Annotated in this window: 55 protein-coding genes, 2 pseudogenes and 1 riboswitch (2 of these 58 running past the window's edge); of the genes and pseudogenes, 28 read left to right on the top strand and 29 right to left on the bottom strand. The window is 60.4% G+C overall.

What is annotated here, in order from left to right; all coding sequences use genetic code 11:
* From M2336_RS17860 to M2336_RS17855, 3 genes are all read left to right on the top strand, one after another.
* Positions 1–249, top strand: the 3' portion of a protein-coding gene (locus M2336_RS17860; protein WP_264593361.1) for an HU family DNA-binding protein. The gene continues 45 nt to the left of window position 1, outside the view; only the last 249 of its 294 coding nucleotides appear in the window; its start codon lies off the left edge, out of view; the stop codon is at positions 247–249.
* 181 nt (positions 250–430) lie between these two features.
* Positions 431–622: a DUF6771 family protein gene (locus M2336_RS18020; RefSeq protein WP_319801647.1), complete on the top strand. Its 192-nt coding sequence runs from the start codon at positions 431–433 to the stop codon at positions 620–622.
* On the top strand, positions 622–765 hold the full coding sequence (locus M2336_RS17855) for a hypothetical protein (RefSeq protein WP_264593360.1): 144 nt from the start codon (positions 622–624) through the stop codon (positions 763–765). Before M2336_RS18020 ends, M2336_RS17855 begins: the two co-directional genes overlap by 1 nt.
* 525 nt (positions 766–1,290) lie before the next feature.
* On the opposite strand, the gene M2336_RS17850 is transcribed toward M2336_RS17855, so the two are convergent.
* The 3 genes from M2336_RS17850 to M2336_RS17840 all read right to left on the bottom strand — a co-directional run bounded on the left by M2336_RS17850 (position 1,291) and on the right by M2336_RS17840 (position 4,105).
* A complete protein-coding gene (locus tag M2336_RS17850; RefSeq protein ID WP_264593359.1) occupies positions 1,291–2,655 on the bottom strand; it encodes a DUF4942 domain-containing protein in 1,365 nt (454 codons plus the stop codon).
* A gap of 145 nt (positions 2,656–2,800) precedes the next feature.
* Positions 2,801–3,190 carry a DUF3768 domain-containing protein gene (locus M2336_RS17845; protein WP_264593358.1) on the bottom strand — a complete coding sequence of 130 codons (390 nt, stop codon included), beginning with the start codon at positions 3,188–3,190 and terminating at the stop codon, positions 2,801–2,803.
* A gap of 534 nt (positions 3,191–3,724) precedes the next feature.
* A complete protein-coding gene (locus M2336_RS17840; protein WP_264593357.1) occupies positions 3,725–4,105 on the bottom strand; it encodes a hypothetical protein in 381 nt (126 codons plus the stop codon).
* A gap of 248 nt (positions 4,106–4,353) precedes the next feature.
* On the opposite strand from M2336_RS17840, the gene M2336_RS17835 reads away from it, so the two are divergent.
* A complete protein-coding gene (locus M2336_RS17835; protein WP_264593356.1) occupies positions 4,354–4,878 on the top strand; it encodes a hypothetical protein in 525 nt (174 codons plus the stop codon).
* Positions 4,772–4,990, top strand: coding sequence for a TraC family protein (locus M2336_RS18080; RefSeq protein ID WP_413716188.1), 219 nt, complete (start codon positions 4,772–4,774; stop codon positions 4,988–4,990). Before M2336_RS17835 ends, M2336_RS18080 begins: the two co-directional genes overlap by 107 nt.
* An 802-nt stretch (positions 4,991–5,792) precedes the next feature.
* Here the strand turns inward: M2336_RS18080 and M2336_RS17830 are convergent.
* From M2336_RS17830 to M2336_RS17815, 4 genes and pseudogenes are all read right to left on the bottom strand, one after another.
* Positions 5,793–6,056 (bottom strand): WGR domain-containing protein, encoded by a 264-nt coding sequence (locus M2336_RS17830; protein WP_264593355.1) that lies wholly within the window; start codon positions 6,054–6,056, stop codon positions 5,793–5,795.
* A 189-nt stretch (positions 6,057–6,245) separates the two neighbouring features.
* Positions 6,246–6,827, bottom strand: a complete 582-nt coding sequence (locus tag M2336_RS17825) for an Abi family protein (RefSeq protein WP_264593354.1) — start codon at positions 6,825–6,827, stop codon at positions 6,246–6,248.
* Positions 6,828–7,052: 225 nt separating this feature from the next.
* Entirely contained in the window at positions 7,053–9,197 is a 2,145-nt protein-coding gene (locus M2336_RS17820) for a ParB/RepB/Spo0J family partition protein (protein ID WP_264593353.1), read from the bottom strand.
* 553 nt (positions 9,198–9,750) lie between these two features.
* Positions 9,751–11,079: pseudogene (locus M2336_RS17815) on the bottom strand (Tn3 family transposase); the annotation flags it as partial.
* On the opposite strand from M2336_RS17815, the pseudogene M2336_RS17810 reads away from it, so the two are divergent.
* Positions 11,057–11,905: pseudogene (locus M2336_RS17810) on the top strand (DUF4113 domain-containing protein); the annotation flags it as partial. The pseudogenes M2336_RS17815 and M2336_RS17810 sit on opposite strands and share 23 nt — an antisense overlap.
* A gap of 12 nt (positions 11,906–11,917) precedes the next feature.
* Here the strand turns inward: M2336_RS17810 and M2336_RS17805 are convergent.
* From M2336_RS17805 to M2336_RS17740, 14 genes are all read right to left on the bottom strand, one after another.
* Positions 11,918–12,193 (bottom strand): BrnA antitoxin family protein, encoded by a 276-nt coding sequence (locus M2336_RS17805; RefSeq protein WP_264593352.1) that lies wholly within the window; start codon positions 12,191–12,193, stop codon positions 11,918–11,920.
* A 26-nt stretch (positions 12,194–12,219) separates the two neighbouring features.
* Entirely contained in the window at positions 12,220–12,498 is a 279-nt protein-coding gene (locus M2336_RS17800) for an addiction module antidote protein (protein WP_264572446.1), read from the bottom strand.
* A gap of 2 nt (positions 12,499–12,500) precedes the next feature.
* On the bottom strand, positions 12,501–12,785 hold the full coding sequence (locus tag M2336_RS17795) for a type II toxin-antitoxin system RelE/ParE family toxin (protein WP_264593351.1): 285 nt from the start codon (positions 12,783–12,785) through the stop codon (positions 12,501–12,503).
* A 169-nt stretch (positions 12,786–12,954) separates the two neighbouring features.
* Positions 12,955–14,070, bottom strand: a complete 1,116-nt coding sequence (locus M2336_RS17790) for an NAD(P)-dependent alcohol dehydrogenase (protein WP_264593350.1) — start codon at positions 14,068–14,070, stop codon at positions 12,955–12,957.
* A 12-nt stretch (positions 14,071–14,082) separates the two neighbouring features.
* Positions 14,083–15,495, bottom strand: a complete 1,413-nt coding sequence (locus M2336_RS17785) for an aldehyde dehydrogenase family protein (RefSeq protein ID WP_264593349.1) — start codon at positions 15,493–15,495, stop codon at positions 14,083–14,085.
* A 126-nt stretch (positions 15,496–15,621) separates the two neighbouring features.
* Positions 15,622–16,680 (bottom strand): aromatic ring-hydroxylating dioxygenase subunit alpha, encoded by a 1,059-nt coding sequence (locus tag M2336_RS17780; protein ID WP_264593348.1) that lies wholly within the window; start codon positions 16,678–16,680, stop codon positions 15,622–15,624.
* 63 nt (positions 16,681–16,743) lie between these two features.
* Positions 16,744–19,212, bottom strand: coding sequence for a TonB-dependent receptor (locus M2336_RS17775; RefSeq protein ID WP_264593347.1), 2,469 nt, complete (start codon positions 19,210–19,212; stop codon positions 16,744–16,746).
* Positions 19,213–19,267: 55 nt separating this feature from the next.
* Complete coding sequence (locus M2336_RS17770; RefSeq protein WP_264593346.1) at positions 19,268–20,464, bottom strand: cytochrome P450; 1,197 nt, start codon at positions 20,462–20,464, stop codon at positions 19,268–19,270.
* A gap of 3 nt (positions 20,465–20,467) precedes the next feature.
* Complete coding sequence (locus M2336_RS17765; protein ID WP_264593345.1) at positions 20,468–22,093, bottom strand: FAD-binding oxidoreductase; 1,626 nt, start codon at positions 22,091–22,093, stop codon at positions 20,468–20,470.
* Positions 22,090–22,389: a c-type cytochrome gene (locus M2336_RS17760; protein ID WP_264593344.1), complete on the bottom strand. Its 300-nt coding sequence runs from the start codon at positions 22,387–22,389 to the stop codon at positions 22,090–22,092. Before M2336_RS17760 ends, M2336_RS17765 begins: the two co-directional genes overlap by 4 nt.
* 166 nt (positions 22,390–22,555) lie before the next feature.
* Positions 22,556–23,221 (bottom strand): TetR/AcrR family transcriptional regulator, encoded by a 666-nt coding sequence (locus M2336_RS17755; RefSeq protein WP_264593343.1) that lies wholly within the window; start codon positions 23,219–23,221, stop codon positions 22,556–22,558.
* An 85-nt stretch (positions 23,222–23,306) separates the two neighbouring features.
* A complete protein-coding gene (locus M2336_RS17750) occupies positions 23,307–24,230 on the bottom strand; it encodes an MBL fold metallo-hydrolase (RefSeq protein WP_264593342.1) in 924 nt (307 codons plus the stop codon).
* A gap of 88 nt (positions 24,231–24,318) precedes the next feature.
* On the bottom strand, positions 24,319–25,755 hold the full coding sequence (locus tag M2336_RS17745; RefSeq protein WP_264593341.1) for an aminomethyl transferase family protein: 1,437 nt from the start codon (positions 25,753–25,755) through the stop codon (positions 24,319–24,321).
* A 57-nt stretch (positions 25,756–25,812) separates the two neighbouring features.
* Positions 25,813–26,604: an FAD-linked oxidase C-terminal domain-containing protein gene (locus tag M2336_RS17740; protein ID WP_264593340.1), complete on the bottom strand. Its 792-nt coding sequence runs from the start codon at positions 26,602–26,604 to the stop codon at positions 25,813–25,815.
* A 184-nt stretch (positions 26,605–26,788) separates the two neighbouring features.
* Here M2336_RS17740 and M2336_RS17735 point away from each other — a divergent pair, with 184 nt between their 5' ends.
* Positions 26,789–26,950: a hypothetical protein gene (locus M2336_RS17735; RefSeq protein ID WP_264593339.1), complete on the top strand. Its 162-nt coding sequence runs from the start codon at positions 26,789–26,791 to the stop codon at positions 26,948–26,950.
* A gap of 75 nt (positions 26,951–27,025) precedes the next feature.
* Here the strand turns inward: M2336_RS17735 and M2336_RS17730 are convergent, their stop codons facing one another.
* Positions 27,026–28,825 carry a ParB/RepB/Spo0J family partition protein gene (locus M2336_RS17730; protein WP_264593338.1) on the bottom strand — a complete coding sequence of 600 codons (1,800 nt, stop codon included), beginning with the start codon at positions 28,823–28,825 and terminating at the stop codon, positions 27,026–27,028.
* Between the two features lie 671 nt (positions 28,826–29,496).
* On the opposite strand from M2336_RS17730, the gene M2336_RS17725 reads away from it, so the two are divergent.
* The gene (locus M2336_RS17725) at positions 29,497–30,186 is read left to right on the top strand and encodes a hypothetical protein (RefSeq protein WP_264593337.1); all 690 of its coding nucleotides are present in this window, start codon (positions 29,497–29,499) and stop codon (positions 30,184–30,186) included.
* A gap of 39 nt (positions 30,187–30,225) precedes the next feature.
* Here the strand turns inward: M2336_RS17725 and M2336_RS17720 are convergent, their stop codons facing one another.
* The 5 genes from M2336_RS17720 to M2336_RS17700 form a co-directional block, all read right to left on the bottom strand.
* Positions 30,226–31,119 (bottom strand): replication initiator protein A, encoded by an 894-nt coding sequence (locus M2336_RS17720; RefSeq protein WP_264593336.1) that lies wholly within the window; start codon positions 31,117–31,119, stop codon positions 30,226–30,228.
* A 448-nt stretch (positions 31,120–31,567) separates the two neighbouring features.
* The gene (locus M2336_RS17715) at positions 31,568–32,182 is read right to left on the bottom strand and encodes a helix-turn-helix domain-containing protein (protein ID WP_264593335.1); all 615 of its coding nucleotides are present in this window, start codon (positions 32,180–32,182) and stop codon (positions 31,568–31,570) included.
* A gap of 655 nt (positions 32,183–32,837) precedes the next feature.
* On the bottom strand, positions 32,838–33,092 hold the full coding sequence (locus tag M2336_RS17710) for a hypothetical protein (protein WP_264593334.1): 255 nt from the start codon (positions 33,090–33,092) through the stop codon (positions 32,838–32,840).
* On the bottom strand, positions 33,092–33,559 hold the full coding sequence (locus M2336_RS17705; RefSeq protein WP_264593333.1) for a lytic transglycosylase domain-containing protein: 468 nt from the start codon (positions 33,557–33,559) through the stop codon (positions 33,092–33,094). Before M2336_RS17705 ends, M2336_RS17710 begins: the two co-directional genes overlap by 1 nt.
* Positions 33,560–33,890: 331 nt before the next feature.
* A complete protein-coding gene (locus tag M2336_RS17700) occupies positions 33,891–34,418 on the bottom strand; it encodes a helix-turn-helix domain-containing protein (protein WP_264593332.1) in 528 nt (175 codons plus the stop codon).
* 83 nt (positions 34,419–34,501) lie between these two features.
* On the opposite strand from M2336_RS17700, the gene M2336_RS17695 reads away from it, so the two are divergent.
* From M2336_RS17695 to M2336_RS17600, 20 genes are all read left to right on the top strand, one after another.
* Entirely contained in the window at positions 34,502–34,921 is a 420-nt protein-coding gene (locus M2336_RS17695; RefSeq protein ID WP_264593331.1) for a hypothetical protein, read from the top strand.
* A gap of 44 nt (positions 34,922–34,965) precedes the next feature.
* Positions 34,966–35,046, bottom strand: a riboswitch (cyclic di-GMP riboswitch).
* A gap of 369 nt (positions 35,047–35,415) precedes the next feature.
* A complete protein-coding gene (locus M2336_RS17690) occupies positions 35,416–35,751 on the top strand; it encodes a hypothetical protein (RefSeq protein WP_264593330.1) in 336 nt (111 codons plus the stop codon).
* A gap of 52 nt (positions 35,752–35,803) precedes the next feature.
* Positions 35,804–36,088 carry a type IV conjugative transfer system protein TraL gene (traL, locus tag M2336_RS17685; RefSeq protein ID WP_264593329.1) on the top strand — a complete coding sequence of 95 codons (285 nt, stop codon included), beginning with the start codon at positions 35,804–35,806 and terminating at the stop codon, positions 36,086–36,088.
* A gap of 3 nt (positions 36,089–36,091) precedes the next feature.
* Positions 36,092–36,691, top strand: a complete 600-nt coding sequence (locus M2336_RS17680; RefSeq protein ID WP_264593328.1) for a type IV conjugative transfer system protein TraE — start codon at positions 36,092–36,094, stop codon at positions 36,689–36,691.
* Entirely contained in the window at positions 36,688–37,440 is a 753-nt protein-coding gene (locus tag M2336_RS17675; protein WP_264593327.1) for a type-F conjugative transfer system secretin TraK, read from the top strand. The genes M2336_RS17680 and M2336_RS17675 overlap by 4 nt, the downstream gene beginning before the upstream one ends.
* A 25-nt stretch (positions 37,441–37,465) precedes the next feature.
* Positions 37,466–38,791, top strand: a complete 1,326-nt coding sequence (locus tag M2336_RS17670) for a TraB/VirB10 family protein (RefSeq protein ID WP_264593326.1) — start codon at positions 37,466–37,468, stop codon at positions 38,789–38,791.
* 11 nt (positions 38,792–38,802) lie between these two features.
* Complete coding sequence (locus tag M2336_RS17665; protein WP_264593325.1) at positions 38,803–39,636, top strand: DsbC family protein; 834 nt, start codon at positions 38,803–38,805, stop codon at positions 39,634–39,636.
* A complete protein-coding gene (locus tag M2336_RS17660; protein ID WP_264593324.1) occupies positions 39,633–40,247 on the top strand; it encodes a hypothetical protein in 615 nt (204 codons plus the stop codon). The genes M2336_RS17665 and M2336_RS17660 overlap by 4 nt, the downstream gene beginning before the upstream one ends.
* On the top strand, positions 40,244–42,829 hold the full coding sequence (gene traC / locus M2336_RS17655) for a type IV secretion system protein TraC (RefSeq protein WP_264593323.1): 2,586 nt from the start codon (positions 40,244–40,246) through the stop codon (positions 42,827–42,829). Before M2336_RS17660 ends, traC begins: the two co-directional genes overlap by 4 nt.
* 8 nt (positions 42,830–42,837) lie before the next feature.
* Entirely contained in the window at positions 42,838–43,197 is a 360-nt protein-coding gene (locus tag M2336_RS17650; RefSeq protein ID WP_264593322.1) for a hypothetical protein, read from the top strand.
* Positions 43,194–43,691, top strand: coding sequence for a type-F conjugative transfer system protein TrbI (locus tag M2336_RS17645; RefSeq protein ID WP_264593321.1), 498 nt, complete (start codon positions 43,194–43,196; stop codon positions 43,689–43,691). Before M2336_RS17650 ends, M2336_RS17645 begins: the two co-directional genes overlap by 4 nt.
* Positions 43,672–44,202: a S26 family signal peptidase gene (locus M2336_RS17640; RefSeq protein ID WP_264593320.1), complete on the top strand. Its 531-nt coding sequence runs from the start codon at positions 43,672–43,674 to the stop codon at positions 44,200–44,202. The genes M2336_RS17645 and M2336_RS17640 overlap by 20 nt, the downstream gene beginning before the upstream one ends.
* Positions 44,202–44,825: a type-F conjugative transfer system protein TraW gene (gene traW, locus M2336_RS17635; protein WP_264593319.1), complete on the top strand. Its 624-nt coding sequence runs from the start codon at positions 44,202–44,204 to the stop codon at positions 44,823–44,825. Before M2336_RS17640 ends, traW begins: the two co-directional genes overlap by 1 nt.
* Positions 44,825–45,853 (top strand): conjugal transfer pilus assembly protein TraU, encoded by a 1,029-nt coding sequence (gene traU, locus M2336_RS17630; RefSeq protein ID WP_413716187.1) that lies wholly within the window; start codon positions 44,825–44,827, stop codon positions 45,851–45,853. Before traW ends, traU begins: the two co-directional genes overlap by 1 nt.
* Before the next feature lie 11 nt (positions 45,854–45,864).
* Positions 45,865–46,602, top strand: coding sequence for a type-F conjugative transfer system pilin assembly protein TrbC (gene trbC, locus M2336_RS17625; protein WP_264593318.1), 738 nt, complete (start codon positions 45,865–45,867; stop codon positions 46,600–46,602).
* A complete protein-coding gene (gene traN, locus M2336_RS17620) occupies positions 46,599–49,220 on the top strand; it encodes a conjugal transfer protein TraN (protein ID WP_264593317.1) in 2,622 nt (873 codons plus the stop codon). The genes trbC and traN overlap by 4 nt, the downstream gene beginning before the upstream one ends.
* A gap of 89 nt (positions 49,221–49,309) precedes the next feature.
* Entirely contained in the window at positions 49,310–49,648 is a 339-nt protein-coding gene (locus tag M2336_RS17615) for a hypothetical protein (protein WP_264593316.1), read from the top strand.
* On the top strand, positions 49,635–50,438 hold the full coding sequence (locus M2336_RS17610) for a conjugal transfer protein TraF (protein ID WP_413716186.1): 804 nt from the start codon (positions 49,635–49,637) through the stop codon (positions 50,436–50,438). Before M2336_RS17615 ends, M2336_RS17610 begins: the two co-directional genes overlap by 14 nt.
* Complete coding sequence (locus tag M2336_RS17605) at positions 50,438–51,871, top strand: conjugal transfer protein TraH (RefSeq protein WP_264593315.1); 1,434 nt, start codon at positions 50,438–50,440, stop codon at positions 51,869–51,871. The genes M2336_RS17610 and M2336_RS17605 overlap by 1 nt, the downstream gene beginning before the upstream one ends.
* Positions 51,872–51,892: 21 nt before the next feature.
* Complete coding sequence (locus M2336_RS17600; protein ID WP_264593314.1) at positions 51,893–54,700, top strand: conjugal transfer protein TraG N-terminal domain-containing protein; 2,808 nt, start codon at positions 51,893–51,895, stop codon at positions 54,698–54,700.
* A 31-nt stretch (positions 54,701–54,731) separates the two neighbouring features.
* On the opposite strand, the gene M2336_RS17595 is transcribed toward M2336_RS17600, so the two are convergent.
* Together M2336_RS17595 and M2336_RS17590 are read right to left on the bottom strand one after the other, a co-directional pair.
* Entirely contained in the window at positions 54,732–54,953 is a 222-nt protein-coding gene (locus tag M2336_RS17595) for a hypothetical protein (protein ID WP_264593313.1), read from the bottom strand.
* Between the two features lie 420 nt (positions 54,954–55,373).
* Positions 55,374–56,811: the end of a metallophosphoesterase gene (locus tag M2336_RS17590; RefSeq protein ID WP_264593312.1), read on the bottom strand. 1,757 nt of this gene lie beyond the right edge of the window; 1,438 of the gene's 3,195 nt are visible here — the last part of the coding sequence; its start codon lies off the right edge, out of view — the gene reads right to left on this strand; it ends in the stop codon at positions 55,374–55,376.

Below are 56,811 nucleotides of genomic sequence, written 5' to 3'. Positions count from 1 at the left end.
CTGGCCGATGCGCACGGCATTGCAAAGGCCGACGCCAAGAAATATGTCGATAGCGTGTTCGCTGAGATCGCGGCCGCCGCCGCTAAAGGCGAAGAGATCAGCTTAAACGGCTTCGGCAAATTCAAGGTCAAAGACACGCCCGCTCGCGAGGGGCGAAATCCCGCGACTGGCGCGGCGATGACGATCGCGGCATCGAGGAAGGTCTCTTTCTCTGCTGCAAAGGGCCTCAAGGACGCGCTGAACGCCTAGGCGCAAAAGGGCCGGTGGAGTTGATCCACCGGCCTTAGTTTTCCAGTTGGCGGGTCGCTTCCCTATACTGGGTGCATATCCAATACCCGTGACGCAGATCCGTTGCCAGATTGCCCCGCAGAGCATCCATTGGTCGCTAGCTCTCTTGACCCGAATCAGATTCCGTTCTTATTTTGTTCCAATGGAACAGCCCAGCACGAATGACCTCGCCGATGCATTGCTGTCCGCCCCTGGGTGGGCTCGTGTCGGTTTGACAGCTCCGCGCGACACTCTGCGCATGGCGGCGGCAAAGGAACTCGCCCTGCAGATCCAGAGTCTGATGGACGGGGAGGAGGGTGTCCCAGACCCTCGACAAGCGAGCCTCCCGTTCTGATGCGCCCGCTCGATCCTGAAAATGAGGACGAACCGCTCGACCTTGGGCTGTTCGAAATGATGATGGGCATGACGCCTCAGGAGTGGGATGCCCCCATGTCGGAGCAGGACGATGGATCGGTGTCGGCTTTGCACAACCAATGATCGCGACGCGCTCGCGGAGCAGTTGGCGGAAGAGATGTGGAATAGTCGCCGCGATCGCGCCATTGATCCTCCATGGGAGGAGGCGGGGCCTTACTGGCATCGGGCCATGAGGCAGTTTGCCGACGCCACTCTGAAAATGCTCCAGCGCGACCATGGATGAAGCGATGGAGGTGCTACAACAGGCGTGCGCCCGTAGCGCCCAAGGAAAGCAAGATGGGCCGGACGTGCGCCTCGCATTGAAAGCGCTGCGTTTCCTCGGCGTCCCCAATGAGGCGCTGAAGTACTTTTGGGATAGCTGCACAAGCGAGACTGAAATCGGGCGATCACAGAATATGAACGCAGCGCTTAGACGCATCGAGCGATTGCGCGACGGAAAACCGACAGCCTAGCCGCGACTGGGAGCCAAGCGCGCTACATCGAGCGATCAGAACACCAAAGGAAATGGGCCGGTGGAGCGATCCACCGGCCCGGTTTCCCAACGTGACGATTTCGCCTTCAGTCACGCTGGGCGGGAAAGTCCGATATTTAGCTGCTCGGCTTGCGGATTGCCAGAATAACCGTGTTCACCTGAGTTCCGGCATGGGCGAAAGATCCGGGGGGCAGATCGTGCCACTTGCCCCAGCCATAGGCCGGTTTGCAGCGCTCAACCAGATCGTGCAGCGCCTTGTGCCGGCGGTCCTCTCCATATTCGGCGCGGGCGCTCATGACCGCGACCAGGACGCCACCGGGTTTCAAGAACTGGTAGGCGTGCCGGACATGATCGCAGTCGCGGCCGCGATCGAAGGGCGGGTTCATGATGATGCAATCGAACAGCTCTGTGTCAGGCTGAATGGTGAGGAAATCCGCTTCGTGGACATCATCGAATCCGTGCAGCACGCGCAGCTCGTAGGCGAGACCTGGCTGAAGCTCGATGCATGAAACGATCGCACCCCTGTCTCGCGCCGCCCTGGCCAGAATGCCCGTGCCGGCGCTGGGCTCCAGCACGCGCTGCCCTGAGCCAATTTGCGCATAACGCATGACTTCGCCGGCAACGTCCTCGGACGAGTTGAAGGCTCCGAAATTCTTGGCGGGGGTCAGATGATATTCTGGCGCGTCGTCGGCCTTGGTGCTGTTGTAGGCGTCGCCGATGACCTCGCCATAATATTCGGCCAGGAGTTTGTTCACCTCGCGCAGCAGATCCTTGCGCTCGAACCAGAGGTGCAGATTGCCATTGCCGAACACGCGCACCCGGAAATATTCGCCCTTGATGACGCAAGGGGTCTGTCCGTGCAGGCCCGTCACCCGGCTTATGATGCTCTGATGCTCGGGGCAGGGGCCAAGGCCGTCCAGTTCGCGAAACACGCGTTCGACATCGCGCAGCGTATCGCGGCGATTGTAACTGTCCCACCAATTCAGGCTGTCGCTTAGCGCCCGCTCGATGATGAGGCGCGACCCGATCTTGAACCCGTCATGTGACCGAAACCGGCGGTCCAGAGCCATGAACGTGTTGGCAATACCGCGCAGATAAAGCGTGCGGCGGTTCTCCCAGATGTTGCCGAACGTCGACGTGCAATTTTCAGAGGTGAATGCCGGCGGTGCGCCCTTCAAGCTTGAATAGAACTCCTCGCGTGCCTGACGGTCCAGCAGTTGGTCAAAGCCAAGCGTCTCCAGAAGATGGGTCCAGCAGCGGGAGTCGATCGCGCCGGTAATCTGGTCTTCAAAGTCGTCCCGAGCGGGCTTCTCATGTATTTTGCCCGTTTCGCGATCTCGCTTCCGCTTGATCTCGGCCGCAAGGAACGATTCGGCCAACTCCATTTTTTCAAACCGCCCGACGGGGAGGGAGACAGATCCTCCAACGCAGATTTTTGCAGCCTCGGCAGTGAGAGCATGGAAGTTGTCATAGGCCTGCATCCAAAGATCGATAGCGCGGCTGCGCCCTGCGGTGATCTCGTCGATCTGGGCGCGGTGCATGAGGTCGTTGCTCACGGCGTCAGTCTTCCTGATGATGTCGAATGGGAAGGGGGAGGGGCGGCGCGCTCGGCCGCCCCGCACGCAATCAGTATTCGTCGCTACGCATGATCGTGAGAACGCGCGCGGTCTTGCTGGGATCGCTGGGGTCTGAGGAACCGAACTCTAAGGCGGTGTCGTAATAGTCGATCTTCCACATGCAGCTTGTGCCCTGCCAATCGAACAGCCCGAAATCTCGCTCGCCGTGGGGGTCGTTGTCGCTGTCGAACGTGTCAAACTGGCGGACCTCACGCAGCAGCTCGGCCTGACGCCCATAGCCGGGCCAACGGGCCGCATCGCCGATCATGGCATCGATGCCTGCGGTGAAGACGACACGATTAAATCCAGTGGCCTGTGGCAGTGCTTTACGCATGGCGTCGTTAAGCGCTGCGATCTTCGCGACCTTGCTCTGCGGCTGTGAGGCATTCTGGATCGTCATGTTTTTCCCTTTCTGATTTGGAGCCGAAGGCGATGGCCCCGTGCCATCGGCTTCTGCCGAGTGGCGAACTGGGTCGGGGAATTTGCATCGGCTCGTGCGGGGGGGAGGGGGATCACCCGGCGCGCAGGGAGCGGAGCGACTGAGCGTTGGGGATACCTCCCGCACGACCAAGCGGAGGCGCGTGAGCGCCGGAGACGGCCAGGCCGTAGCAAAGGGGGCAGGAACAGGCCCCGGAACGCGCGCAGCGCCCTGAGACGGCCGCGGCAGCGGTCCCTAGCGTGTCGCCGGCATCGTCCGGCGCGCGCACAGAGGATCTTCGGGCATCAAGGCCACGCAACGCAGCGCTGACCAAGAGCTGGCGAAGGGGAGTGGCCTGCCCGGCTATCTCACGCGAGGATCGTCACCCGAATGGGACGAGACGCCGGCACGGTGGCTCGGTCGTAGCGCAGCGGAGATAGAGCCGTGCCCGGAGGGTCGCGCCCAAACCACACGCGCGCGAAGTCCAAATTGAAATCGCTGCTTGCCTAGAACAGGCTACTTATTTCTGGTGTCCGTTTGATGAAACACCTTGTCGCCCCCCTGCAGCCTTCTAATCGCGATGATTTTCCCGGTAGACCCAATATCATATGAGACGGCATCATAAGACCAACAACAGTGCGCGGGTGTGCTGCGCCCCCAACTCGCCATCGAATTGAAATACTCAATTAGAAGAATTTTTCCAAATGATGAGTATCCTGCTTCAATACGAAATACTACGCCCTTTGCACCCAGCTTGCTGCCAAAAATGCTTAGCCATTCCTCTTTCGATCGCGCGACTTCTTTACCATCCTCGGTAACAACAACCTTGTCATCGAGCAGTGCCGAGTAGCCATTTAAATTTTTACCCTCGATGGCTCTTACCAGCTTCTGCTCCATGGCCGTTTGGCCAGGGAGAGGCGGGGGAGGGGGAACCTGTGATAAGGCTGAGGTCGAGATCATGAACGAAGCGGCAGCAACTCGCCCGATTAACATAGCAATCCTCTCACATCGGTGCTCGACATGAGGCATCCTATCACAAGATGCCTACCCGCCCAACCCGTTGAATTCCGCACTATCTTATTGACAGATCACGATATTATTCCGACACTCGGGTCCCGAAACGAAGCACTTAGTTGGAGAGTGAGATGCCGAGCGAGATCGTCGTCACCGCGCGCCCATACTCTGTATTTATGCAGACGGATTATTATAATTTTGACGGCGGGGGATCGCCAGCGGGCCCAGGGGTTGCACTAGCGGACCTCGCGATGTCCGACTTGAGCGTCAAAAACAATGTCACGATCGACGAAGACGCTAATACTCCCGAAATTGTTATTACTGCTGGCAAGATCAAAAACGCCCTCATCGGGATTGGAGGGGCAGCCGCGCTCTATTCTTACTCCCAAGGCACTTTTTTGGTGCCCTGTTCCGGCAGTTACTCATTCGCCGAAGTCTTAGCTAACGCGAAGAACATGACATTCAGATTAGTCACCACGAATTTTGGACCGGGGCGAGCCGGAGAGAACCTGGTAGGGTCGAATGGCAACAATGTGCCCGTGTTGATCAATGCTCAATTGGCGTATCAGTATACGCAACATCAAAATGGCGCTCTATACGTGGTTGCCCACGAACTGGCGCACTCTCTTAACAGTATGCAGCAATACAATAACTAGCTTTGGCAGCAGTATGTCGCTCAATTTCCGAACATGTCTCAGGAGCAACTTGTTGCAGCATATCCGACAAGTCCTGAATTTGCAGCTAACGAGGCCCGCGCCAACACAATAGCCAGGGCGATGGCCGCTTATGTTGGATTGGGTTACATGGCTGCTGAGCCCACTCATGGGTATGAGACATGCTAATCTGCTAGGCGGCATGGACAAGCGGCCGCTGGCAGGCCGTAGCAGAGGGGGAGGAGCAGGCCCCGGAACGCGCGTAGCGCCCCAGGACGGCCGTGGCAGCGGCCCTACCGTGTCGCCGGCATGGTCCGGCGCGCGCACGAGGATCTTCGGGCATCAAAGGCCGCGGAACGGGGCGCTGGCCCAAGAGCTGGCGAAGGGGAGTGGCCTGCCCGGCTCTACCACGCGAGGATCGTTACCCGAAGGGACGAGACGCCGGCACGCTGGCTCGGTCGGAGCGCAGCGAAGATAGAGCCGTACCCGTAGGGTCGCGCTCAGATTTACCTACCTATGGAACTGGACCACGATTCCGTGAGCCGGTAGAATTACCGCATGACAGCTAAGATTGAACGGATTTTTCCCCGTTGGGCGCGGACGCTGGGTGCATTGCATTATTCAAATGCGCTGGCGCGCGCGCAATGCCGGCATTGCGGCGTGCAGCTCCGCGTCGATTTGGAGGCCTTGGGATTGAAGCACGGCCCAATGGCGACCCTTATCGATCGCTCTGACCGCTGCAGCATGGTCGCCTGCCATGGGAGCGTGTTTTATCTCGCGTCGCGGAGCTATGGTCGCCAATGGCTGCCGCTGATCAGCCGCGAGGATCTTCTGCTTGGCCTGAACACTGCGGCTCCGCCGTGCGATGCGAAATCGCTCGATTTGTTGAGCCGGCGGACGGCGGGCGACCACAGTGGCTAAACGCGGCGATAGGCGACGCCAATTCTGGCGGTCGCCGTCTCTCTGCGCGCGAGGAGCTGGCGAACGAAGCGCGCACCGCGATCGTCGTCATCGAACGAAACGCGCCGGGCTTGCCCGGCTGCACCGATGCGGCCCCAGCTATAGTCAACGACGATTGCGCCGAAGAGGTCGCGCTGAACGTGAATCTCGTAGCGGCGCGCGATGTTGCGTGCGAGGTCCACGGCCTGCAGGCGGATGAGCTGATCGTCGGCATCGAGCATAGCCGCACTGTCCTCGCGCGCGCGCGCGAGGTCCAACCGGAAATCTGAATCAGTATGTCAGGACTGATTCAGTCGTTCGATCAGCTTTCCAGCGCGACGATCTTCAGGGCTGAGGTTTGGCCTGCACCAAGCCGAGAACGGCTTGCTTGTTGTCCATCCATGCAGCTGAAATCGGGCTGCGCCACGCAATCATGTCATGGATGCGTTGGTATCGTCAGCGATCACACGCGCAAAAATGGGTTCGTGGTGAGCAATCCGGTTGCGCAACTGGCGGATAGCGCGAAGATCATTGTATGCGGTTAGACGGCACTGCGCGATAGACTGGTTGGGCGGGGCGCCGGGAAAGCAGGCGCGGAAATGTTGGTTCCAGATGCGCGTCTCCTGTCCGACGGTGAACATATTTTCCCAGAACGCGAATTTGAGCTCGGCAATGATCTTGCCGGTTGTCGGCAAATAGGAAGCGCATTGGCCTAGGTCATTAGCAGCGCTGTAGCGCTTTCTTGTTCGCGGCCTTGGCAAACTCCGAAGAAAACCATTGTTCCAAGGCCAGTTTGCGCCGTGCACGCGCTCGATCCCCTCGGAGATTCCGTTGCGGATTGCGACTTCGCAAACCTGCAAAGGGACGAACAAGGCAGCCGATAGATCAAGATTCCACTCGTAGAGCGCCAGGGCCTTGTCCCTGTCATTACCCATGGCCTGGAGGTAAGTAGCAAAGCGCGGTGCTGATATGATGCCGGGCAATTCCTGGGCTTCATCAGTCGTAAAGGGCAACGCGATACATCCTTAGGCCTACGCTATTGACGGTGTCGTCAACAGGCCTATATGTCACTCAACGGCTTTGAGAAAGCGGGCTCACGCCCCCCCTCATCGTCAAAGGATACCTAAAGGCCCGCCCCCCCGGCGGGCCTTTTCTTTTGCGCGCAGCGCCCCAAAATGGCCGTGGTAACGGCCCTCCAAGTGTGTCGGAGGGGCGACGAGGCCCCTCCGGCGCCCTTGTCAGGCAGCTTCGTCCAGTTCGGGCAGCTCGTCCTCATCGCCGCTATCATTGAATGCCTCGGGTCCCTCGATCTTGACGGGGAGGGGAGGGATGGTCCCGGTTTCCATGAAGTCCGGGAGCCAGTTCACAGCCTCGGCAACATCGTCGGAATGCAAGCCGAGCAACTTGGTGTCTTCCTCGTCGCAATTGGCGATCCGGGCACAGAAGGCAGCGGTTTCGCTGGCCTTCATTCCCTTGGCGCGATCTGCCAGTCCCCAACTGTCGAGAAGAGCAAGGCGAGCCTTGTGGGAGAGCTTGGCAAAGAACGCCTCGTCCAGATCGATGGCATCGCGCCAGCGTCCAAAGCCGGGTTCGCCCTCGATGATGTTCGCCAGTTCGCAGACCATGCGGGGCGTGCGGCCCTCGCTATAGGCAGAGGTGGTCGCCATGAGCATGTGACCGGCGACCATTGCTGCGACCTTGTTCTTGTCGAGGTCGGACAACTGGCGGAACAGCGTAAAGCCCGCAATGGGATCATGTGCGGTCCTCCATGTCGCGGAGGCCATGTCTTCCTTGGTCATGAGCCATGCCGCTCTTTCCGGACGCCCTTTCACCAGCTCGGCAATCTTGCTGGTGCCATCCTCATCATGGGGAAGGTCGTTGATGCCCTGATCCTCACCATGGAAATAGACCGTGTTGCCATAGCCCGGTGTCGGCATGAGGATCGTGCGTGCCTGAGTGAACAGCATGAAATCGAGCGCGAGCGAGGACCCTGCGGATGCCGACTGAATCAATTCGGCGCGGATCATGTCGCGGCGGATGAGCATCATGACCTGCATATTGTCCTTGGACAGGCCGAAGCGGGCGCGCTCTGCCTCTGCTGGGCTCAACTCGGCCTTGGCGCCGCGCTGCTCGGTTGCGCCCTTGGGAACGTCCGCGCCCTTGGCGGCACGATCCGCAAACCAAAGCGCTACGTCGAATGCGCCGTCATTGTCGATTGACGCGACACCTACCACCGCACCCTTCTTGGGCAAAATGATCGGGCGCATCGCGTTCAGCTCCGCCAACACTTCCGAGAGCTTCCCATAAGCCTCTTCCAGATCGGGCAGGACCTCGCCGTCCTCATCGAGCATCGCGGCAAGGCGATCCTCGACACCGGCATGAGTGGGCGCGTGATTCTTGGGTAAATCGCCAAGCTTTAGGCGAATACGAAGTTCATGATCGGTCGAGAGATAGCCATATTGCTTGATCTGCGGAGGCGACGCCGCCCATGAAAATTGCAGGTCAGCCAACCCCCATTTTTCGCCAATCACGCGGCCATTGCGCACGATCTTATGCTCGAACCGGTCTTTATCATCGGCCATGCGCTGCGCGGCAAGATTCCGGAGCAAATCGGGGTTCTGCACGATGCCTTCGCCCTCCTTTGCGAACAGATCGGCCTCGAAAACCCCTCCCGCTTCGCGATAGGCCTCGATGCCGACATAGCGGATCAGCTTCGATAGTTCATGGTCGCCCGAGTTCATCGCCTTGCGGATGGCGCTGGCATTCTTTTGGTGGTCATAGGTCGCCTGCTCTTCCAACTGGCGATAGACGGCGATCTGCAAGGATTGGTCCTCGGTGGCGGCATAGGCCATGGCCTGCGCGTCGGTGATCTCGCCAGCGCTGTAGAGGTCCATGATTTCCGGATGCAGGTTTGCAATGCGCATGATGCGGGCAGTTCGGGCCACGTCATAGCCGAACATCGCGCCAAGCTCTTCAAGGGTCGCCTCGGGGCGCTCGGCCCGGATCGCGGCGAATCCTCGATACACGTCGGGGAGGGACATGGCTTCACGCGCACGGTTTTCTGCCATGCTGATTTCAGTGACTTTTGAGAGGTCACCGACCTTCATGCACGGGAATGTCATGCCTTTGCGGCTCGGGTCGGCCTCGGCAAGTGCGGTCAGCAAACGACGGCGGCGGTTTCCGGCAATCACTTCATAGCCGCCACCCTCGCGGTCGATGACGACCATCGGTTGAATGAGGCCCACCGAGAGCAAGGATGCTGACACTTCGGCATCGCTGGCCGCGCTGGATGGGGTCTTGCGGACATTGCGTTCGCTCGCGTGAAGCTGCTCAACAGCGAGGTGCAGGATCGTTTGTTTTGCGGGCTTGCTGGTCTTGGTCATGTCGTTTTTCCCTTTCTGATTTGGAGCCGAAGGCGATGGCCCCGTGCCATCGGCTTCTGCCGAGTGGCGAACTGGGTCGGGGAATTTGCATCGGCTCGTGCGGGGGGGAGGGGGATCACCCGGCGCGCAGGGAGCGGAGCGACTGAGCGTTGGGGATACCTCCCGCACGACCAAGCGGAGGCGCGTGAGCGCCGGAGACGGCCAGGCCGTAGCAAAGGGGGCAGGAACAGGCCCCGGAACGCGCGCAGCGCCCTGAGACGGCCGCGGCAGCGGTCCCTAGCGTGTCGCCGGCATCGTCCGGCGCGCGCACAGAGGATCTTCGGGCATTAAAGGCCACGGACCGCAGCGCTGACCCCATGAGCTGGCGGAGGGGAGTGGCCTGCCCGGCTATCTCACGCGAGGATCGTCACCCGAATGGGCCGAGACGCCGGCACGGTGGCTCGGTCGTAGCGCAACGGAGATAGAGCCGTACCCGAAGGGTCGTGCTCCAGGTCATGGCTCCCCCCAATCGCGTGAAGTGGGGGTCGGTTCCAGGTGAGGGCGAAATGACACCCTAAGCGGCGGTGTCTTTTGGCCAGAGGTACTCGCCAGTGAGGAGGATGTGCGCCCATCCGAGCGGCGAGATATGGGCGAGAAGATGGTCGGGGGTATCGAGCCCTTCGCGACGCCGAGCCTCGACGGCATGGCCGAGATGCAGGGTGTTCCAGTAGACGATGGTGGCGGTGAGCAGGTTGAGGCCGGCGATCCGGTAATGCTGACCCTCCGTCGTACGGTCACGGATTTCGCCCTGACGGCCGATTCGCAGGGCGTTCTTCAACGCATGATGTGCTTCGCCCTTGTTTAGGCCGACCTGTGCACGGCGCTGCATGCCGGCATCGAGTATCCATTCGATGATGAACAGCGTCCGCTCGATCCGGCCCACCTCGCGCAACGCGGAGGCAAGATCGTTCTGGCGCGGATAGGCAGCGAGCTTGCGCAAGATGCTGCTTGGCGCGACCTGGCCCGCGCTCATGGTGGCGGCGCAGCGGAACAGATCGGGCCAGTTGGAAACGATCAGCGCCTCACGAGCCTTGCCGCCTACCAGCGGGCGCAGTTCGCTCCGCGTGGCGGCAGGGTCGAATACGTACAGCCGTTTGGACGGCAGGTCGCGGATGCGCAGCACGAGGCGATAGCCGAGCATGGCACTGATCCCGAACAGATGGTCGGTGAACCCGCCAGTGTCGGCGTATTGCTCTTCTATTCGTCGCCCTGCTTCGTTCATCGTCAGCCCGTCGAGCAAATAGGGTGCTTCGCTGACTGTGGCTGGGATGGTCCGCGATGCAAACGGCGCGAAGCGGTCGTTGACGTGGGTATAGGCCTTGATGCCGGGGTCGTTGCCGTAGCGAGCGTTGACTGTGTTCATCGCCTCGCCCTGCCGAGCGGCAGGGTAGAACTGGCCATCGGCAGACGCGGTAGTGCCGATGCCCCAGACCCGCGCCAACGGCAGATCGCCCTGTGCGGCGACCACGTTAGCAAGCGCCTGGTCAATCGCCGCACTTTCGACATGCCAGCGCGCGAGGCGGGAAAGTTGCCAATAGTCGTGGGTGTTGGAAGCCTCAGCCATCTTGCGCAGGCCGAGGTTCAGGCCCTCGGCAAGCAGGACGTTGAGCAAACCAATCCGGTCGCCGCACGGCACGCCGGTGCGCAGATGCGTGAAGGCGTCGGTGAAACCCAGCGCTTTATCGACTTCGAGGAGCAGGTCGGTGATACGGACGGGCGGCAGTCGGCGATATAGATCAAGCACCAACTCCTCGATCCCGTCCGGCGAATCGGCGGTGAGGCGATCGATGCGCAGTGTGCCGTCCTCGATGCTGCCTTTCGGGCTTGGTCCGACACGCGCGCTGAGCAAGGTCGCCAATGCGCTCGCCAAAGCATCGGAGAAGGTTTGGGGCGGTGTGGTCGATCTGCACGATTCAGAGCTGCGCAAGCGGCTGTTTGCGGCGTGGCCGGTCGAGGAGGTTTGGGGGATCGGGCCAGCGCTGGCAGCGCGGCTGCGGCCGCTGGGGGTATCGACCGCTGCGGAGCTTGCCGCGCTGCATCCCGACGTTGCGCGGAGCGTCGGCACGGTCGTTCTCGAGCGTCTTGTCCTCGAACTCAATGGGATCGAATGCGAGGGCTTTCAGCCCGAGCCAGAGCCGTTGAAGGCCACCGCCGTTACGCGATGCTTCGGCGAGCCGGTGAGCGATGCCACGACAATTCGCGAGGCAATGGTGCGGCGCGCTGTGCGCGCCGCCGAAAAAATCAGGGCGCAGGACCTGGTTGCGACGCGGCTGATCGCGTTCATGCACGGGAGCCGGTTCAAGCCGAACGCACCGTCGGCCTCGCGCTCTGCGCGCCTCTCGCCAGCGACGAACGATCCTCGGGTGGTCGCGCGGGTCGCAGGCGCATTGTCCGACGCCATGTTCGCCAGTGGCTCGGTCTATACGAAATGCGGCGTGATGCTCGAAGGGCTGCACGCCGCTGACGCGATGCAAGGCGATCTCTTCGCTGCTGCCGATCCGAAAGCGGGCGAGCTGCTGGCCGCGCTGAATGGGCTGAACCGACGCTACGGGCGAAGCACGGTCCGCCTCGCGGCCGAAGGGCAGGGGGCGCGCAGCTATGACACCAAGCGCTTGATGAAGAGTCAGGCGTGGACGACGAGGATCGGGGAGGTTCCGGTTGCCCGGTGAACCTCCAAGCGGTCAACGACGGGCTGCCACCCAATCCTTGAGCGCGTCATCGATCCGGGACTGCCAACCGGGTCCGTCTGAACGGAAGTGCTCGACCACTTCGGGAGAAAGCCTGATCGTGGTGCTGACCTTGGTGGGCGTCTTCTGTTTCCCTCGGGCGCGCATCTTCGCTGCAAGTTCGGGGAAAACCTCGGCAAAGGGGCGGGCCTCGGCGATCTCCTTCGCCGTCAATTCCGGGTTATCGCTCACTTCGGCAATATCCGCCTTAGTATATTTGACATCAGCCATGGCAGTTTCCTCAGTAGCTCGATGCTTTATGCCGCTACAGCGAGACGGACGCCAATTGCCTTCATGATATCGAGAAGGCCCGCCAGTGAAGGATTTCCGCCTTCGCCAAGAGCCTTGTAAAGACCTGAGCGAGACATGCCTGCTTTCGCTGCAATGTCGCTCATGCCGCGCGCCTTTGCGACGTCGCTGATTGCTGCGACGATAAGGGCCGGGTCGCCCTCTTCAAAAGCCGCGTCCAGATAAGCGGCAATCGCATCCTCGTTTGCAAGGAACTCGGTCGGGTCCCAAATTGTCGTTTCAGCCATGTCTAAAACTCCTTCGCCAACTCAAGTGCGTCACGAATATCGCGTTTCTGCGATTTCTTGTCTCCGCCCGCCAAGAGGATCACCAACACATCGCCCTTCTTGATGAAATAGACGCGATAGCCTGGCCCGAAATCGATCCGTAATTCACCAATGCCCTCAAAGAACTTGGCGTCTCCCAAATTGCCCATGGAAACACGGCGAATGCGAATTTCCACGCGGGCGCGGGCATGATGATCGAGGCTATTGAGCCACTTTCGGAACTGGAAGGTCTGACGGACTTCGATCATATGTCTACTATAGTGAACAGGCGAAGAGGTGGCAAGGGAAATGTGCACTTTAGTGGAAAACAGGCTCTTGCCTGGCCAAAGGGGTGTGACTGACCATGAAAGATTTCCGAAATCCCCTCATAGTTTGCGGAAATCGACGACATAGTTTTCCGATTGCTGAGAAGCTTGCTCATGCCGGCGTCCTCACGATCGGCTTGATAACCTTTCCGCTCTCGCCCTGCTCGATGGCATGCGCAATGTCGGCAAAGTCGAAATACTGAACGAGCCGATCGAACGGGAAGCGCCCAGCGCGGTAGTGCTCAATCAGTTGCGGAATGAAGGCCTGGGGGTCGGCGCCGCCCTCGACAACGCCACGCACAACGCGACCACCGCTCATGAGAAAGTTGCCGGGCGCTTCAATATTGACTGCCGGATAGGCACCGACGAGGGCGAATTCGCCGCGCTGCGCCAACGCCATGACGGCGCCATTGCATACAGCCGGAATCCCCGTCGTATCGATGATATACTCAAAACCGCCAGGGACGCCCGCCGCGGCCGCGTGATCGAGCACGGTCGCGGTGTCAGCCTTCAACCCGTGCGTCGCGCCTAACTCCCGCGCCAAAGCCACGCGTTCCATGTTAAGATCGAGCGCGACGATCGTCGCAGCGCCGGCGATTTTTGCCGCCATGATCGCCGATAATCCGACGGCACCTGTTCCAAGCACTGCTACGCTACTGCCCGGCCGGACCTTGAGAACGTTGAGCACCGTTCCTGCCCCAGTCTGGATCCCGCAGCCGAGCGGCCCAAGCAATTCCAGAGGAAGATCCTTGTCGACCTTCACCGCGTTGCGTGCTCCCACGAGAGCATAAGTTGCGAACGAGGACTGCCCGAAGATGTGGCTATGGACATTCTTTCCATCCGCATCCGTAAGCGCCGTCGTCCCATCGCTGGCTCGGCGACCGCCAAAGTTCAAGCCGAACCAACTGTTGCAGTAGGCGGGATCATGTTGTTCGCAGGGCACGCAGTGCCCGCAACTGTCGAAACTGAGGACGACGTGGTCTCCGACACTGAAACCTTCTACGCCATCACCAAGCTTGGCGATCATTCCGGAGCCCTCGTGCCCTAGAACGACGGGCTGAGGTATCGGAAGATGCCCGTCGCGCATGACCATATCGGTATGACAGACCCCCACGGCCTTGATCGCGACGAGTATCTCGCCTGGGCGAGGGTCGTCGATCGTGAGCGTCTCGAGCACGGGCGCAGCGCCCACCTCGCGCTGAACGGCAGCGCTGATTTGCGTTGTCATGAATAACTCCAATCAGGCCAGCGCGACCGCGTTGATAATGTGAGCCTGAGTGTATTCCTCGAGGCCGGCCTCGCCGAGTTCACCGCCAAAGCCAGACTGCTTTGAGCCTCGGAAAGGGATAGTCGGATCGATTGCGAGATGCTGGTTCACCCAAACGGTTCCGGTGTCGATCCTTTTGGCAATGTCAGTCGCCCGCGAGACATCCTTGCCCCATATCGTGCCGCCAAGGCCGAACTCGGAATCATTCGCACGCGCGACAACATCGTCGACATCGTCATACTTGAGAACAGGTAGAACGGGCCCAAACTGCTCCTCGCGAACCAGGGGAGCATCCTCCGGCAGATCGCGCACGATCGTCGGAGGGATGAAGAAGCCCTCTCTGTCGAGCGGCGCACCACCGGCGATAATCCGACCACGCTGCTTGGCGTCCTCGATCAAAGCACACACTTTGTCGAACTGCATCTTGTTCTGGACGGGCCCGACCGTTGTGCCTTGTTTCGCGCCATCATCGACGATCGCTTCACTCGCGATGCGGGCAATCTCTTCGCAGAAATCATCGTAGATGCTGCTCGGCACATATGCGCGCTTGATCGCCACGCAAATCTGCCCCGCGTTCGTCATGGCGCCATCGTAGATCTTGCGCGCAGCGACCTTCGGATCAACGTCGTCCAGAACGATTGCAGCATCGTTGCCGCCCAACTCCAGCGTGACGCGCTTCACCATTGCGGCGGCCGACGCCATGACCTTTTTGCCCGTAGCGGTCGAGCCGGTGAAGGCGATCTTCGCGATATCGGGGTGGGCTGTCAGTTCAGCACCAAGATCATTTTGATCGCAGATGATATTGACCACGCCGGCCGGCAAAACCGCTTGGCAAATCTCGCCAAACAGCAAGGTCGTCAGCGGCGTCGTCGGTGCCGGCTTCACGACCATCGTGTTGCCGGTCACGAGAGCCGGGCCCATCTTGTTCATGAGCAGGACGAGCGGGAAGTTCCATGGCGTTATCGCCGCAACAACACCGAGCGGCGTGCGATGCTCGATCACCTGATTGCCGGCTTCATTTCGAAGCACCTTGGTTTGCGGCTCCATGCTGCAGAAAGCGCGCAGAACATAGGTGCAGCCGATTACCTCACCAATAGCCTGGTCGAGCGGCTTGCCCTGCTCGGTGGTCAGCAGGCTGGCAAACTCCGCTGCCCGCTCCTCCAACGCAGCGGCGAGGCATTCGACCATGTTCGCGCGATCTTCAAAGCTCGTTGCGGACCAGCTCCGAAACGCCGCGCGAGCCGCAGCAACGGCTTGGTTGAGCTGGGTGATGTCGGCCTTGGGGCAGCTGGCAAAGGCCCGGCCTGTTGCCGGGTTTACGACATCGAAGCTCGATGCGCCGGCAACGGCTTGGCCGTCAATGAGGAGCTTGAATTCCTGTTCCATCAATCTGCCCTTCGATTTGCAGTTTCGCGAGAGAGTAAGATCGATGCGGATGGCTATCTTTGCCCGCAGCGACCGGTTCTTTGGGCGAGGCGACACATCGGAGGCGGCTTGCCATCATTGAGTGCATCAAGCCCGTTCGAAGACGGGTGCGTCCCGCGCTACATCCTGAGCTTTCATCATTCGCTGGAAGATCGTGATCGCCTTGTCCGCCGACGTGGGCATCGGGCGAACCTGTGGATTCGCGTTGATGATCCGCTGCTGCGCCTCAATCATCACCTTGTCTTCGAGGAAAGCAGACTTGGCGACGTCGATCATGATCTGCGCGTCGGCCTCTGTGCCGAATGCAGCGCCCGGCCCCCAGCTGAAATAGTAGCGGGATGTCTGTTCAGAGAGCGGAACGACGGCTTGGCTAGTGAAGTTGTTGAACAGGATCTCGTGCTCAGCCCCAGGCTCGCCCTCGCCACATAACCGCGCCGTCCCTGCCGCATACATTGCAGTGTAGAGAAGGAACGTGCCGGGCATGATGAAATCGAAGCTCGTCCAAATATCAACGCGCTCGTGCTGAGCCGCCTTGCCGAGCGGTGGGATCGGCGGCGAGTTGATGATCCAGCGCGATGAGCGAATGCCGTTGTCGAGCGTCTCGATCTTCGGGCGGTTCCGAGACCAGGCCTCGTCTGCCCCGAAGCTGCCGGCATGAACGTATGTCAGGTGGGTGAGATCAAGCAGGTTGTCGTTGATCAGTTCGTAGTTGGCCTCATAGTCCAGGTGTCCCGTCTTCAGGATCCAGGACGGATCATCAAGCGCCTTCGAGTTAGCGATCCGGCTGTCGTCGGCCAGCGACGGATCCCCCATCCAGACCCAGACCCAACTATTCTTCTCGACGACAGGATATCGACGCACGCACGCTCGATCAGGGATCAGCTCCTGACCAGGGATTTCCATGCAACGGCCGTCCGAGCCGAATTTGAGGCCGTGATACATGCAGCGGATGGCATCGTCTTCCACCCGCCCTGCAGAGAGCGGCGCCATGCGATGCGCGCAACGATCCTCTAGCGCGACAATGCCGCCATCGGTGCGACGATAAAGGACAATGGGCTCCCCCAGGAGCCAGCGTTGCTCAGGCGTGCGGCTAAAGTCCGTGCTCCAGCCAGCTACATACCAACAGTTGCGGATCAGATTGGACATGGTGCAATCCTCAGAAAATCTTGCGCCGGCCCCAAAGGAGAGGAGAGGGACCGGCGCAAGCCGTCAGAAGTCCACGCTGACGGTGGCGTAATACTCCCGTGGCGGGGAGTAATTCACGGTCGTGGCACCGACGGCATCGACCTGCGTGCCGGTGACGATGAACCGATTGTTCGTGATGTTCTTGGCGCCCACCTTGAATTCGAGCGGACCATCAGCCTGCCGCCAGCGTAGGCTCGCGTTGAACACATTCTGGTCAGGCGAGATTAGCGCAGCGGTGTTGACGGCGTCGCGGGCGATGCGGCTCTTATAATTGTAATCGCCGTGAACCGTGAACGTGCCGCCCAGGCCCTTGTACAGATCAAGATCAGCACCGATGAACGCCGTCCATTCAGGTGTGTTCACAAACCGATTGTTGAGCGTGAAAGTGACGCCCGGGTCCAGCTGCGTGTAACGAGCGTTGACGTAGCCGACGCTGCCGTTGATCCGCAGCTCGGGGATCGGCCGGGCGACCGCTTCCACCTCGAACCCGTCGATCTTCGCCTTGCCAGCATTCTCGATGAACGGCGAGATTCCACGAACGACGATGATCTGCAGGTTTTCATAGTCGGTGTGGAAGCCGGCGACATTGAGTTGCAGCTTGCGATCGAACAGCGACGTTTTCGCGCCGACCTCGAACGTCTTGGCCGTTTCCGGATCGAACTGAGGTGCAATGTTGCCCGGTGTCGGGATCGACAGGCGGGTCGTATAGCCACCCGATTTGAAGCCCTCAGCATAGGAGCCGTACAGCATGATGGCCCGGGTGACTTTATACTCCGCGCCGACGCGCACCGAGAAATTGTCATAGGTGTCGCGATAGCTGCCGAGCGGATAGATCCGCGTCGGATCGGCCGGGTTTGGCAACTGGCCAGCGGTGAACAAGCCGAGCTTGAGCAAGGACAGGTTGAGGTCCGATTGGCCCGCCGAGAAGCGCTTACGATCCTTGGTGTAGCGGGCGCCGAGCGTGAGGCTCAGGGCATCGGTCAGTTGGACATTGTTGTGAGTGTAGGCCGCATAGGAGCGATTGTTGTTGTAGTAGGGTCCGTAGAACTGACCCAGCCCTTCCGAAAGGTAGGCGTTCTCCAGATTGTCGTTCTTCTCCCAGAAGTAATACAGGCCGACGACCGACTTGATGCGGTTGTCCCAGAAGGAGCCATTGAGCTGGAGCTCCTGCGAGAACTGCTTCGCTCGGAGGCGTGAAAGCGTCGTTGCGATCATGATCGGCGAGCCATCGATATCGTTCGCCAGATCGCCCTTCACCTCACGATAATTCGTGATCGACTTGATCGACAGAGCCTCGTTCAGACGCAGATCGATCTGGCCGGTCACGCCCCAGGTGCGCACCAACGATCGGTTCGCGCCATTCGCGTACGTCGTGTCGATATCATTCGTGATGAACTGGTTGCCAAATGCGAGGCGGGGATTTGCATTGGTGAAGTTGTAGCCGGCCAGGCCAGGGAGCGCCGCCCCGCCGGGCACGCCGCCACCGCGCGGTCCACAGATCGGCGCAAGGAATGCGAGGGGCTGACCAGGCGTGAACAGCACGGGAGGCGCGCCGATGCAGCTGTTGTAAACGGCCGCATATGTCGGTGCAGGCGCGAGCGGATTGGTGTCTGTCGCGACAAGTGAAACGGCACCTGCCTGCTCATCGGCGCGCGCATAGTCGCCCGTAACCTTGAAAGTGAGGTCGGGGGTGGCTTCCCACTTAACCTTGCCGCGGACGCTGAAGCTGTCGGTCCCGCCGCGATGGTCCTCGCTGTTTCGCGGGATGATGTTGAGATTATATTCGTCCGTGACGTGAGTATCGCCCGGGTAGGGAATGCTCCGCTGGAAACCTTCCTGGATCCGCCTCGACATGCTGAACTGCGTCGACAGCGTCGGCGTAAGTGGCACATCGACCGTGCCACGAAACTCCATGCGATCGCGACTGCCATAGGTAGCCTCAGCCCGGACAGCGAATTTGTCAGAGGGATCGCGGGTCACGATGGAGATCGCACCGCCGATCGTGTTACGACCGAAGAGCGTGCCCTGCGGTCCCTTTAGAACCTCGATACGCTCAACGTCGAGCAGATCGACATTGGCACCGATCGACCGCGCCAGAATGGCTCCGTCGATATACACGCCGACACCCGGCTCGAGGCTCGACGAGACGTCATTCTGACCAATGCCGCGAATGAATCCCGTTAGAATCTGGGACGAGGAGAAAATCGGCGCGCTCTGATCGAGCTGGACGTTAGGTGCCAGCTTCGAGAGGTCGGCAACCGAATTGATCCCCTGGTTTTTGATAGCCTCGGCCGTCACAGCGGTGATGGCGATGGGCACTTCCTGCACGCTTTGCGCGCGCTTCTGCGCCGTGACCACGATCTCTTCGACGCCGCCCTGGGACGCGCTGTCAGCCTGCGGCGTCTCTTGAGCGTTGGCAGGCGTCAGACCGCAGAGTGCAATCGACGTCAGAAGCGCAGTGGACGTGTAATAGGCAGATTTCACAAAACTCATATTGTCCTCCAAGAACCTCTCCAGTTTTTTGTTTTTTTTGCTTTTGGCGACGCGATCATCTTGCCGGCGTGAAGCGGACCGGCAGTCGTTCGAAAGCTCGCGTCACGTTATTGAGGCTGCGGACAGGCACGCCCGTAAGGGAGATGCGCTCAACCCTTTCAGCCAACGCCGTGAAGACGGCGGTCAATTCCATTCGCGCCAATCCCTGTCCGGCGCAGCCGTGCGGGCCGAAGCCGAAGCCGAGGTTCTGGCGTTCCTTGCGATCTATGCAGAAGCGGTCGGGCTCGCTGAACTGCCACTCGTCTCGATTGGCAGAGCCGTAGGAAACGATCGCCCAACTGTTCGCAGGGATAATGGTGCGATCGCCCATGACTGCATCGTCAGTCACGAAACGCGCGAAATTTTGGATCGGAGATTCGATGCGGACGATCTCATTCGCTGCCTGCATCGCGAGGCCAGGGTTGGACCTGAGTTTGTCCCATTCCGACGGGTTCTGGGCGAAAAGCCAAAGCCCGGAAGCCATCGCCGAGATGGTGGTCTCGAACGCTGCAACCACATAGCCTGCGAGCATGCCGATCGCAGTCTCACGGGTGATGAGGCCGGCATGAGCTGCATCGACCAATTGAGCAGCGAAGCCGCCCGGCACCAAGCGGTTCTCATCGTAAATCTCAGCGATGAGTCCCATCATCTGCTCAAGCTGCCCGAGACCGCTTTCCATGCGAGTCCCGACCGGACCCGCAGCATTCCACGAGCCGTCAGCAAATTTGAGAAGACGAGGTCGTATATCGAGCGGCCAACCGATAAGGTCCATCACGACATTGATCGGCAGATCGTGCGCGAAGTCGGCGACGCCGTCGAACTCCCCCTTAGCCAGGAGGCGATCGACGAGATCGCCCGCCCGCGCCCGGACGGTATCTTCGACAGTCTTGAGCGATCGAGGTCCAAGCGCCTCGTTGATCAGTCTCCGACGCTCGGTGTGAACGGGGGGATCCTGACAGATCAGCGCCTCGTTCCAAGCTTTGTTGATGACCGCGTTGAGGCCGATGCCCTTGTCCGAGGAAAAGAGCTTCCAATTGTTGAGCGCCGAGCGAACGTCGCCGTAACGCCCGACAAACCAGGCATCGACTTTAGGCAGATAGACCGCGCCGCCCAGATCCCGAAGCTGACCATAAGTCGCAAAGGGGTCGAGCAAGACCTCATCGCTGTAGAGGTCGATTTCGGACTGCGGGCCGGCCGGCGCGATCGTAGCCATGGGTCAAACCACGCCCGATTTGCCAGGGGCGATGATGTGGTTCGGGTCAAGTGCGTGCTTGATCCGGGCATTCAGGTCGCGGTTAGCCTGACCATATTGCTTGGCGACCAGATCCATCGTGCCGACGCCGGTTCGATAGGAAGCCCAGCCCTTTTCGCCAAAGCGCACGATCATCTCGTTGACGCAGTCGTTTGCCTTGCGCTCCTCCGCAGGATCGCCCTTGTCGAACATCAGGAAGATGATGTGATGGAGCTCTCTGCCTCCGACCGCATAGGCGGGCGCATAGTCGAACCCGTATTTTGCGAGGATTTCTTTGGCGAGCGCCGTCTGACCGATCGTTTCAGGGCCCTTAGCGGGCGCCACCGGTGCAAAGGCGACCATACCGCCGGTCGGGCCACGCCAGCGAACGATCCCGATTTCCTCCAGGCTGAGCCCACCCCGCATCAGGGTTTTGTGATGCTCGAACCAAGGGTTGCCGGTCATCTCCTTCTCGGTGAGCACCTCCCCGCCGCTCGCCTCGAAGGCACCACGAATGATCGGTTCGATCGCCGCAATGATTTCTTCGGTGCCGTAGAGCGCGAAATAGGTGTTCCACATGCCGAGGCCGTGCTTCTTCGCTTCGGCCTGCACGACAGAGTCAGGTATGGCGCCCGGCTTGTCCCAAATGTCAGATCGACGGTTGAACATGGCCAGCTGATAGGCCGCGCCCATGATCAGCACGCCGTTGGGGATGAGGTTGTTCATCCGGAACGGGCGGATCGTGTCGGTGATCTTGGCAACGTCGTCCGAGTTGGCGTGACGAACCATGAAGGGCTTGTAGACTGGGGGCGCCGGCATCAGCCACATGCCCATCTTCGTGACAACACCGAAGTTGGACTGGGTGAAGATGCCGTCAAGATACGGGCCATAGCCCCATTTGAAGGCCTGCCAGGTCGTAGAATTCTTTACCGAACCCATTCCCGTTTTGACCAGCGTGCCGTCCGCCAGCACCACTTCCATGCCGCACTGCATGAAGAAGTGATCCCCGTAAGGCGTGTAGCCGACTCCGCGCTCGAGCGTGTTGGACAACGGCGACACGATCGGCCCGACAGTCGGGACGTCGATCCAGAAGTTCAGCTTATGCTCGTCGAGATAGTCGCGCAGATCGCGATAGGTGACGCCTGGCTCGACAAGAGCAGTGCCGAGCTCCGCGTCGACCTCAATGATGCGGTTCATGCGCTTCAAATCGAGGATCATCTGGCCGGAGCTGGCGGGCGTCGCGAGGCCATAGCCCATGTTCTTGCCGGTCGAGACTGGCCACATGGGCAGCTTGTATTTGTTGGCGACCTTGAGGATCGCCTGAACCTCTTCGACGGAAGCGGGCGCAACAGCACCTGACGAGATATGCTTGCCGTCAGGATCTGGAATCTCGCTCTTACGATAGCTGGCCGTGCTTTCCTCGTCAGCGAAGACCCATTCCTTACCGACGATTGCACGCAGTTCGTCGAGAGCCTTGGCGAATGCAGCCTTGTCGAGTTCAGCGGGAAGCATGCGCTCGCCATCGAGTGGAGACGCCACCGCGTTCGCCGTGACCAGTGCGGTGCCGATCGCCCCCGCACGCAGGATATCGCGCCGAGAGATCTCGCTCATTTGCCATGCTCCTTGGGATTTGCCTTCGACGTGCTGATCCACTTCGCGAGATTGGCAAGCTCGACGTCGCTGATTTCTGTGGGACGGAATGCCGGCATGGCACCTTGGCCATGACGCACCATGTAAACGATGGCTTCAGGCGGCAGATTCCGACCGCGGATGACCGGACCAACGTTGTGCCCGTGACAATAACCGCAGGTTCGATCGTAGATGGCCTCCGGGGGGCGCGGACCTGTGTTCGCGACGGCTTCGGGTTGACCAGAGAAAAAGAAAGCAGCTCCGGCAGCGACGAGCACGACGCATGCTCCCGCTATCGACGCACCTCGAGCGATGGGCCTCACATTACCTCTCCTAAACTCACGGCTCTTGTCAGGGGCCGTTCGCTTTTGAGCCGGGTCTGATCGACCTACATCGAATCAAACACGACAGATCGTAAAATCTGAAGGAGAGTTATTCTGGACTTTACAATTCGTCAAGTTCGGAAATGCCGACCAACGGCGGCAGCTCACGATTGGCGATTTCCCTAGCCGCTTCAGGGTCAACCGAAAGGCCGATCAGAATATGTTCGGCGACCAAGCTGGGATAATCCTCCCCCGGGTCGTCCTTCAGCATGGTTGTGAGAGCTGCGAGAGCGGTTCCGAGAACCATGTCACGTCCAAGCGCCGAGTATTTTAGCTTGAGCTCGCCAGCGTCCATGCCGAGCTGAACGGTCGCTTCGGCGCGGGCATATGTCTCAGCGCCGAAGATGATCCCCGAAGCGCTCAGATTGATCATCGACCACGCCCAGCGGCGATCCCCGCGTGCGCGCTCGAGATACATGCGAATAGCGACGGACGCGTGCTCGCGAGGATCCGTGAGACGTGCGACGGTCGTGCTGACCTGTGTCAGGAAGTCGTGGGTGACCTCGTAGGTCAGCGCCTCGCGCAGCTCCTCGATACCGGTGAAATGATGATAGAGAGTTTGGCGCGTGATCCCCGCCTTTTCGGCGATGTCCTCTATGCGCGAGTACAGCCCATACTCTTCCCCGAAAATGTCGAAAGCAGAGGCCAGAATGTTTGCCCTGGTTCGCGCTTTACGTTCACGAGCAATCTCTGCCCGCCGTTCGAGGTCGATCTTTCTCTTGGTCATCACACATCCATAAGGTTCCTGCCGCGCCTTTGGTAGCGGGCGTTGGCGCGAATGCTCAAACATCCGCGCCTGAGCCAAGTGAACGTCATTCTTCCCAGGGCTTCTCCTCACCCATGGCAACCTTGGCGGAATTCGGCAGGATGAAGCCGTTCAGTACGTCGATCGTGTCAGGGAATTTCGCACGAACCTTGGCCATGAAGTCTGTCGAGTTTTTCGACTGCGCAATCAGCTGGGGCCAGGCGGCGAGATAATCCCGCGTAAAGGCTAGGCCGCTCGCATCATTGGCCAAGCCGGCTTTCGAGTGCCCTGGAACGACCATCGTGGGTTTGAGCTCGGCGAGCTTGGCGATCGATTGTGACCAACCACGGACATTTTCCGGCCGATGTTCACCGAGCCACAGGTGGACCTTGTTAAACACGAGATCGCCAGGAAAAAGCGCCTTGATCTCCGGCGCCCAAAGGGCGGTGGAATGGATATGATCGCCTTGCATTGGCGGCAGCACTTTGAGTTCGTGCCCTTCGAGCGTGAGCGTGTCCGAAGTCAGTGCCTTAGGAGCCGATGGATAAGCCGGCCCGTTCGCGCCGAGCATTGGCCCCCACCGCTTCACCTTCATGGGCAAGGAGCGCCAGATATCGACAACGACGGTGGGATGAGCCACGATCTGTGCGTCCGGAAAGGCTGCGGCCAGCACTGGCATGGCAAAGAAATGATCCGGATGATCGTGGGTTACGAAGATATAGCGCAAGGTCTTACCGCTATCGAGGACCATGGCTGCGACGCGATGAGCGTCGGCGTTGGTGAACGGCGGATCGACTAGGATCGCCTCCTTCTCGCCCATGATGAGGGCAGAGTTCACAAGCAGTGACCCTTCGCTCGTCTGCAGCACTTCTACGGTCAAAGGCTTGGTGCGCTCTGCGCCCTGAGCAACGGCCGCCGCGCTCAATGCGGTTGCTGCTAGCAGGGTTGCGCCGGACAGTCGCGCAACGACGCGCTTGGCAAGACGATTCATTTTCCTCTCCTTCATTTTGATTTTGTCGGGACGGACGCCCGAAAGCAAAAAGGGCCGCCGAGAAGCTCGGCGGCCCTTTCCAGTGTTCTTAGAACGTCTTTCCGCGCCAACCCTCGGCGTAACTCTCTCGAGCAACGCGCGAATAAGGCACTGGACTGACGATAGCCCGGATCCGTATCATGGGCGTCTTCTTGAAGAAGTCATCCTTGCCGTTTCCGCCAGCTTCGCCCCAGATCACTTCGACTTCATTGCCGATTTCAACATCGGCATCGACGATTGCAAGAGAGAGCACGGCTCGCTCCGAGCGCTGGTAGCACATATTGATCGAGACCCCGACCTGCTCCTTGTCGACCATCACGGCGTTGAAAGAGCGATAGGTCTGCATCTGGAACTCGGGCCAGGGAAGATCCATCGGCTTGTAGCCCTGGCCATCGGGATTGAGCATGTCGGTATAGAGATCGGCGATATCATCAGCGTTCCAGGCCAGCGTCACCTTACGGCGCTGCTTGGTTGCGTCCATGGCCGCAAGCGCGTCACGGCCGATGAAGTCATGACCCAGCGACACGAACGGGCCGTAGCCGACCTCGTAAGGCGTGAGATAATAATCCTCGATCGTATCCGAGGCATAGCTGCCGCGCAGGAGCAGGTCACCCTCTGCACTGTCAGCCGGCAGCCATTCGCGGTAAGCCTTCGTGCTCTCGCTCGAATAGATCGCCGGGAGGATGGCACCCATCCAGCCAGATTCGACCGATGCGGTCGTGTAGGCGCGGTGACCGACGAAATGCAGGTTGAACTCGGCACCTGCCGCCAGGATCGTCTCCCGAATTTCGTGACGCTTCTCGAACGGTGCCCAGAACTCGCAGCCAACTGCGCCCGCCATGCCGTGGCGCAGCGCCTCAACCTCGACGCTGCCGATCTTGAGCTTAGTCATGTGGAAGAAGCCGATCTGCGGCATGGGGGCGCCGTTCAGCTTCTCAATCAGCGCGCCGGCGTTGGGACCCTGCAGCTGGAAGCGGCACAGTTCGCGCGAGCGAGCCTCACCATTCGCATAGGCGTTTGACTTGGCGACCTTCTCGACCTTGACGTCGTAACCGCCGGTTTCGGCGTGGAAGGTGATCCAGTTACAGCCGTTCTCGAGACCATTGTAGAGGAAGTGGTTCTCGGAGAGGCCGCACAGAATGCCGTCAGCGACATAATAACCTTCGGCGTTGCAAAGGATGAGCTGGTTACCCCGGCCCACGGAGAAATTCTTGGGGTTGTTGGTGCCGATAGCGGTCAGCAGCTTAACGGCATCCGGACCCGTAATGTAGAGATCGGTCATGTGGTGGGTCTGGTCGTAGAGCACGACGGCGTTTCGCCACGCTTCCTGCTCCTGATCCCAGGTCGAGAACTCTTGCGGCACGATCGGGATCATCGGCTGCGGCGCCATAGCTGCGTGCGCTGGCGCATGCGTCTCGGGGCGCTTGTTGCGCAGCATTTCAACAGCACTGCCGCGCGAGTTCAACAGGTCTTGAAGACTGGTCATCCATTCCTCTCCATCAGAGTTTGTGGGAGGTCGGGTAACATCGGACATTACATTTTGTCAAATTCGAATCAACGATACATCGGACCACCTAGTTTTCGGGAGCGAAAGCCTTGATATCAGAGCTTCTTCTAAAGAGTTCTCGGCCTTCCGCTGGTTGTGGCCATGACCCGTTTCGCTCCGCGCTCGTGAAAACACTTTCCCAGGATTGAGAGTCGAACGGGGATCCAGGACAAGCTTGAGCGCGCGCATGACGTCGATCTGGGCGTCGGACCTGGCATGCTTGAGGTAGGGCACCTTATGCACCCCAATGCCGTGTTCGCCCGACACGCCGCCTTCCCAGCGACCAATGAGCGGATAGATGACGTTTTCGATCTCTTCCTCCGTGCCGGAGAACTGATCAATCCTGACACCTATGTGGAGATTGGCGTCTCCAATGTGGCCGAAAGTGGCATATTCTACTGCTGGCCACCGTGACCGAAGCTCTTCCTCGAAGGCTTCGAGAAAAGGCGCAATCCGGCTCGTCGGGATGCTCGCGTCAAACGCCGCCATCTCTCCATACTCCCGGGTCATGATCTCGGTGGCTTCTCGGATTGCGCACAGATCTTCGGCCTCTCGAAGAGAATTCGCGATGACGGCATCCTTCAGAAGACCCAATTCGAAGGCTTCCTCGACAAGTTGCTGCGCCTTGGTCGGGTCACCGTTGCCGCTCATCGCTTCAACAACAACATACATGCCGAACGGGCGCTCGAACGGAGACCGCCCCCGCGCAACGGTCGTTCCGAACTTGAAAAAGCTCGGCCACATGGCCTCGAAGGAGGTGAGCTCGGTATCGAGACGCCGACGCGCCAAGCGCAGAAACGCCAGATTCGTTGAAAATCGTTCAGTGCGCAGAGACCGGTGAACGCCGGCACGACCTTGGTGGTGAGTTTCAGGACCGCACGTGTGACGATGCCGAGCGTATCCCTGCCGTTTTAGCCCAGAGTGTATGAACAGACGGCAGTCTATCGGTTCTAGTTGCGGCGAAGCGGACAGCTTGGATCGTCTGACCAACCAGCCAGGAGCGACAGGAGGTCGTCTGCAGGCGACCAGCATCAAAACAATCGGCAATCTATGGTTGCCAGAAATAAGACAATTGGAAAACTATGCCTTCCCGATTGCGAAAACTATCTCCGCAAAAAAATCGGTAAGCTACTGATTCTAAAGGGATGGGATCGGCAATCTTTCTGGTTCCGTCACAGGGGCGGGGGGACTCTGCGTCCCCCCGCCACGATCAAGCCGCTTCGTCCAGCACGATCTGCTCCGGCTTCTTCTCGTCAAAAGCCCCGATGGTAAGCGGGGAGGGGAGCCAACCGACCGGAAGGCGCTGAGCCAGGGCGGCGGCAAGATCGCTCTTCTTCATCTTGGCGCAATTCTCCGCTGCATCCTTGCCGCAGGCGTCTGTCAGGATCGTAAGCAAGGCGGATTTCTTCATCCGATCAAACAGACCGATGGGAGCCTGCCAGCGCTGCGCCATGTCGATATTGGCAGCACGGGCATATTGCTCGATCAACGCCTGTCGCGTGGACGGGGAACAGCCCCGCGACAATGTTCCGTCGATGGTGAGCGCGACAAGCCCGGCAAGAAGCTGCATCTTGTCGCCTTCGGCCATGGCCCGGATCGTCTCGAACCGGGTATCGGCGGGAATGTCGGCAAAACGCTCGGCCATCAACTCGGCGACCGGCTGCACGTCGCTAACCGCCATGAGATCGGGCGGGACGGCAACGCCGGACTGCTCGGGACGCAGAGACGCGGCCTGCTCGAAGCCATAGCTGCCATGAAGCATCTGACCGACAAGGCTATCGAGAAGAATGTCGAGCGCCAGCGTCGGGTTTGCCGCCACGGCTTCCTGAACGACCTGCGTCTTGATCTTCGAGAGGTCTTCAATGAGCGCCGCGCTGTAGGGGCCGGATTCGGTGGCTGAGCGCTTCCGTGCGGACGTATCCTGCATTCCGGAGCGGATGCGAAAGTGCGCGAGGGTCAGGGTGCCGTCATGCGCGATATAAGCCACGACACAGCCGCTCGCCTTCTGCTCGCTGGTGAACGCCCGCAACGCTGCCTCCAATTCGGCCTGTCGGTCAAAGAGTGCTGACAAGGCTTCGTCCTCGTCGCCCGCTTCCTCCTTGTCGGCAATGGCCGCATCGATCCGCGCCATTTTCTCGGCCTCTTCCTGCGTGGCTTCGCGCCGGGCCGGATAAAGGCGTGGCCGGGAATAGAGATCGATCCCGTAGTGATCGGCGCTGACTTCCACCTTGCTCCATCCCTGCGCGATCAAATCGGCCTCGATGGCGTCGAGCTTGGCAAGTGCGAGGTCTTCGACCAGCTCGGGATTGTCGGCATAGCCTTGGCTACCTTCTGAAAACAGGTCGATGGTGACGGTTCCCCCTGCGGCTTCGTAGGCGTCGCGTCCGACAAACATGAACTTGGCGCTGGTGGTCTGCATCTTCTCGCTGGTGAGAAAGCGCCGGATGGCATGGTCACTGTTGCCGCACTTCTTGAATGCCTCCTGCTGGCGGGTCGGGTCATCTGTCAGGCAAAGCGCCTGTGCGCTGGCGAGGCTGAGTTGATCCTTGGCGAAGGCTTTAAGCAGCGCATCGGGGAGCGAACCCAAGCGCAACAGCTTGCGGACGTGGCTCTCCGCATAGCCGAATTGCGCGGCGATCTCGGCGGCTGTCAGTCCTCCGGTGTCGCGAAGGGCGGCAAACGCTGCCACCTGATCGGCGGGGTGCATGTTCTCGCGAGCGACATTTTCCGCGAGGGACAGGGTAACGGCCTCGTCTTTGGAGCGCACGTCTACCGGCACGGGAAAACCTGCCTCGATCTTCTTCTGCTTCTTGAGCAAATGGAGGGCACGGAATCGGCGTCCCCCGCCAAAGATATGGAAAAGTCCATCTTCCTCATAGCCGAGCAGGTTCTGCAACAGGCCATGGGCCTCGATGGTAGCGGCCATTTCCTCGACGGCACGGGGTTTGACCTTGCGGACGTTGAGGGGGGAGAGGCGCAGGCTGGAAAGCTGAACGGTCTGGATCGTCATATTTTTCCCTTTCTTAATCGGAGCCGAAGGCGATGGCTCGTGGGCCATCGGCTTCTGCCGAGTGGCGAACTGGGTCGGGGAATTTGCATCGGCTCGTGCGGGGGGAGGGGGATCACCCGGCGCGCAGAGAGCGCAGCGACTGAGCGTTGGGGACACCGCCCGCGCGACCAAGCGGAGGCGCGTAGCGCCGCAGACGGCCAGGCCGTAGCAAAGGGGGCAGGAACAGGCCCCGGAACGCGCGCAGCGCTACTAAGACGGCCGCAGCAGCGGCCTAGCGTGTCGCCGGCATTGTCCGGCGCACGCACAGAGGATCTTCGGGCACCGAAGGCCACGGAACGCAGCGCTGACCCAAGAGCTGGCGAAGGGGAGTGGCCTGCCCGGCAACTTTACGCGAGGATCGTCACCCGCATGGGACGAGACGCCGGAACGGTGGCTCGGTCGGAGCGCAGCGAAGATAGAGCCGTGCCCGAAGGGTCGCGCATCCACCAACATAAGTATTTAGAATGTCGAAGAGCCGACCTTGCCTTTGCCCAGACTCAATGCAATGTATTTGTGTAAATATACTTGGGGGATTTGGGTTTGTTTTTAGCAAGTAACAGTCGCACTGCTTCACATCCGGGCTTTCTCGACCAGTGTTGACGCGTCGAATTGTCCTGGCTGCAAGTCCCATTTTGGTCGGCATCGCGGTGACCGGCTGTGATACCCTGATCGGCGCCAAATACCGCTATCGTCTGACGGTGGAAGTCGAGACCCCAGAAGGCATGCGAACGGGTAGCACTGTCGTGGAAGTGAAACAGTGGGAAGCTCCGGCTTTCCCGAATCCGGAGGCGGGCGGCCTTCGTAGCAGCTTTCGTGGAGAGGCCGTGGCAGTTGATCTGCCCGGCGGACAAACACTATTCGTCCTGTTGAACACCGCGACGACGATAGCGGAATATGCTTATCAGCCCCTCGTCATTGGCATCAAGGGCCCAATAGAAAGAGCCAATGCAATTAAAAACACGAAATTAATTGCAGAAGTCCCAATCGTTGGACTCACAACAGAGCAGGCGAGTGGCCAATACAGAATGTCTGAGGCGAGCCGATATCCGATCTTTGTGCGCTTCAAAGACATCCGTGACCGCATGACGATCAAGCGGGTAGACCCAGCAAACCTGTCTGCTGCCTTCGGGCAAGGAATTAGCCTTCGGCGAATGACAGTTCAAATAACCCGCGATCCCATATCTACCGACATGACGAAGCGCCTTCCTTGGTTGAAGACGATGCGCCCTGGCTCATTCTCAGAAAAGAACGTCAGGAGCTTCCCATTGGGTCTCATAGACATCGTCGACACAGCTAGCTTTAGCACGGAAATCCCCCGATGACTGCGCGCGAAGATCCTCCAGTGGTTCGTCGACTTAGTGCTAGTGAGCCGGAGACAGACGAGTTTCGAGCAACACGGCCTGCGACCGCACGCGGTCATGACGCGCACGTATTGACACAACTGTCCGAACCGCCTTTCGCCTACCTGGCGACGTAGGAGCGCTGTCGACGATATCATTGATGGTCAATCGGTACTCGGGCAGTTCGTCGGCCTCGGCGATCCGCTTCAGCGCGTGTTTGAAGCGCGGCGCCGTGTCATTGCTTCCGACCTGATGCCGCAAAGCCTCGATCTCAACCTCCCAGGCGTCGTCCTCTCCACAGTGCGATCGGGCGAGCTCGTAGAGACGACGCTCGATAGGCCCCAGGGAAAAATAATCGTGGTGATAAGAGAGAATGCGCTGATCCATTCGGATCGCCCTATAGAGCCAATCGCAAAGCCGGACTTTCACCGCCTTAAGCCGCCGCTCACCGGTGCGGCCGCGCGTGTAGCTAAGACGGGCTTCGGGCAACCATGAAAAATAGCCTTCCTCACCCTCTCCGCCGGTTTCGATGTTGGTCCGGATCTGAGTACCCTGCAACCTCTCGAGAGCCTCGGACAGCCTCTGATAAGAGCGCTTAGATTGGCTCGTACCAGTGACACGAAAGAAATCGTGCGCGGTAAATGTAAAGTCCTGGCCCACCGGCACGCCATCCTGAAGCTTAGCGATCATCAAACTCGCGATGTAGAGGACGATTTCCTTATCGTAGATCGTTGCGACGCCCATGGTGCTCGGGCGCACCTCGATCGACACGTTGTCCGAGTGGAATTCGATCGGCTTCATCTGTGCGATTTTCGTCAAGGCAAAAAACGGGAAGGCCATGATGGACCGCTCGCCCCGCACATCGCCGTGCAGGGGGCTATCGAAAACGAAGAGGTCTCCTTGTTTTGCAGCCATGATGGAGTTGCCCGTTTAAAATCGCCGAAAACACGAATTAAGGTCGGCACTTCGAGTTTCAGACTGTCGGTCGAGGCGCGAGGTGTAAACCCGTGACTGACTTTGAATCGGCGAAAGCACGAATCTTTGCGTGCCGTTGGGACCATTAGGCTCAAGAATCCGGTTCAAACTGTCCCAACGAGGATGGGATGAAGTATGCAGATTCGTGCTTTCGCCGATAAATGCTGTTCCCGTGCTGAGCGTTGGTAACGAGCCCACCACCGATTCGATTGGCCGGGTTGGGCGGTTCGTGTTTTCGCCGATTGGGAATTCCCGCTGCTCTCATTCAAACCTTTCTTTCATCATGACCTCGCACCGAGGCGTCATTTTAAGAACGGCGGGTGCCGCTTGCTCCCGTTGGGGAGCATTCCGGCGGCGCAGCCGTCGGTTCTGACCTTCAGTCTTGGCCTTAGGGCGTCATGTTGAGTTTTCCGGTGAGGTTTAGGGGTTCCCCGTCAGGGGTCAGTATGACCCGACTAGGGTCATTCCATTTTTCCTTCTTTCTAGATTTAATATTCGGGTGAGGAGGAGTGCATGGATTGCACTCACGGCATAAAGCCTCGCTATGCTGCCGCTCGGCGGCCCTCTCAGCGGCGAGGATCAACGCCGCGCGTTGAGCAGGATCTGCGGGCATGAGCCTGCGGCGCTCAACCGCTCCCACGGTGGCTAGCATTTGAGCATGTTGCTCCAGCGCCTCTGATCGGCGTTGAGCCTCGTCTGCGGGAACGGGGGCAAAAAGACCGATCATTTTGCCGATCCAGGCAGGAAGTTGCGCACGATAAAGGTTCGATGTTTGTTCCGAGCGAGCACCCATCTCCTGATCCCGAGTGTAGATGTAGCGCCTGATCCATTCCACCACGCCGAGATCTCGAAGCCTTTGAATGCAGTAGTGGACGGCGCGGCGGCCAAGACCTGTCCACCGCATCAATGTCTCGTAAGAGGGATTGCACCACCCTTTGCGATAGTGAAGCTCATCGAGCATTCTGATGAGCATGTCGCGGCATGACCGCGTGAATAGCGTCAAGCGATGCTCCTCGGCCGTAAGCTCGCGACCAGAACGCGCTTCGGCCGCGAGTTTCCTCCCGTGCTCAAACATCCGGTAACATGCATGGGTGAGCTGCTTACGCTGCTCAGAGGTAACCGGCCTAACGAACTCTGCCTCCGCAACGTCCCCAGTGCGCACGCTACCGCCCCAGACCGGCCGGCGCGTGATGTGCGTGCTGCCGTGCGGCTTCCGCGAGAGTGGGGGAGATCCCGCCAATCTCGAAGCTGTCGCGCTCAGGGCGCCGGACATGCGGCGCTGAGGCTCCCTGACGCCACATAGAACTGCGAGTGGAAGGACCGGAACGCCTGCGGCTCGCTGGCGCTGCTGGAGGGCATGCGCTGTGCTGATGTCATCGTCGCTTACTCCGGCGCTACGGAGCTCGGCCAGCGCGGCCGAAGGTACGTCGGCTATCCCAATTTGGGCATGAAACATCGTTCGGTCACTCCAAATTTGGAGCCCGTGAGGACGCAAAAAATCGCGGCGCGAATTGCGCTTTGGTGTTGCGAATTGTGGGAGGACCGACTAGAAACCGGTTGTCACACTTGGTTCGACCACTAGTTCTCGCTAGCTTGGTCGGTCCTCCAAAAAGCCCGGCCAATGGCCGGGTTTTTTTATGCCCTCACTTGCCCCCCTTTCAGTTCATGTGGACGTGGTGAAATCTGGTCGATCGCACGGTCGGGATTGTTGAGGCCCAGAAACCGAACTCCGAGCGACAGATTCGACTTTGAGAAACCATGCGCTGCTGTTTGACCGACATTCCACGTTCGAATTTCGTGCTTTCGCCGATGATTTCAGGGAAAGAATCGTGCGATCGGCGATAATGGCGGTGGGAGCCGGGCATTGAGCCACCGAGGCGCTGGGCAAAGGCCGAGCGTTGGTTGACGATCATCAATACACCCGAACAATATCTGCTTTGGTTTTGAACGGGCGAGCGACGCTGTCGCTCGCATTACCAGTCAGGTGGCGCCAATTAGAGAGAATGCGCCAGACGTAAGTTTGGGTTTCTTCGATGTTGGGGATCTCGCGCTTCTTTCGAACCCGACCTGGGCCTGCATTATAGGCTGCGAGCGCGAGGTGAACTTGACCGAAGGTGTCGAGCTGTTGTTTTAGATATGCGGCCGCGCCACGCAGGTTGTCACGTAGATCGAACCTGTTCACGCCAAGCTGACGAGCGGTGTCAGGCATCAGCTGCCCTAGGCCAAAGGCGCCCTTCTTACTGATGGCGGCATGATTATAACCGCTCTCCTGGATGATCAGCGCATCCATCAAGCCGACAGGAAGGCCGCTTTCGCAGGCGATCCGGTGGACGATTGGGAAGATTGCTTGTCGTCGCTTTTCAGCCTGTACGTTCAACATGGCTGAAGGCCTGTAAATGGCCGGTCCACAGTCCTGACGATTAGTCGTCAACCCAACTCGATTAAACGCAAGATCAGGCTCTCCGCGCATCCAGCTTGGTACACGAAGAAATGTCCGTCCTGGAGCTAATTGACTGGGAGCGCCTGAACCGGTCGGCTGTGCGCTTTCAAAAGCGGTCAAAAGTCCATTATGAACAACATTTGCAGATACCTCCTCCAAACCAATCGGGGGCTCGAAGTTGAGAAGCGCTGCCTGCCTCTTGGCCGAAACGGGGCTGGATATGAGGAGAGCTAGACCTATTCCCATCGCCGCCGGAATTGCGGCCTGACGATTAACGCCCACGACCGAAGATCACATTGCTGTTCGCTTCGAAAGCGGCGATCCTTGCTCCATATTGGCCTATGGAATCGATCATCAGGCGCGAAATCTGGCCTAGATCTCTCGGCTTGATGAAAGGAAAGGGCGCTTTGTCGGTTGCGCACACGAGATCCCGTATCATCCGGATCGTGAAATCAGCAGCAAATTGAGCTTCTGGATAATCATAGCTTTCCGCCGAACCGAATAATCTTACTGCCATATCGGCTCGATTTTGATCGATCGACAGCGCCTCGCAAAATGCGGAAATTTCGGCTGTCGTCAGATCCTTGTCGAGTAACAGCCTTGAGACTTTGGAGTGATGCCAGTTCAGCTGACGTGCCAGCTGCCGATCGGACCAACGCAGTTTGCGCTGTTGGATCCTGAAAAGCTCTTGATACCGGGCAACGATCTCCTCCGGGCTGGCCTCCTGCTTGGCACTCGGCGCGTTATCATCGTCTTGAACGTATCCAAATACGAGCGACCGAACGTCGAATTTTTTCATCCCTGTCACTTTCGAATACTCAGAGTTCAGCGTAAACCACGAAATTCACACGTTGTTAGGTTGCAATGTGGCAATGCTTCAATGTGTTTGATACCGCTGAAGTTGATAATGGGCAAGGCGCCGTTTCATGTCGCCGGATGGAAAAGAAGCTCGGCATCGTCAGTGTGAATCTTGATCAGTCCCAGAAGGACGCGATCGAAGAACACATGGTGCTACGTGGCATTTTCTCCCGAGGCGAAGTTCTCAGAGAGATCATCCTCGCTGGCCTTGAAGAAGACGAGCGCACAGACGAGGTCGAGCTGATTACCCGCGGTCAAAAGAGAATGGCGATGGAAACTGGCAGTCCGCCCCGCAGGACCCGTTTCACTTCTTTGATCGAACCATCAGTGCAAAAGCGTATCGCTCAGATCGCTTTGCGCAGCAGGATGTTCAATCGCAGCGCCCTGGTGCGTGCATGGGTCAACGAGTTTCTAAAGGCCGGAGAGCCGCCAGTCCGAGACTGACATAGCGTTGCTTATGTCGACGGTCTAATCATGTCATACCCCGCTTCGGTAGCTCCGCTGTCCTCATATTATGAGGACCGGTTGCTTTGCGTCCCGCCGTTGCCGACGGTTTGCCATTTCGATCCGGACGCCTATCGGCCCAGTGGGAAATTCTTAACCACGTTCGGGCGAAAAAGGTCAAGCATTAGGCGCCCCAATCGACAAGTTGCAGGACCAAATGCAGAAATATGTGCCGTAAGTGTCGCAAAATCGCGCCAGTGTGGCGCAACCATGCGCCAACGTGGCGCAGAAATGCGCCAGAGTGGCGCAAAAATGCGCCACTAAAGTCATAATGTTGCCTGCGTTTGTTATTTTGAATCCCGCCATTTTGATTCACTTGTGATAATTTGGAACTTTGGCGGGTTTCTTGCAACTTTGGCCTTGCTCACTGCCTGCATACTTTCCGATTTTAGTTGAGGGGGTGATGAAACACCTCGCAAACATCGGAGGACTATATGGGCAAGACCATGTCCCGGCGCTTTGCGCGGGACCATGAACGTGCACTCAACGCGGTCGTCATGGCTGCGCTGCTGCTTGTGGCACTATTCTATCTGATCAACCCTGCTTTCGCAGGCACCGACACGACGTTCGCGCCGGCATCGACGCTTTTCACCAACATCCTGCAGGGTTCGGGCGGCACGCTGATCGCGATCGTCGCGACGGCAATCGGTCTGGTGAACCTGGCCCGTGGCGGCTTCCAGATGGCATCGGTCGGCGTTCCGCTCGGCGTTGGCATCGGCGTGGCAACTGGTCCCGCAATCGTCACCAGCACGATCACCGCGATCATCTGACACTCTAGCCTGCCGGGCTCCCTTGTAGCGCGGCGGGCAGGCGGGGCGGCTTATGAACCGATACACTATTCCCTCGAAGCTGGATGAGCCTGAGCGCATCGGCCCCTGGACGATCGACGAACTTGTCGTGACCGTGGGACCGTTCGTGGTGGGCATCATCACGCAGCAATTCATGGTCGGCATCATTGCAGGGGCATTGGGCTGGTGGGGCTTACGCAAGGCAAAGGCAGGTCGTGCCGGTGCCTGGCTCCTCAATGCTGCCTACTGGTATCTGCCGAGTGAGGTGTTGAAGCTCAGCGCCGTCCCGCCTTCCTACATTCGATTGATGGCGGGGTAAGGCATGGATCTGGAATATAGCCAGGGGCAGGCTCAAAAGGTCTTGCGCCAGCGTAATATGCTCGCGTTGACCTGTGCCGGTCTATCGGTTTTGACGGTCGCGTCGCTGCTCGCAGCTTCGGTCAAGGACCGCGAAATCGTTCTACAGCCGATCGCTGGACGATCAGTGACCATTTCATCGAGAGAAATGGATCGCGATTATCTGGAACTGGTGACGCGCGACACTGCGGTGCTGATGTTCAACCGAACGCCGCAGTCGGCCGACTATTGGATGAATCAGGTCCTCAAGATCGCTCATCCTTCCGCCTACGGAAAGCTCAAAGGCGAGCTGATCAAGATCGTCGACGATCAGCGCGGGTCTAGCGTCGCGCAATTTTTCACGATGGAGAAGCTGACTGTCGATCCTAAGGGACTGAGCTCGACCGTAACCGGCGTCCTTCACACGATGGTTGGACGGGAGGAAGTGTCAGCAGTCCAGCGAACATTCCAATTCGACTGGACCTACACCGGTCTTGAGCTGCGCCTCGTCGGCTTTCGCGCCATCTCGTCCGAGAAGCCGGGCGCAAACCAGAACAGCAACGCAAGCCAAGAGGTGGCGCCATGACGCGCAAGCCGAATAGGGCATTGGCGCTGGGCCTGAGCGCTATCTCATTGTGCGCTGCATCCCCGGCATGGGCCGATCAGCAATTTACGGTCGAAGATAATGACAGCGTGCGTTGCACGGTTGCCTCGCGCGAACTGACGCGCGTGAGCCTGGTCGACGATGCTTTCGCCAGCGTTTCCAAAACCGAGACGCTGGACCCTCGCGACGATTTTTCCGTGGTCAATGAGCCGACGCGCGGCGACATCTACATCTCGGTTCCAGATGGCTTTCGCCCCGGAACCCTGTCCTTTTTCGGCACCAGCAAGAAGGGCTTCGTCTACAAATTTGCCTGCAAGGTCGCCGCGGTCGAGGCACAGCAGGTCTTCCTGACCAACACGCGCGCCTTTGCTCCGCCCGCGCCCGATGCACAGGCGCTAGAGGAAGAGGCACCCGATCTGGATGAAGCCGCCGTGCGGCTGATCCAAGGCATGGCCGGGCAACAGGTCATGCCCGGCTATCGGCTTTCCCGTTCAGCACTCGCGCCGGTTCAGGTCGGCACGCTGACCGTACAGCTCATCGCCGAATATCAGGGTCTCGATCAGACGGGCCGCGTCCTGCGCATCGAGAACAAGGGCAATGAGAGCGTCGTGCTGGATGAAAGCGCCATCGCGCCCGCCGGCGCTCATGCAGTGAGTATTTCCCGTCCCCAGCTCGCCGCCCGCGAGGCGACCGCCGCCTATGTGGTCGTGGCGAACGAACAGCGTCGCTGACGCAAGATCGACCGGAGCAAATAGAATGGCAGGTATGCTGGATTTTCTGAAGCGCCGAGACCATCGGCCCCATGACGGCGCGTCCGGCGATACCATCGCCAGCATCGACATGACGGCCAATGACGACGCGCTGCGTCGTCAACGACTGATCCTTGCCGGGGGCAGCGCTATCGCGATCGCGGCCGCCATGTGGTGGCTGTTTTCAGGACGCACACCGGCCAACCAGGACCCCAATGCGCAGGATATGGCAGCGGCGGACGTGCAGATCTCAACCGGCGAGCTGGGAACGCGCAACCTGTCCGAAAAAGAATGGATTGCCATGAGCGAGAACCGCCTGCAAGCGCAGGCGGGGCAACTCGATCGCCTGCAGGGACAGGGGGACCAGCTCAGCCAGCTTCAGGCACAGGTCGAGGCGCTTCGCGCGCAGAACGCATCGATGGAGAGCGACGGCCGACAGGTCCTGTCCGCTTATGAATCGGAGAACGCGGCGCTGCGCTCACAGCTGAGCGCCGCACAGACCGCCCCTGCACCTGTTGCCGGAACCTCCTCGCTCTATGGCCAAGGTGGGCCGCAGGCTTATCAATCACCGGATGGCCCGGTGCGTCGCCCTGGCGAACTCAAGGTCATCAACTTCGGCGCATCGGCGCCCGCCTCGGGGGGAACACCGGCAGCGAGCGCCCCGTCACGGCCCGGCGCCGTCCTGACGGATAGCCCCAACTATCTCCCCGCCAACAGCTTCGCGCGCGCACGGGTGATTGTTGGCGTGGACGCGGCTTCCAACGTGCAGAGCCAAAGCGATCCTCTTCCCGTGGTCTTGCGGATCACCAGTCCGGCGCGGTCTGTGGCCGATGGGCAGAAGGTCTTCAAGACTCGCATCGAAGGCTGCCTGGTCAACGGTTCTGCGCGCGGCGATCTCTCCAGCGAGAAAGTCTATGTGAAGCTCGCGCGGATGACCTGCCCGGATGCCAGCGGCCGCTATGCGGAATCCGAGGTCAAAGGCTTCATTGCATTTGGCGGCAAGACGGGCGTGCGGGGCAGGGTGGTGAGCCGCGAAGGCAATCTGGCCATGCAGGCCTTCCTTGCCGGCATCGTGGGCGGCGTTGGCCGTGGCTTCTCCATGAACACCAACAGCTATCTCTCCGGCACCAACACCATTGTCGATGGCAAGCGCCAGAAGCTGTCTCCCGGTGACATTGCGCAGGCGGGCCTAGGCGAGGGCATTTCAACGTCCGGCGACCGGGTCTCCAATTATCTGATCGAGCGGGCCGAGCAATATCAGCCGGTCATCGAAATGCCGACTGGCATCGATGTGGAAATCGTCTTTCTTGAAGGCGCCTTCGTGCGGAACTGAGGTATTTAAGCTTGAAAATCTGGCAAAAATCCTTGATCGTCGGCGGCCTCGTCGGTGGTATTCTGGGCGGCGGCGCCGTCCTCGCCGCAGGTAGCAGCAATGAGGCCGTGGCAGCGCGTCTGAAGGCCCGCCTGCCCAACACCCAAATCTCCTCGGTCGATTGCAGCAAGCTCTCGGGCCTGTGCGAAGTGGTGGCCGGGAAGACCTTGTTCTATACCGACAGCAGCGCGCGCTATCTCGTTGTCGGCCGTGTCTATGACATGGAAGCGCGGCAGGATCTGACCGCCCCGCGCCTTCTCGAAATCAATCCCGAGACGCTGCTGGGCGGCGCCGCGCGCAGCGAGCAGCAGAGCGAGGACTTTGCCGGGGCGGCGGCATCGCCTGTGCCAGCAGCGGCAGCGTCAGCAGCGCCAGCGCCTCGCCCTGCGAAGCTCGATGTATCAAAGCTTAGCACATCGGGCGCGATCGTCTGGGGCAGGGCCAATGGGCCGACCGTGACGATCTTTACGGACTTCCGTTGCGGCTATTGCCGCCAGCTCGCCGCCACGCTGGAGCAGATGAACGTCCGCGTGATCGAGCGGCCGATCTCGATCCTTGGCAGTCGCGATCTGGCCAATCGGGTCTATTGCGCCAAGGACAAGGCCAGCGCCGTTCGCGCAGCCTATGCGGGCGAGGCGCTGCCGGAAGGGCGCTGCGATACCTCGGGCCTCGATGCCAATGAAGCCTTTGCCCGGGAGCATCGTCTGTCCGGAACGCCCGTCATCGTTCGCGCCGACGGCACCATGCTGGAAGGGTATCGCCCGCGTGACGTTCTGGAGCGGTGGATTGCCGGAGGCGCGTCGTGAACGCGGCGCGTGTCTCGCGGGCAGCGAGCATCGTTTTGACCAGCATCGTGGCTCTGACGGCGTTGTCGGGCTGCTCGCTGCTACGAAACAATGTGAAGGGGAGCTTCACCTGCAATGCCCCGAGCGGCATGTGCGCCCCAACCAGCGCGATCGACGATCAGGCTCTTGCCCTCATTGCTGCCGGAGAAGGCAAGCCAGCGCCCAGCGTGATTACCGATGGGCAGCACTCGTCTGCCGCCATGAAGATCGTCCTGCCAACACGCATGGACCGGTTCGGTCGCTGGCGCGAAGCCACAGTGGTTCACGCTGAGCCACTGGAACGGCCGTCCTTGGCGGGGGCTCAGGCAACGGGCGGGCCGACGCAGCGTCCCACCGGCCTCATGGATCTCGCCGTGCGGGCGCCATCGATCTCCGCTGTCGGCCCCTCCGAGGTGACAGCGCCGCGCACGACACGTCGCGAGCAAATCGAAGCCCAGGTTCGCTCGGCGCTGGCGGGTCCGCAATCGAGCGATGACAAGGCCGCAACGCCTGCAAACGAACCCAAGGCAGCGCCCGCTGCAGGCTTGATCCGCGCGCCAGCGCTGAGCATCGATCAGAGCGCCTTGCAATGACCGGCTTCCTCGAATCCCTCCTTGGCAATGTACTGGGTGGCCCGGTCAAGGCAGATCGCCCCGTGCGCGCGCCTGATGTGCCGATGCTTGCGCATTGGCTCCCATATCGCAGCTACGATCCTGCGAGCGGTCTCTATTTCAACAGCGGCTCGCGGGGGTTCGTGCTTGAGGTGTCGCCGCTGATCGGCGCGGACGAACGCACCGGCGAGATTATCGGCCAGTTCCTGTCCGAAGGCATTCCTCAGGGCGCCTGCATCCAGATCATGCACTGGGCCAGTCCGCGCGTCGCTGACGCGCTCGATCGCTGGTACGCGCCTCGCTACGCCAGCAGCGGCGTCTACGAGCAGATCGCGCGCCACCGCTGCGATCATCTCCATGCCGGCGTATGGGAAAGCCTGTCGGCCGACGCGCCGTTCCATCTGCGCACCCACAAGGTTTTCATCTCGCTGGCCGTGCCGGAAGGCTCGTCGGTCGCCAATGACGAGCTGGTCTCGCTGCGCGATGCCATGAGCGCAATGCTTAAGTCGATCGAGCTGCATGTGCGCGCGGTCGAGCCGGCGCATTTGCTGGCGTTGATCGATGATCTGACCTCGCCGACCACGGCCTCTGGAGAAGATCCGACCGAATACAACCCGTTCGATTCCATCGCCGACCAGGCCGTGCGCCGCGATATGGAAATTCGGGTCGAACCCGAGCGCCTGATCCTTCGAACCGAGCGGTTCCGCGCGAGTGGCCAATCACGGGCCGATACGCCTGCCATCGGCGAAATCCATCCTGACAGCTTCGACGTGCGCAGCTTTGCGGTGCGTAATCTGCCCAAGCATTGGGCGCCCTGGGATAGCGTCAACCTGATCGGCGATCTCTTCTCCGACAAGTTGCGGATGCCTTGTCCGGTCGCGACTGTGCTGTGCATCGAATATCCCGACGAGCAAAAGCAGGCCGGCAAGGCCAGCTACAAGTTCATGCGGACGACGAGCCTGACCGAGACGCGATCGGTTCGGTTCATGCCAACGCTGCGCGATCAGAGCCGCGAGTGGGAATATGTCCAGGATCAGATGCGCGCCGGCCAGAAGCTGGTTCGTGTCTTTTTCGGCGTCACGAGCATTTCGCCGCTGGGGAAGGGCGATACCAACGAGCGCGCCGTCAAGGCCGTGTTCAAGGGCGCCGGATGGGATCTGCTCGACGAGCGCTACATGCAGATCCCGAGCCTGATGAGCATCATGCCGATGGCGTTCGGCAATGGCCTCGCCAGGGATTACGAACGCCTCAGGCGAATGCGCACGATGCTGACCTCGACGGCCGCACACATCGCGCCGATGCAGGGGGAGTTTAATGGCGGCCCGGTGCCGCACATGCTGCTCATCGGAAGGCGCGGACAGCCCTTCTTCTGGTCGCCCTTCGAAAACAACGCTGGCAACCACAATGTCGCGGTGATCGGCAAGTCCGGGTCGGGCAAGTCGGTTTTCCTGCAGGAGCTGACCGCGGCGATGGTCGGGGCGGGGTCCAAGCTGATCGTCATCGATGACGGGCGCTCCTTCGAGCATTCGGCCAAGCTGCAGGGCGGCGACTTTATCGAGTTTACGATGAGCTCGGGCTTCTGCCTCAATCCCTTCTCGATGATCGATCGCCAGCTCGCCGGCGATGATGAGGATTATCGGCTCGATGCCATGGGGATGCTCAAGGCGATCATTGCCCAGATGGCGCGGCACATGGATCGCCTCGACGATACCGAACGCGGTCTGATCGACGGCGCCGTCAACCTCGAATGGGATCGCCACGGCAGCGATGGTTCGATCGATGGCGTCATTGCGGCGCTGGAAGAGGATGGCCATCCCCGCGCCAAGGAACTGGCGATCTCTATGCGCCCCTTCTCAAGCGCGGGCACCTATGGCGCGTTCTTCAAGGGGAGGGCAACGGTGCGCATCGATGCCAATCTGACGGTCTTCGAGCTGTCCGATCTGGCGGCGCGCGAGGAGCTGCGCAACGTCGTGCTAACGGCGATCATGTTCCTCTCGACCAAGGCGATGCGCGCCGATCGCTCGACCCGCAAGGCGCTGCTGATCGATGAGGCGTGGCAGTTGCTCAAGGGCGGCGCCATGGCAGAATTTGTCGAGACCTATGCGCGCACGTGCCGCAAATACGGGTCGGCGCTCATCACCGCCACGCAGTCCCTCAACGACTATTACGCTGCTGCCGGCTCCAAGGCCGCGCTCGAGAACAGCGACTGGTTCGCGGTCCTCCAGCAGAAGCCTGAGACGATTGCCGATTTCTCGAACCTGCAGCGTTTCGATATGCGCGGTGGCACCGAGGCGCTGATGCGCTCGCTCAAGCGCAGCGGTGGCGATTATTCCGAAGTAATGATCAAGGGACCGGACTCGCTCGGCGTCGGGCGTCTGGTCCTCGATCCCTATTCCAGCACCATCTTCTCCTCCAGTCCGCAGGTCTTTGCCCGGATCGAGGCGCTGGTCGCTGGCGGCCATTCGCTTGGTGAGGCGATCGAACAGGTCGCCTTTCCCGATGACCCGGGGAAGTGGCGCGCCCAGGCCAATTCCTTCGCCTATAAGCAGGAGGCAGCAGAATGAACGGACAGATGCGTTTGTCCCTCCATGGGGGGAGGGCGCCGCGCGGGCTTGCCAAACGTCTTTGGGTCCAGATCGCGCGCGCATGGGCGGTGCTGGTCGCCCTGGCACCCTGGGCCGCGCTCAATGCACTGGCGGCCTGTGGTTCTATGGTCCTTGTCCTTTGGTCCATGAGCGACGGGAGCCCGCTCGGCTTCTGGCATGAAGTGACCAACCTTGGCGCGCACTACAGCGCTGCTAACGAGCTGGCGCGCGCGCAGTTCGATCTTCTTCTCGCGGCGCTGTGGTCGGCGCTGTTCCTCATCATTTGCGTGAGCCGCAAAGCCAGCTTGCAGACCCGTCTCGCGCCTAGCGGAGACGCAAACTCATGAACACTGAACTTCCCGTCTCCGCGCCGACGAAGCCGCGCGGCTTTGCAGGCTTTTCCTGGCCCCAACTGTTCGGCGGCGTTGTCGTGGTGGGTGCACTCGTCTGGGGGGTCTGGCTGACGCAAGAGGTCGACCAGCTCAAGGCGCGCCGGACCGTTTCGGTCAGCCTTTCGGCGATGATCAACGATTTCGTGGTGGCGCAGGCGCGCTCCGGCAACAGCCCTGAGCAGGTCGAGCGCGAAACCGCGCACTTTATGGCGACCTTGCAGGGCATCCTCAAGGCACGGGCGCAGGCGGGCGAATCCATTCTTGTGAGCGAGGCGGTGATTTCGGAATCCGTGCCGGACATTACGCCGCAGATCCGCGCGAAGGTGGGAGAAGCCATTATGGCAGCGTCGCCCGCGCAGCGACGTCCATCGCCCGTTCTCCCGGCCATCTCTCAGGTGCCGCACACGGCGATCACTCCGGAGCAGGGCAATGCCGGCACCGCGCGCTGAGATCGCGCCTCGGCGCCCGTGGCCGTTCTGGAAGATGGGCCTGGTTGTCCTGGGCCTGTCGGCGGCCTGGGCACAGGCCAACGCCATGGCGACGCGCTACCGATTTCTCGTCAATCGCACGGAGAGCCTGCCTAATTGGGCGTTTGTTCTGGAGCGCGCCGGGCAGCCGCAGAAGGACAACACGATCTTTTTCGTGCCGCCGCTCAATGGGCTGGTTGCAGAGCATTTCGGGACGGCGCAGCTCATTTTCGGCAAGCAAGTGCTGGGTATGCCAGGCGAAGAGGTCCGCCATGTCGGCCGACAAGTTTATGTTGGCACCCGCCATGTCGGCACCATGAAGCCCGTTTCAAAGCGCGGCGAAGCGCTCGCCCCGGGGCCGACCGGCGTCATCCCCGAGGGCTGCTACTATGCCGGCTCTGCGCATCCCGACGGGTTCGATAGCCGCTACGCAGCCATCGGCTTCGTCTGCGGTGGCCAGATCGTCGGCACCGGTATTGCGAGCGTCTTGTGATGCGCGCCCTGATCGTGTGCGCAACGCTCGTCCTCGCTGCGCCTGTGGCGGCAAAGGACTACGGCCAGCACGGCGCGCTGTTCGTCGTGACAGAGCCGGACCTGTTGATGTCGATTCAGTCCCGCCTCAAGCGCCTCGAAGCTGACGGGTCGCTTGAGCGGATGAACCGGGAGATGGCGGAGCGAACCGAGCGCAAGGTGCGGCGTCCCGATCCGGTCGTCGGCATTACCAAGGCTCAGAGCTTGCGCAGCTGGACCTACGATCCCGCGATCGTCATCGAAAAGGACATCAAGGACACTGCCGGCAACGTCATCGTCCGTGCCGGGCAGCGCGCAAATCCGCTGAATTTCATTCAGGTGCGTCAGGCGCTGGTCTTCATCGACGGCGACAATCGCGAGCAGCTGCGCTGGGCGCTGGCCTCATACACCGCTGAGAATGCCAAGATCATCATGGTCAAGGGCGCGCCACTCGACGCCATGACCGCCCATCAGCGCCAGTTCTTCTTCGACCAGGGCGGCTATCTGGTCGACCGTTTCGGCATCCGCGCGGTTCCCGCGATCGTCACGCAAGCCGGCAAGGTCATGAAGGTGCGCGAAGGCACGGTGAAGGATCTGTCACGGTGATGGGGGAGGGGGTTTTCCGCCGCGCTGGGCTTGCCATGCTCGCGGCAATTCTGTTGGCCCTGGGCAGCGCTCCAGAAGCCCGCGCCTCGACGCCGGGCTCATGCACGGGCCGCTTTCCCAATCCGATCACGGACATTTGCTGGTCGTGCCTGTTCCCGCTCTCGGTGGGGACGTTGAAGGTCTTTCCTTCGGTCGCCGGTCGCCCCGACACGGATAATCCGAACTCGCCGATCTGCGCGTGCGGATCGCCACTCCCGCGCATTGGTCTTGCGATGGGCTTTTGGGAGCCGGTTCGCATGGCCGATGTCTCCACCAAGCCATGGTGCTTCGTGAACCTGGGCGGCAAGAAGATCGCACCGGGGTTCGACATCGGATATGGCAAAGCCAAGCGCGGACGTGACGGCCATGACACGGGCTCGAAGTGGCATGTCCACTGGTATGTCTACCCGCTCATGTACTGGATGGAGCTGCTGACCGACGCCGCCTGTCTGGAGCAGGCGAGCTTCGATATCGGCTATGTGACCGAGATCGATCCGCTTTGGCAGGACGATACGCTGACTGCCCTCATCAATCCGGAAGTCGCTCTGTTCGCCAATCCGATCGCGCAGGCGGCCTGCGCGGCCGATTGCGCGGCAGCGACGATGAAGCTCCCGCTCGATCCGCTGTTCTGGTGCGCTGGCTGTCAGGGGGCGATGTACCCGATGAACGGCAATGTCTCGGCGCATATTGGCCATGTGCAGGCCTCTCGCCTTGCCCTTTCCCGCTTTGCCTACAAGATCCACCGGCAAGGCATTGCCTGGGGAACGATGGGCGGCTCGGGCCTGTGCGGCAAATATCCCATGCCGATCCTGCGCAAGCAGCAGTACCGGTTTCAGGCGGTCAACCCCTCGCCGATGGTGAAAGGCCGCTGGGCCTGCCCGGCGATCGGATCGTCGGACCTCAAGCCAGGCTCTGGCCAGGTCATTCCCGTTTCCGGCGAAGACATGGGCTATCTCGTGTGGCGCAAACGCAATTGCTGCGTGCTGTGATGGACTCTCTCATGCGCAAATCGATCATCTGGGCGCTTTCGAGCGCCGCTCTTCTTGTCGCGGGCTATGCGGTCGCTCAAACCGTGCAGGGCCTCGATCTTCAGGCCATTACCCAGCGCGCCAGCGGTCATGCGGCCGATGCTCAGGCCCTTGCCGATGAGGTTATCCGACGTAGCCAAAGCGTGCGGGAAGAGGCGCTTGCGGTTGTCGAGGCAGGGCACGCCAACCTCGGGCAGAATGCAGAAGCCCTGCGCGGCGGTATCAAGGGGCCGATCGATTTCGACGCGATCGTGGCCAGCGCGGCCGATCCCGACCAGCGCGGCGATGCGCCCCAGTTCATCGTTTTTGCTTCGCTGTCTATGCCGGCGGAGAGCCTCAAGCCCCTCATCCGCGATACGACAAGGGCAGGGGGCTCGGTCGTGTTCCGGGGTTTTCCGGGCAATAGCATGAAGGCCTTTCAGCAAGGGATCGTCAAGGTTCTCGAAGGCCGCTCGGACAATGTGAATGTCGGCATCGATCCACGCCTGTTCCGCGCCTTTGCGATCGAGGCCGTGCCGGCCTTCGTCGTGGTCACGTCGGACTTTGACAGCTGCGACGGGTTCGACTGCAAAACCGAGGTTCCGCCCTTCGACAAGTTGAGCGGCAATGTCACTGTCTCCTACGCCCTGGAAACCATGGCGGAAGGGGGCGGTCCTGGTGCGCGCGTGGCGCGCACGGCCCTTTCCAATCTGAACAGGTCCGGCTCGTGAAGCGCTTTGCCCTTCTCCTCCCCCTGATCCTCATCGCCGGCGCGCAGGCGCAGACCGGCTCGATGCAGTCCGCGCAAAATGATGGATCGCAGTTTGCAAAGGATCTCGCGCCATCGGCCGCCGAGATACCGGGCCGTGAGGTCACGACCGATACGATGCCCGGCTATCAGGGTACGCCGTCCGATCTGAGCGGCCTCATGGGCGGGAGCGACGACAAGCTGATGAGTGCGAGCGGCGCTGCAGGTTCCAATGAAGCATATAATTTCGTGCGTGCCGCCGACGCGACACGCGGCCAGATCGATCCGTCTGAAATAGAAAGCATCGCGGCGCGGGGGCGGGACATCAACGATGATGCCGCCTCGATTGCTGGCATCGACACGGCCAATACGCAGAGTCAGTGCGAGCCTGTGACGCAGCAAGGGTCGCCGGCGACCTATGAGGCGAGCTGCAATGCGGGATCGAGCGTCGCGGTCTCCGACCCTGTGTCCCTGATGGAATGCCCGCAAGGATGGCAACTCGAAGGTTCCACCTGCCAAAGGATCGAAACGCAGCCAGCACAGCCGGTCTACAGCTGTCCTTCGGGATATAGCCTGTCAGGCTCGACATGCACGCGTTCGGTAGCGGCCACCGTCACTTACAGCTGTCCGACGAGCTACACCCTCTCCGGGACGACCTGCACGTCAACCGTGCCGGCAACCATCACTGGCTACACCTGTCCCTCGGGATGGTCGCTGTCCGGAACGACTTGCACGCAGGGTCAGACGCAGAGCGCGACGGTTTCGGGCTATGTTTGCCCGGCAGATTATGTGGCCAGCGGCAACAAGTGCCTGCGCACCATCAGTCAGTCGTCCACGCCCGTCTATAGCTGCCCTGCAGGCTGGAATCTGTCTGGCAACAGCTGCAGCCAGACTGGAAGCTATGGCGCCAGCGTGAGCTATGGTTGCCCGGACGGGTTCACGCTTTCGGGTACAACCTGCACCGCGACGATCTCTCAACCGGGGACCCCGGGCTATCAGTGCGCGGGGATTAGCACCCTTACCATTGATAATGGAAGGACGGTTTGTAGCGTCAACCGCTTCAACGTGGGCGGCAAATGCCCTGCGACTTTCGTTGACATGGCCTTCCTGTATGAAAAGAAAATCGCCTACGCCGGGCCTCACCCCTATTGCTTCTATGCACCTCGCCAGATCTTCACCTGCCCCGGCGGCTATTGGCAGGACGATGCAAGGATGTGCCATGCGTCCCGTAATCAGGGCGCCAGCGAAACTTGGTCCTGTCCCTCAGGCGGCACGCTTTCCGGAACCACCTGCATCATCAACAATGTCACATCGGCAACCGCGACGCAGACTTGCCCGATCGGCTACAGTCTGTCCGGAACCACGTGTTCCACGACGCTCAGTCAGGACGGGACGCCGAAATATACATGTCCCGCAGGCTACAGCCTGTCCAGCTCGACCTGCAGCAGGACAGCGTCACAGCCAGCGGCGCCGCAATATGGCTGTTCTGCCGGATATGCTCTGAGCGGATCGCAATGCACGTCCTCCTCGAGCGCCACGGCGAACTATTCCTGTCAGACCGGCTACAAGCGCGGCGGTCAGACCTGCACGACCTCTCAGGCCGGCGGCGTCAACTATGCGTGCCCGTCGGGTTTCACGCTCAACGGGCAAATCTGCGAACGCAACCGGGTAGAGCCGGCGACAAGCTTCACCGGCTGCGCCGGTAGCGGCACGCTCTCGGAGGGTAAATGCATCACCGTCACCGAGGGTGAGAGCGACTGCGAAAGCCTGTCTTCGAACAGCCAGTGCCAGTGGTTACGCGACGATTGCCTCGACCCTTCGCCAGGTGAAACCTGCAAGGTTCGCGAGCGGGTCTATCGTTGCCCGGTCCCGGATTCTGCGCAGACTGAAACGAGCTACATATGCAGCGGCGACATGTGGTGCATGAATGGCAGCTGCCAGACCGTCGAGCGCGAAGCCAGCGATGAGTTCAAGGATGCCCTGGTCGCCATGGGTGCCATGGATCAGGTTGGCGAGGATTTCGATCCCGACAAGTTGCAGCTCTTCGACGGCACGGCCGAGAGCTGCCACAAGCCGATCTTCGGCGCGATCAACTGCTGTGCCGGCAAATCCTCTGGCCTGCTGACCGGCGCCGCCGGCATTGCGGCCAAGCTGGCGCTCGGCACCGGTCCCGGTGCCATTGCGGCAATTGCAACGCCCTTCCTCACCATGTTTGCGTGCAGCAATGAGGAAAAGAGCCTCGATGTGAAGGACCGCATGGGTCTTTGCCATAGCGTCGGCAGCTTCTGCACCGAAAGCGTCCTGGGCGTGTGCACCACCAAGCGCAAAGCCCATTGCTGCTATCAGTCCAAGCTCACCCGCATCATTCAGGAACAGGGCCGGCCACAGATCGGCAAGGACTGGGGCACCCCCAAGGCGCCGATGTGCGGTGGCTTCACACCGGATGAATTTGCAAAGCTCGATCTCTCGCAAATGGATTTCTCGGAAATCTACGCGGACATGCTCGAAGCCGTGCAGCTCCCCGATCAGGCCAAGCAGGCGAGCGATATCCAGAACAAGATCCGCGATTACTACGACCAGACGTCAGGGGGCACGCATTAATGAGTGGGGGGAGTGGCGCTGGGCGCAACCGGACTTCCAGAGAGAAGCCGGGGCGCGACGCGCTGACACATGAACAATATGACGCAATTTTGCGGACCCATTCGGGTCTCGCACAGATCAGCATACCTGAGCTGGCCATCCTGCTTCGCTGCCGCGCGGATCGCCCCGTCGAGGGCGAAGAAGTCGTGGCGTCCCTTCTGACCTGGTTCGATCGCACGATCTCGGTCGAAGAGGTGATCGGATGGCTGGACCGCCTGATGGCCTTGGGCTGGCTCGAGCAGATCGGCCAGCGCCAGATCTACCACACCACCGCGCTCGGCCGCGAAGTGGTCGAACAGATGCGTCGGCCGATCATGAAGGCGGGCATCTGGACCCTCACCGGGGGCAACATATTGCAGGACAGGGAGGCAAGCGATGAAGACGAGTAAGTGGCTGGGCATTCTGGCGCTGGCGTGCGCCATGCCGCTTCAGGCTCAGACGACCGAACCGGCGCAAGGGATCTCGTCGACGCCGCAGGATGATCTCTATTGCGGTCAGCGCAAGCTCGGCACCTGGTTCTACTGCGAGCGGCCTAAAGCGCCTGAGCCCGAGCAGTCGGCGACGCCGGCGATGTCGGCGGCTCAGAGGCTCGCGATGATCCGTGAAAAGCTCGACGAGATGAAGGCCCGCGCGATCCTCGAACCGACCGAGGAGAACATCACAGCCTATGTCCGCTTCCAGCGTGAGCAGCTGGATCGCGCCTCGACATTCTCCGATCAATGGCAGCGCTCGATCTGGCAGAACCCGGAGCTGGACTACACGTTGCAGAGGCCCGTCTCGACGCTCGGCAAGCGGGCCTGGCTCGATGCCCGCAAGGCCGATCAGGACGCAGCGCTGCGCAACCTCTCGCGGCGCTATGGCATCTTCTATTTCTACGCGCAGAATTGCGGCGCCTGTGAAGTCTTCGGCCCGATCCTCAAGGCCCTCGCTGATCAGAGCGGCTTCCAGGTCGTCGCCGTCTCGATGGACGGCGGGCCGAACCGCTCTTTCCCGAACTATGTCGTGGATGTCGGGCAGCATCAAAAGATGGGTCTGACCTCACGCGCGACGCCGGCACTGGTGCTTTACGACACGCAGGCCCGCCGCCCGATCCCCATCGGCACCGGCATTCTCTCCGCCGACGAGATTACCGAACGGATCTTCACGCTGACACACACCAAGGTCGGGAGTGATTTCTGATGCGCAAATCCGCAATTGCTCGCTTCGCGCGCTCGACGTGCGCAATCGCCGTGTCGGCCGCCATGGCTCTCGCCCCGGCGCGCGCCGGCGTCGGCTCGGACATGACCGGCTTTTTTCAGGAAATGGGCGGCTCGGCCAATGTGACCGGGCCAACGGCCTTCCAGGGCCAGTCGGCGGGCTATTATTCGCTCGGCTCGGTCTGGACCCGCTTCCCGCAAAAGACCGTCTACCCCGCCAATCTGCAGCTCCCGCAAGTGCGCGCCGGCTGCGGCGGCATCGACATGTTCACCGGCAGCTTCAGTTTCGTCAATGCGAGCGAGCTGGTGGCGATGATGAAGGCCGTCGCCAACAACGCGTTGGGCTTTGCGTTCAAGCTCGCGATCGATGCGATCTCGCCGCAAATCGGCGGCGTCATGGACAAGATGCAGCAGATTGCGCAGCAGGCCAATGACATGAACCTCAGTTCCTGCGAGGCCGGCGCTGCGCTGGTGGGAAGCATGTTACCGCGCGACCAGCTCGTTACGGATCGGGTCTGTCAGACCATCGGCACATCCAAGGGCATTTTCTCGGACTGGGCACGCTCGCGTCAGGGTTGCGGCAATGGTGGCCAGCAGACCAGCACGCTCAACGCCAATACCGATCCTGCGCTCGCCGCGCAGATGGCCGGCCCGAAAAACTATGCATGGGATCTGATCAAGGCCTCGCCGCTCAGTTCACAGAGCCAGGAAATGCGTGAACTGGTCATGACGATGGTGGGAACGATCATTGTGCCCAAGCGCGCCAATGATACCGACCAGCCCAACATCCAGTTTATCGGCGGACAGGTCGGGCCGGTCCTTGATGCCCTCCTCGACGGCGAAAAGCCGGTCACGATGCTCGGATGCGTGGACACGTCGTCCTGTTTGACGACCACCACCCGCACGCTGGCGCCGCTGGGAAATGCAGCTTTGATCCCGCACGTCCGCCAGCTCATCCTCTCGATGGGCGACAAGGCGATCCTCGATCAGGCCCTGACGACAGAAGAACGGCAATTGCTCTCGATCGCCAGCGTGCCGATCTACAAGATCATCGCCGTCCAGGCCGCGTCCGGATTCCGCCTGTCCTCTAGCGAAATGGACTCGCTCTCCGAGATCGTGGCGCTCGACATGCTGAACGCGATCGTGGGCCAAATGCTCGAGCAGGTTTCGGGCGCGCGGGGCGGCCTGGTCAACGCCGGCGATGCCGAGAAGACCAATCAGTTCCTCGCGCAGCTGCAGGACGTGCGCCAGCGGGTCGGCAGTCGCGATGCCAAGATGGAAGCGCGTGTCTCGCGCACCATGGCGATCATCGAACGGACCATGGCGATCGAGACCACGCTGCAGCATCGCATGGCGCCCTCGATGGCAGCATCGCTGTCGTTCAGCCGCGCGCTTTCGGCCCAGGGCCTGCGCTAAGTCAGGGAAGGGGGCAGGGGGATGCTCGAAGTCTTCACGGTCGGTGGTGGCGAATATATCGTCAACACGCTGAACGCGGTTGCGGCCTGGACGGGCGGCGGCGGCTACCGCGCGATGTTGCGGGCGGTGATGATCATGGGCCTTGCCTATGCCCTGCTGCTGATGGCGTGGAACCTCGACTATCGAGCGCTGCTCAACTGGTTCTTGCAGGCGACCCTCATGTACATGGTGCTGATGGTGCCAACGATGACCGTGAAGGTCACGGACCGCACCAATCCGAGCCTTCAGGCGGCAACCGTCGCGAATGTCCCGGTTGGCCTTGCCCTGATGGCCAGCTTCACGAGCCAGGTGGGCGATTACCTCACACGCTCGGCCGAAACCGTCTTCGTGATGCCCGGCGCCCTTAACTACAGCACGGGCGGCATGATCTACGGGGCCAGATTACTCGAGGCGACGCAGGGCTTGCGGATCAACGATCCGGTGCTGGCCACAAACCTGCAGGAGCATTTTCGCCAATGCGTATTCTATGACGTGATGATCGGCCGCAAGACGGCCGCCACGCTCATGGACAGCCCGGACATGCTGGCGGCGATGGGGCCGGGTGCTGTATCGCTTTCGCAGGTCTGGCTCGCCGCCGACGGATCGCAGGAGATCATCAGCTGCCGCGATGCCTACACCAATCTTCAGCAGAGCTGGTCATCCTACTACAACGCATCCCTCCCAAGGATCGCCCGCCAGTTCTTCCCCGATCTTCCCGCGGCCACAGCACAGAGCAAGATGGGCGATATTGGACAGGTCGGCGCGGCGAGTCTGGGAGGGACCGCCGCAACCTCGGAAGGGCTCGTGAGGCAGGCGATGTTGGTCAATGCGCTGGTCCAGGCCACGGCCGCCTCCGGGGGCTCTTCAAGCGCGACCGACACGTTCGCGCGGATCCGTGCGGAAACGCAGACACGCAATACCTATGCGACGATCGCCTCGGGCGCGATGAAATGGGTTCCGCTCCTGAACATCGTTCTCACGGTCGTCTTCTACGCGATGTTCCCGATCATTTTCCCGCTGATGCTGATGCCCGGGCAGGGGACCGGCGTCGCCAAGGGATATATGCTCGGGTTCTTCTATCTGGCGAGCTGGGGACCGTTGTTCGTGGTCCTCAACATGATCTTCATGACGCGGTGGAACGCCTCGGTCGGCGCGTGGCAGGGTGGGGGGCTCACCGCCGCGAATTTTGAGGGCGTCTCGGCCATCAATCAGGACATCGGTGCGCTGGCCGGCTATATGATCATGTCGGTGCCGTTCATTGCTGCCGGCATGGCCAAAGGCGCCATGTCGATCGCATCGCACTCGGCAAGCTTCCTTGCGCCAAGCCAGCGCGCGGCCGAGGAAGCGGCCCAGGAGCAGACCACAGGCAACTACAGCTATGGCAATGTCAGCCTGGCCAATCGTACCATCAACACGGCCTCGAACGATCAGTGGAACACGGCGCCGAACATTGCGACCGGCGCAGGCGTTGTCAGCAACCGCCGCGAGGACGGGAGCTGGGAGCGTCAGATGTCCGGTGGCGGCACCGTTTTCGACAGCAGTCAGGGCATTTCTCAGTTGCCGGTGGCTCCGACCATGTCCAGCGGGTTTCAGGCAGAGGCGCGCAAAAGCGCGGCAGAATATCAGAATATTGGCGCACAAAAGCGCGAGGCCGCCAATCAGACCTGGTCGGCCGCACGCTCGCAGGCGACCGAGCTGTTCAACACGGTCCAACATAGCGATAGCTTCAGCCGTGATCAGGGCAGCGGCACAAACAGCTCGATCGAGCGCATGTCACAGCAGCAGCAGTCCTGGTCCGAAAAACTGCAGAGCGATTTTGGATTGAGCAAAGAGGTGGCAGATCAGGCGTCGCGCGATGCGTCGTTGACGGGAGACATAAGTCTGGCAGGGTCTCTTGGCATCGGAGGGAAGTTCGGACCTGCCAATGCCTCGGTGTCTGGCGGTCTCGGTGGAAAACTCCAAACAGGACAAAGCTCACTATCTCGCCTTTCCGCGTCTGAGCAGCGGAAACTGTCCGATGCCGAAGAGTGGCTACGGCAGGAATCGAACAGCGAAGCAGCGCGTCAGAACCGGGACAGCTTTTATCGCGAGACCAGCTCGTCACAGGACAGCCACATCCGGGGGATGACCGAACGCACCAGTGCCAGCATTACCGAAGCGCGGTCGCTGAGCCGCGAGGCGTCTCGCTACGAAGAAGCCGGCAAGAGGTTCGAGAGCATTCTTTCCGAGGCGCAAAGCAACGGGTTCAACTGGACGCGCAACATGAGCCAGGATTTCGTCCAGTGGTGGCAGGAAGAGAAAATGACGAACCCCATGGTCCAGAACAGTGGATGGGACCCGGGCATGGTTGCTGTGTCTCCTACTCAGGCGGCCGTGCGCGACGGCGCCATGCGGCGGTTCAAGGAGCATTATGTCGCTCAAATGAAGAACGATCTGCCGCCCCTGCCATCGCCGCCAGCTTCCACGCTGACTGGCCCCGCTTCAACGACGCGAGAGGCTGTCACTTCATGGGGCGACGGCGCGAGAGCGGGGATACCTTCTCAGGGACCATCGACAGGCACCAGCGGTGGTCGTGATGCAGATCTGGAGAACAATGTGGCCGCGCGCTTAGACGCAGGGCGCGAGTTCACGACCGGCAGGCATGATGATCTCCGCAACAGGCTGTCTCACGCACGTTTGGAAGGGCGCGACATGCAGGATCGCGTTGCCGATGAGCAATGGGGAATTGTGCCAGGAGTGGATGATCTGCGAAAGCGCGTGAAAGGCACCGATCCGGCGACCGGAGAGTGAGGATCGAGAGAAACTCACATGATCGTCGGTCTCAGAAGACCTTGAAGAATGCCAGGGAAATCACAACGAAGCCCACGGCCATGAAGATCATGATCCCTTTCGCTATCCTGGGATCATCGGAGTGTTCGATCTGACGACGTGGGATAGGAAAGTCAGGGTCGGAGCTGTGGCTAGCCAACGGCCGATCGTAACCGTGGAACTCCCGCCAAATCGGGCTCCCCCAAGTACTCTGCCAATCGGAAAAATCGGACATCGGAACCCCCTTTCGCTAGAACATATCAGAAACTGTGCGACCTCACAATAACGCCGCTTCGCTCCCCAACAGGCAGCGGCGTTATTGTGAGGCAAGCGTGGCGGTGGTGTTTAAGGATGAGGATGATAATGGCCTGACTGCTTACGGACGATCCGAACTATCCGCTCTTGAGCTCATTGTGGCAAAGCGGACGCTCGGTTGCACCAGTGCAATGACCGCCTTCGACCAGTTCAAGTCATTCCGCGATCAATGCTCGAACGTCCGCCAAGGCCGAAATCGGACATGCTCATAGATTCGGCAGCCAGCCACTGTGCGGCCAACGCCATCTTTCACGGCACCGATGACCCTTCACGAAACAGGCCGTACGGTCAAGCTGCCATGGTTAATCAACCTGGATCGGTGTATGCTGGGCAACGCCTCTTACCGATCGCGATCCGTTTTCATCGCGAGCATCACCCGATCGCGCTCCAGCTTAGCAAGCTGTTTGCGCTTCTCATCAATCCGTGCCTTGTGCGAGCCACCTCTAAGGTTCGCAATCGCGCCTGCGAGCGGCTCCTCTAGCGCCCTGAAATGCTCGTCCTTGACGCCGCCTAACCGGCGGAGCTCTCCGATGTGCACGATCAGCGACCAGAGCAGGTATTTGTTGTCCTTAAACTTGTTCGCAAGCGTCCGTACTGCCGATGGCGTCGCCGCTAACCTGAGATCTGCAATTAAGCCGGTGCGGAAGAATTCGTATATCTTCGGCTCACCTTGCTCGCTCAACGTCGGTTCGGTTAGTTGACGCTCGAGCTTCTCTGTTCCCAATGCGCTAGAGATCAGGCGCACGTGCACGTGCGGCAGGACGACCATGATCTTTCTCAGCAAGGTAGTGCTGCTCATCCCATGTGGCGCGTGGACCTCGTATAGGGCTCCATTTATCCTCAGCCTCCGCTCCTTCGCCAGCCGCGGTGCCAAGCGCAGCGCCGCGATCAGCATGATTGTCCAGCCGCGCCAGATCATCGAGAGATGCCGCCGCTTGTCGGCATCCGTGATAAGCTCCATGTTCTTGATCATGCCCGAGTAGAGCGCGAGCGAAAGCATCACTCGGTCGCTCGCCTGATCAACATTCGGCCGGAAGACCTCCTGCCGATCTTCCGCGTCCACCGGAATCTGACCCTCAAGCTCGGTGTCCTTCTCCTCCTGGGTCAGCGGGGGCTGCGCGATCTCAAGCTCTTTTGCGAAAATGGCCTGGTCATCGTCGTCCGTCGGGAGCTGAATCGACTCAAGCTGGTCGAAATTCACCTCGCCGAAGTCCGAAAGCGCCTCTTCTAGAATGCGCTCGTGACGTTCGGCAACGAGGTCCACAAGCGCCGCGTCATTCCGCAGCTTGCCTGCATAGTATTGGATTTCATTTATGTAGCGCAGATACCGCTCTTCGGCCATGACCCAGTCCCTCAAGGATGCGTCCGCCGTCATGCGCAGCGCGATAAAATACTCCAGCACGCCGCGGTACCGGAAACTGATCCGTCCTTCCGACTTCGAGACAAATATGCGCGCAGCCAGAAACTCGACCATTAGATCGTCGAGATTCACGTTCAGGCCGCGGCTGTCGACGTACGACTTCATTTCGCTGCGTACGTGCTCCTTCGTCGGGATATATTGGTCCATGCGCGCCATCCAGGCCGCCACGTGCGACAACAGGTCGGTCTTGTTTGTGTAGTCGAACGTCTCCCGGCGGCTCTGCTCGATGGCCGCCTTCCGCAGCGTGGAATCCACGAACTGCTCCATGAGCACAGCGCGGTTGATCGGCGTGAAGTTGTGCTTCTCCGACAGGATCTCGATCAGAATCGCGCCGTTAGCGGCGGTGAAGGGCAGGTTG

Source organism: Sphingobium sp. B1D7B (assembly GCF_025961965.1).
Lineage (GTDB): Bacteria > Pseudomonadota > Alphaproteobacteria > Sphingomonadales > Sphingomonadaceae > Sphingobium.
Note: the sequence above shows the minus strand (reverse complement) of the source record. Positions and strands in the feature narration are given on the sequence as shown.

Excerpts from the sequence above, each read along its gene's own strand:
- M2336_RS18020 (WP_319801647.1), top strand. The coding sequence starts at position 431 with ATGGAACAGCCCAGCACGAATGACCTCGCCGATGCATTGCTGTCCGCC.
- M2336_RS17855 (WP_264593360.1), top strand. The coding sequence starts at position 622 with ATGCGCCCGCTCGATCCTGAAAATGAGGACGAACCGCTCGACCTTGGG.
- M2336_RS17850 (WP_264593359.1), bottom strand. The coding sequence starts at position 2,655 with ATGCAGGCCTATGACAACTTCCATGCTCTCACTGCCGAGGCTGCAAAA.
- M2336_RS17845 (WP_264593358.1), bottom strand. The coding sequence starts at position 3,190 with ATGACGATCCAGAATGCCTCACAGCCGCAGAGCAAGGTCGCGAAGATC.
- M2336_RS17840 (WP_264593357.1), bottom strand. The coding sequence starts at position 4,105 with ATGGAGCAGAAGCTGGTAAGAGCCATCGAGGGTAAAAATTTAAATGGC.
- M2336_RS17835 (WP_264593356.1), top strand. The coding sequence starts at position 4,354 with ATGCCGAGCGAGATCGTCGTCACCGCGCGCCCATACTCTGTATTTATG.
- M2336_RS18080 (WP_413716188.1), top strand. The coding sequence starts at position 4,772 with ATGCTCAATTGGCGTATCAGTATACGCAACATCAAAATGGCGCTCTAT.
- M2336_RS17830 (WP_264593355.1), bottom strand. The coding sequence starts at position 6,056 with ATGCTCGATGCCGACGATCAGCTCATCCGCCTGCAGGCCGTGGACCTC.
- M2336_RS17820 (WP_264593353.1), bottom strand. The coding sequence starts at position 9,197 with ATGACCAAGACCAGCAAGCCCGCAAAACAAACGATCCTGCACCTCGCT.
- M2336_RS17805 (WP_264593352.1), bottom strand. The coding sequence starts at position 12,193 with ATGGCTGATGTCAAATATACTAAGGCGGATATTGCCGAAGTGAGCGAT.
- M2336_RS17800 (WP_264572446.1), bottom strand. The coding sequence starts at position 12,498 with ATGGCTGAAACGACAATTTGGGACCCGACCGAGTTCCTTGCAAACGAG.
- M2336_RS17795 (WP_264593351.1), bottom strand. The coding sequence starts at position 12,785 with ATGATCGAAGTCCGTCAGACCTTCCAGTTCCGAAAGTGGCTCAATAGC.
- M2336_RS17790 (WP_264593350.1), bottom strand. The coding sequence starts at position 14,070 with ATGACAACGCAAATCAGCGCTGCCGTTCAGCGCGAGGTGGGCGCTGCG.
- M2336_RS17785 (WP_264593349.1), bottom strand. The coding sequence starts at position 15,495 with ATGGAACAGGAATTCAAGCTCCTCATTGACGGCCAAGCCGTTGCCGGC.
- M2336_RS17780 (WP_264593348.1), bottom strand. The coding sequence starts at position 16,680 with ATGTCCAATCTGATCCGCAACTGTTGGTATGTAGCTGGCTGGAGCACG.
- M2336_RS17775 (WP_264593347.1), bottom strand. The coding sequence starts at position 19,212 with ATGAGTTTTGTGAAATCTGCCTATTACACGTCCACTGCGCTTCTGACG.
- M2336_RS17770 (WP_264593346.1), bottom strand. The coding sequence starts at position 20,464 with ATGGCTACGATCGCGCCGGCCGGCCCGCAGTCCGAAATCGACCTCTAC.
- M2336_RS17765 (WP_264593345.1), bottom strand. The coding sequence starts at position 22,093 with ATGAGCGAGATCTCTCGGCGCGATATCCTGCGTGCGGGGGCGATCGGC.
- M2336_RS17755 (WP_264593343.1), bottom strand. The coding sequence starts at position 23,221 with ATGACCAAGAGAAAGATCGACCTCGAACGGCGGGCAGAGATTGCTCGT.
- M2336_RS17750 (WP_264593342.1), bottom strand. The coding sequence starts at position 24,230 with ATGAATCGTCTTGCCAAGCGCGTCGTTGCGCGACTGTCCGGCGCAACC.
- M2336_RS17745 (WP_264593341.1), bottom strand. The coding sequence starts at position 25,755 with ATGACCAGTCTTCAAGACCTGTTGAACTCGCGCGGCAGTGCTGTTGAA.
- M2336_RS17730 (WP_264593338.1), bottom strand. The coding sequence starts at position 28,825 with ATGACGATCCAGACCGTTCAGCTTTCCAGCCTGCGCCTCTCCCCCCTC.
- M2336_RS17720 (WP_264593336.1), bottom strand. The coding sequence starts at position 31,119 with ATGGCTGCAAAACAAGGAGACCTCTTCGTTTTCGATAGCCCCCTGCAC.
- M2336_RS17710 (WP_264593334.1), bottom strand. The coding sequence starts at position 33,092 with ATGATCGTCAACCAACGCTCGGCCTTTGCCCAGCGCCTCGGTGGCTCA.
- M2336_RS17705 (WP_264593333.1), bottom strand. The coding sequence starts at position 33,559 with ATGTTGAACGTACAGGCTGAAAAGCGACGACAAGCAATCTTCCCAATC.
- M2336_RS17700 (WP_264593332.1), bottom strand. The coding sequence starts at position 34,418 with ATGAAAAAATTCGACGTTCGGTCGCTCGTATTTGGATACGTTCAAGAC.
- M2336_RS17690 (WP_264593330.1), top strand. The coding sequence starts at position 35,416 with ATGGGCAAGACCATGTCCCGGCGCTTTGCGCGGGACCATGAACGTGCA.
- traL (WP_264593329.1), top strand. The coding sequence starts at position 35,804 with ATGAACCGATACACTATTCCCTCGAAGCTGGATGAGCCTGAGCGCATC.
- M2336_RS17680 (WP_264593328.1), top strand. The coding sequence starts at position 36,092 with ATGGATCTGGAATATAGCCAGGGGCAGGCTCAAAAGGTCTTGCGCCAG.
- M2336_RS17675 (WP_264593327.1), top strand. The coding sequence starts at position 36,688 with ATGACGCGCAAGCCGAATAGGGCATTGGCGCTGGGCCTGAGCGCTATC.
- M2336_RS17670 (WP_264593326.1), top strand. The coding sequence starts at position 37,466 with ATGGCAGGTATGCTGGATTTTCTGAAGCGCCGAGACCATCGGCCCCAT.
- traC (WP_264593323.1), top strand. The coding sequence starts at position 40,244 with ATGACCGGCTTCCTCGAATCCCTCCTTGGCAATGTACTGGGTGGCCCG.
- M2336_RS17650 (WP_264593322.1), top strand. The coding sequence starts at position 42,838 with ATGCGTTTGTCCCTCCATGGGGGGAGGGCGCCGCGCGGGCTTGCCAAA.
- M2336_RS17645 (WP_264593321.1), top strand. The coding sequence starts at position 43,194 with ATGAACACTGAACTTCCCGTCTCCGCGCCGACGAAGCCGCGCGGCTTT.
- M2336_RS17640 (WP_264593320.1), top strand. The coding sequence starts at position 43,672 with ATGCCGGCACCGCGCGCTGAGATCGCGCCTCGGCGCCCGTGGCCGTTC.
- traW (WP_264593319.1), top strand. The coding sequence starts at position 44,202 with ATGCGCGCCCTGATCGTGTGCGCAACGCTCGTCCTCGCTGCGCCTGTG.
- traU (WP_413716187.1), top strand. The coding sequence starts at position 44,825 with ATGGGGGAGGGGGTTTTCCGCCGCGCTGGGCTTGCCATGCTCGCGGCA.
- trbC (WP_264593318.1), top strand. The coding sequence starts at position 45,865 with ATGCGCAAATCGATCATCTGGGCGCTTTCGAGCGCCGCTCTTCTTGTC.
- M2336_RS17610 (WP_413716186.1), top strand. The coding sequence starts at position 49,635 with ATGAAGACGAGTAAGTGGCTGGGCATTCTGGCGCTGGCGTGCGCCATG.
- M2336_RS17605 (WP_264593315.1), top strand. The coding sequence starts at position 50,438 with ATGCGCAAATCCGCAATTGCTCGCTTCGCGCGCTCGACGTGCGCAATC.
- M2336_RS17600 (WP_264593314.1), top strand. The coding sequence starts at position 51,893 with ATGCTCGAAGTCTTCACGGTCGGTGGTGGCGAATATATCGTCAACACG.
- M2336_RS17595 (WP_264593313.1), bottom strand. The coding sequence starts at position 54,953 with ATGTCCGATTTTTCCGATTGGCAGAGTACTTGGGGGAGCCCGATTTGG.